This is a genomic window from Antarctobacter jejuensis (assembly GCF_052266595.1).
GTDB classification, from domain to species: domain Bacteria; phylum Pseudomonadota; class Alphaproteobacteria; order Rhodobacterales; family Rhodobacteraceae; genus Antarctobacter; species Antarctobacter jejuensis.
On the sequence record NZ_JBQQXJ010000008.1, the window covers coordinates 1 to 56,980 of the forward strand.

Below are 56,980 nucleotides of genomic sequence, written 5' to 3' on the forward strand. Positions count from 1 at the left end.
AAAACACCCGGATCCATTCCGAACCCGGCCGTTAAGTGCCGTCGCGCCAATGGTACTGCGTCTCAAGACGTGGGAGAGTAGGTCGCCGCCAAACCTAGTAAAAACCAACATATTCTCTCAATACGATCATATCTCCAAATCAAAAAGCGCTCCAAATGGGGCGCTTTTGGTATTTGTGGCCCAATATCCGGAAAACGATAGGCGCGACACCTCACCCCGGGACGCAAACCTCTTGGCGTCTGATTGTCCTGCAGCGGGTTTCGTGGACGGAAAATGCCGGGGTAAGCAGATAGAGTGAGACTTGTCTGAAGACGGAGTGACGCGCTGAACTGCGTTAAAAGAAGAGATACGCGCCCCCGACGATCTCATTCGAGACACCAAAGGCCGCGTTTCATAACCTTGCGTTTACTGCCCGCCGGCATCATATCAAACGTCGCCGTGAAACGTGCTTTTGCGACGGTCTGTCAGTAGGGCAGGCCCACGTAGTTTTCCGCCAACGAGGTCAACGCCGCCTCGGACGACAACAGGTACTCCAGATCGGTCTGCTGAAGGCGCTGATCATAGGCAATGTTGTCTGGGAAATTGTGCAACAATGAGGTCATCCACCAAGAGAAACGCTGCGCCTTCCAGACCCGCGCCAGCGCGTTTTGCGAGTAGGTCTCCAGCCCGCTGTCGTCGCCTTTCTGATAGTGATCGACCAGCGCATGATAGAGGTAGTAGATATCCGAACCGGCAGAGTTCAACCCGCGCGCTCCGGTCGGGGGCACGATATGCGCCGCATCACCCGCAAGGAACAGGTTGCCGTACCGCATCGGTTCGGCCACGAAACTGCGCAATGGCGCGATGCTCTTTTCGATCGACGGCCCGGTGATCAGCGCATCGGCTACGTCCGGCGGCAGACGCCGTTTCAGTTCCGTCCAAAAAGCCTCGTCCGACCAATCCTCGACCGTATCGGTCAGCGGCACCTGGATGTAATAGCGGCTCAGCACCTGCGAGCGCATCGAACACAGCGCAAAGCCGCGGTCGTGCTTTGCATAAATCAGTTCCGGCGAGACCGGTGCAGTGCGCGACAGCACCCCCAACCAGCCGAACGGATAGACCTTTTCATATTCCTTCAGCACCTCGCTGGGGATCGATTTGCGGCTGACGCCGTGAAACCCGTCGGCGCCGACGATGTAGTCACAATCGACCCGCTGGACCTCGTCGCCCTTGCGGTAGGTCAGATAGGGTGCATCGCTGTCGATATCGTGCGGTTGCACGTCTTCGGCGTTGTGGACCACATGGCCACCGGCCTTGTCGCGCGCTTCGTACAGATCGCGGGTAACTTCCGTCTGGCCATAGACCATCACAGAATTGCCGCCGGTGTGCCCGGACAGGTCAATCCTGCTCTTGATGCCGTCATGGGCGATGTAGAAACCGTCGTGGATTTCACCTTCGCGGTCCATCCGGTCGCCACATTGGGCCTCGCGCATCAACTCGGCAAAGCCGTGTTCCAGAACCCCGGCCCGGATCCGCCCCAGCACGTAGTCGCGGCTGTGCTTTTCCAGAACGACGGTGTCGATCCCCCTCAGATGCAGCAGTTGCGACAGCAGCAGGCCAGACGGGCCGCCGCCGATGATACCGACTTGAACTTTCATCGCGTTTCTCCTCCAGCAGGTTGGACGAAAATGACATTGGATGCGGGGCTGCTGAATGGACGCTTTGAACGAAAACTTGTACAAATCGAACATGAGTGCTGCGCGAAAACCACCGATAGAAACCTTCGCCCTGTTCGGGGAGCAGGGCGACCTGCCCGATATCGTGCACTGCGAAACCATCCAGGCGCGCTCGCAGATCAACAATTGGGAATTCCGCCCCCACGTCCATGCGCGTCTGCATCAGGTCCTCCTGCTGAAATCGGGCGGGGGGGAAGCGTTGCTGGAAACCGGTACGGAGCGGCTATCGGCGGGATCTCTGGTCAATATCCCAGCGGGATCCGTGCATGGTTTTCGCTTTCAGAGCGGGACAAACGGGTGGGTCGTGACGATGGCGTCCGAACTGCTGGATCAGGTGTTGCTGGCGGATGAAGGACTACGCCTGGAATTGGATCGTCCGGCCGTCCTTGTCAGCGCAGCGGGGGTGAGCGGGACCGTGCAGCGCATCTTCGCAGAGCATTCTGACCGCAGGCATGCACGCGCGCATTTCCTGCGCAGCCTCTCCGCCCTGCTATTAGGGGATGTTGCTCGTGCCTTGCGGGATCTGGACGAATCCCGCGTCTCGCGCGGCGACAGTGATCTGCGCGCGCGGTTTGAGGTCTTGCTGGAAGACAGCTTTGACCGCCACTTGCGGGTGGAGGACTATGCCCGCCAGTTGCACGTCACGCCGACGCATCTCAGCCGCGTCCTGCGCGGGATCACTGGGCGCAGTGCGTCGCAGATCATCAAGGCGCGGATCATGCGCGAAGCGCGCCGGAATCTCTTTTTCACCAACCTTGGCATTGCCGAAATCGCCTATCTGCTGGGCTACAATGATCCGGCCTATTTCAGCCGCGATTTTGCGCGGGCCACTGGCATGTCGCCCCGCGCCTTTCGAGAACGGGTGGAAAGCGCTTCTGCGGATGTCGAGGGCGGTGATGCAGGCAAATGATGCCCAAAAAGGCGATTCTACGCCTTTTGCATACAGGTTGTGCGATTTCCCGCACTTTGGACGATAACAGTTGTGCGGGATTCCGCACAGCTGCTTGAGCCGCGGCATTCCGTGCCAAGCATTTCAGGGATTAAGTCGCTGACATTAATGTCAGATTCGTGTTCTTCCGGTCGCGCGAATCAAGGTCTTGCCATGACCTCCGGCACAGCGTTTCGTATGTACATCGAACGCCCGGGAGGGGCAGTTCGGATAATGACCAGTATCTGGGAGGATACCGATGAAAACGTTTCTGATGACCGCCGCGGCGGCAGCCATTGCCGTGACCGGCGCAACCGGTGCTCAGGCTGCTTGTGACGAGGGCGAAATCGTCATCAAGTTCAGCCACGTGACCAACACCGACCGCCACCCCAAGGGCGTCGCGGCGACCCTGCTGGCAGAGCGCGTGAACGCCGAGATGGACGGCAAGGCCTGCATGGAGGTCTTCCCGAACTCGACCCTCTACAACGATGACCAGGTTCTTGAGGCGATGCTGCAGGGCGACGTTCAGCTGGCGGCGCCTTCGCTGTCCAAGTTCGAACAGTTTACCAAGCAATTCCGCATCTTCGACCTGCCTTTCATGTTCGCGAACATCGATGCGGTCGATACGTTCCAGAACTCTGACACCGGTCAGAAGATGAAGGAATCCATGACCCGCCGCGGCCTGCTGGGCCTTGCCTTCTGGCACAACGGCATGAAGCAGATGTCCGCCAACAAGCCGCTGAACCTGCCCGGCGACGCGGCCGGCCTGAAGTTCCGCGTGCAGCCCTCCGAAGTGCTGAAGGCGCAGATGGAAGCGATCGGCGTCAGCCCGCAGCCGATGGCCTTCTCTGAGGTTTACGGCGCGCTGCAGACCGGCGTTGTGGACGGTCAGGAAAACACCTGGTCCAACATCTACGGCCAGAAGTTCTTTGAGGTGCAGGACGGCATCACCGAAACCAACCACGGCATCATCGACTACCTTCTGGTGACTAACGTCGACTGGTGGGAAGGTCTGGACGCCGATGTGCGCGATCAGCTGGCCACTATCATTGAAGAGGTGACCACCACGCGGAACGCCGAATCCTTCAAGGTCAACCAAGAGGCCAAGAAGGCCGTGATCGACGCCGGTGGTGTTGTGCGCGAACTGACCGCCGAACAGCGTCAGGCATGGGTCGACGCGATGAAGCCGGTCTGGGAACAGTTCGTGGGTGACGTCGGTCAGGAAAACATCGACGCGGCACAGGCGATCAACGGCAGCATGTAATCTGCCGCCACGCCGGAAACTGAAAGGCCGCGAGGCCTTTGCGCCCGGCCCCTTTGGCAAGAGAGGGGCCGGGTTTTTTGTACCCCGCACAGGGGACGAGGAGGGGACATGTCATCTCATAATCCGCCGGACAGCCTGTTCGGCCGCTTCATCGACGAGCTTGAGGAGACGGTCATCGCGCTCCTGCTCGGGCTGATGACCATCATCACGTTCATCAACGTTGTCCTGCGCTACGGCGTGAACAGTTCGTTTGGCCGTTGGGTCGAGGGCCTGTTGAACGTCGATCTGCCCGGCGGCCTGAGCTGGGGACTGGAGTTGACCTCCTTCCTCTTTGCGTGGCTGGTGCTGTTCGGGATCAGCTATGCGGTCAAGAAAACCGCCAACCTTGGCGTGGACGCAGTGGTGAACATGGTTGCGCCGTCGACACGCAAGGTGCTGACCCTCATCGCGGCGGCGGTCTGCGTGGTCTATGCCTTTCTGCTGCTCAAGGGGGCGTGGGACTACTGGGCCAATTTCGCCAACCTGCCGCAGACGACCGGGCGCTGGTTCCCGACCGGGTTCGAAGAGATGACGCGCACCTCTTACCGTAGCTGGTACGAAGTGCTTGAGGTGCCGATGCCGGAATGGCTGCGCTTTATCGAGCCGTGGATGAACGAGGGCGAGACCTATGAAAAGATCCCGCGCTTCATTCCCTACTTCATTCTGCCGTTTGGCGCGGCCTTGCTGTTGTTCCGCTTTATCCAGGCCACGGTCCGGATCTGGAAGGGCAAGAACGAGAGCCTGATCGTCAGCCACGAAGCCGAAGATGCGGTCGACGAAGTCGCCCACCTGAACAAGGACTGATCCCATGGATGTCGTCATTCTCTTTGCCATGGTGATCGGGCTGATGTTGATCGGTGTTCCGATTGCCGTCTCGCTGGGCTTCTCTTCGATCGTCTTTCTGCTGGTCCTCTCGGATGCCTCTCTGTCGTCGATTGCGCAGACCTTCTTTCAGGCGATGGCCGGTCACTACACCCTGCTGGCCATTCCCTTCTTCATCCTTGCCTCGTCGTTCATGTCGACGGGCGGCGTGGCGCAGCGGATCATCCGTTTCTCCATCGCCTGCGTCGGGCACCTGCCGGGCGGTCTGGCCATTGCGGGTGTCTTTGCCTGCATGCTGTTCGCGGCGCTGTCCGGGTCGTCCCCGGCGACCGTGGTTGCCATCGGCTCTATCGTGATCGCCGGGATGCGGCAGGTCGGATACTCCAAGGACTTTGCCGCGGGCGTCATCGCCAACGCGGGCACCTTGGGCATTCTGATCCCGCCGTCCATCGTGATGGTGGTCTATGCCTCGGCCACGGATGTCTCGGTGGGTCGCATGTTCCTGGCCGGTGTCATTCCGGGCCTTCTGGCGGGCGGCATGCTGATGGTCACGATCCTTGGCATCGCCATCGTGCGCGACCTGCCCAAGGGTGAATGGAAAGGCTGGGGCGAAGTGGCCGAGTCCGGCGGGGATGCCGTCTGGGGCCTGTTGCTGATCGTCATCATCCTTGGCGGCATCTACGGCGGTATCTTTACCCCGACCGAAGCTGCGGCCGTGGCGGCGATCTACGCCTTTGTCATCGCCTGCTTTGTCTACCGGGACATGGGGCCGCTGGCGAACAAGGAGGGCGGGCCCAACATCCCGCTGGTCCGCAAGCCCATCGCCCTGCTGACGGCGTTCTTTCACAAGGACACCAAGGATACGCTGTTCGAGGCGGGCAAGCTGACCGTCACCTTGATGTTCATCATCGCCAACGCGCTGATCCTCAAGCACGTGCTGACCGAGGAGCAGATCCCGCAGCAGATCGCCACGGCGATGCTGGATGCGGGCTTTGGGCCGATCGCCTTTCTGATCATCGTCAACGTGATCCTGCTGATCGGCGGCCAGTTCATGGAGCCGTCGGGCCTGTTGGTGATCGTGGCGCCGCTGGTGTTTCCGATTGCCCTGCAACTGGGTATCGATCCGATCCATCTGGGCATCATCATGGTGGTGAACATGGAGATCGGGATGATTACGCCGCCGGTGGGTCTGAACCTCTTCGTGACCTCCGGCGTGGCGGGCATGCCGATGATGCGGGTCGTCCGCGCGGCGCTGCCCTTCCTGGCCGTGCTCTTCGTCTTCCTGATCATGGTCACCTACATTCCGTGGCTGTCCACCTCGGTTCCGAACAAGTTCATGGGGCCGCAGATCAGGTGCGAAGGGACGCTGCCGTCAGAGCCTCTGGAGCGGGCCTTTTGCGAGGCGCGGGCGACGACGGCCCCGGCCGTGGAAGCGGCGCCGGATCCGGCGGACTGAGACGGATAGAAACAGCGAAAAAGGGCCGGGATTTCCCGGCCCTTTTTTCATGTGTCCACGCGTGGACAGTTTAGGGGGAATGCCAGATCAAGGGGTTACAAGGACGGTTTTACCGATCCTTAACACTTGGCTCCGCGCGGCTTGCGTCCCAAGCGGGCTTGGCCGAAGACTGTCGCAGGCTTCGGCGCAGGGGGGAAGTTCATGACACGGACACTGCAGTTTTCGGCAAACCTGGGGTTTCTCTGGACAGGGCTGCCCCTGCCGCAGGCGATCCGCGCGGCCCATGCGGCGGGGTTCGACGCGGTGGAGTGTCACTGGCCCTACGAGGTGCCGGAGGCGGATGTGCGCGCCGCGCTGACGGACACCGGCCTGCCGATGCTGGGGCTGAACACCGTGCGCGGGGGCGATGGGCTGTTTGGTCTAGCGGCGTTGCCGGGGCAGGAGGAGGCGGCGCGGGCCAGCATCGATCAGGCGGTGGACTACGCGCAGAACATCGGGGCGCAGAACATTCACGTCATGGCCGGCGTTGCCGAAGGCGGCGCGGCGCAGGACAGTTTCCTGGCGAACCTTGCCTATGCGCGTGAGGTGACCCCGGCGGAGATCACGCTGCTGATCGAACCGCTGAATGCCTTTGACGTGCCGGGCTATTTTCTGCGCGACTGCGCGCAAGGGGCCGACCTGATCGAAGAGCTGGGCCTGAGCGGGGTGAAGCTGATGTTCGATTGCTACCATGTGGGACGTACCCACGGCGGCGGCGCGCAGGGCGTGCTGGACCGGCTGCGGGACGTGCTGCCCCATGTGGGACATATCCAGTTTGCCGCCGTGCCCGACCGGGGCGCGCCGGATCACGGCGAGGTGGCGTATCGCGAGGTCTTTGCCGGGATCGCCGATCTGGGCTGGGCCGCGCCGCTGGGCGCGGAGTACCGGCCAGAGGGCGCGACGGAGGAGTCACTGGGCTGGATGCGCTGGGTCTGAGTCAGCCCGCGCGCGCATCGCGCGCTTGCATGAACTCTTGGATAATCTCTTCGCGCGGGCGCCAGTTGTAGCGGTCATCTCCAGTGGTTTTACCCCAGAACAGCGGCCCGCCATGGCGCCACGGGTCCAGAATGACGCCTTCGTAGATCGTCTGGCCGCGCGGGGTGATGACGGCGCTGTGGTGAATTATGCGGAAGGGAGAGCGGGGCGAGATGGCCCGGCGCATGTCCAGCGTGCGAAACCCTTCTTGCGACAGGCGGCGGTGCAGATCCTCTGCCCAATGGTTGCACAACCCGCGCTGGCGTTCGCCGTTGTGCACCTTGACGTTGTGGATGATCGGCGAGTCGGTGACGCCGTATTCCGCTTTCAACTGCATGGAATAGCTGTAGGCGATGCGGGCGGCGCGCGCGGCCTCGGCCGGGTCCACGTTCGGCCCCAAACCTTCGATTTCCTTGGCCAACGCGGCGACGCGATCCGGCCCGCCCGGCGGCGGGGTTGCGGCGCATCCGCCAAGGGTCAAGACGGTCAGGGCCATCAGCAGAAGGGCAAGGCGCTTGGTCATCTGTTCTCCACCGGGTTGGGCATTTCGGCGGCAGGCATAGCGGCGCGGCGGGGCAGAGGCCAGAGGCAGGGACCGGCAAGGGCAGGCGGGGTGGGCCGATGGTGCGCGAATGCCATGTCAGGAGGCAGTTTGCGCGCGGCGGCCGACGGGCGCAGGGCTGTGTCCGCTTGGAGACCTGAAAACCGTCTTGCCGGTCTGCCCGGCGGTTGCGGTTCTAGGATCGCGCTGTGGCGATCCACCAAACGTTGCCGCATGGATCCTTTATGCCCGCCATTCGGTCGCCATGCGGCCGGTCATTAGGCTCCATCAGGGAGACGGCCCCCGATTTCAGTGCCCGTTCGTACACGCCATCTGTGTCATCAACGTAGAGATGCATCTGAGACGTATTGGCCGGGTAGTCGTTCGAGCTTTCATTCAGCATGATGATCGAGTTGCCTATGCGAAGGCGCGCGTGCTGGATGCGGTTGTCGCTATATCTGTTTTCCTTGATCACGCTTGCATCGAATACGTCGGTCAGAAATCCGATCAGCCGGTCTCCATCGGTGACCGTGAAATAGGGCGTAATCGACTGACGCCCCTTGGGTGTGCTGTCTGCCGTGTCCACCTGAAGTTACCTCTCAAGTGCTTTGTATGGTGGCGCCCATGCGTGCAGCGCCACGCATGGGGCCGGGGCGCGCGTGCTGGTCCGTCACTTGCCCCATTTCAGCGCGATCAGGTCCATGTCGCGCGCCAGGTGCAGCAGGCGGTCCTTGGTGCGGTCTGACATCGGGCGCAGCGGGTGGCGGACATGGTCCGATCCGATTACGCCGCCTTCCATCATCACGGTCTTGGCGGCGCGCAGGCCGCACTGGCGGTTTTCATGGTTGATGAGCGGCAGGCATTTCGTCCACTGGGCCAGTGCTGCGTCCTTGTCGCCCGCAAGGTAGTGGGTGACGATGGGGCGGATGTGTTCGCATTGCAGCCCCGAGGTCATGGTGGCGGTGGCGCCCGCGTCCAGATCGGCCAACAGGGTCACGGCCTCTTCGCCGTCCCAGGGGCCAAGGATGTGATCGCCCGCGGCCTCTATCAGCGCGGCCAGCTTGTCGGCGGCAAAGGGGCATTCGATCTTGAAATAGCTGACGTGTTCCAGTTCGCGCGCCATTTTCGCCAGCAGGGGCACCGAGAGGGTGACGCCGGACAGCGGCGCGTCCTGCACCATGACCGGGATGCCGACGGCGTTCACGGCGGCGAATTGTTCGTAGATGCCTGCCTCATCCCCGCGCAGGCCGGTGCCGTGATAGGGCGGCATCATCATCACCATCGACGCGCCCATTGCCTTGGCGGCCTTGGCGCGGTCGACCACGATGCCGGTGTAGAAATGGCTGATGGTGACGATCACCGGCACGCGGCCCGCGACGTGTTCGAGGCTGACTCGCATCAGGGTTTCGCGTTCCGCATCGGAGAGGACGAACTGTTCGGAATAGTTGGCAAGGATGCAGATCGCGTCGATGCCCTGATCGATCAGGCAGTCGAGCACGCGGCGCATGCCCTCTTCGTCGATGCGGCCATCGGCGTGGAACGGGGTGGGGGCAACGGGCAGGATGCCGGTCAGGGCGTCGGTCATGTCAGTCTTCCTTGAGGGCGATCATTCGATGAAGGGGGCGACCGTCACGCGGCGGCCAAGAGTAAAGGCATCGGCGACGTGGCGCATCGGCGAGAGATCCATGTCGATGCTGTTGGAGGCCAGCAGGCGGGCCATGTTGGCATAGAGGCGCGGGTATTCGCCCGCCAGTGCGGGGCCCTCGGTGTCGTGCGTTTCGGTGCCGTTGAGGATCAGGCGCGCGCCGCCGTCCAGCAGGGTCAGGGTGCCGTCGTCGGTTTCCGCCTCGATGGTCCAGATCTGTTCGCCCTCCTGCCGCCAGTCAAAGGCCATCTCGACCTCCGCGCCCTTGGGGTGGGCAAAGGAGAGGGTGGCGCCGATGGGGGCCTGGCAGTTTTCCGGCACGTCCAGTGTGGCGGATGTCAGGTGGATCGGGTCGGGCAGGATCTCGGTCACGATGGAGAGCGCGTTGATGCCGGGATCGAAGACGCCAAGGCCGCCCGGCTCCCAGATCCAGGCCTGACCGGGGTGCCAGCGGCGCACGTCCTCTTTCCACGTCACGGTGAGGCGGCGGAGGGGGCGATCGGCCAGCCATGCCTTGGCTTCGGCGACCTTGTCGGCCTCACGCGAATGCCATGTGGCGTAGAGCGACACACCCTTGGCGCGGGCCAGATCCTGTAGCGCGTGGCATTCCGACAGGGTGGCGCCGGGCGGTTTTTCCAGCATGACATGGCGGCCCGCCATCAGGGCGGCGCGGGCCATGTCATAGCGCGGCACAGGCGGCACGCAGAGCGAGACGACGGAGATGTCGGGATGCGCCTGCATCATCTCCTCCAGCGTGGTGTAGGCGGGCACGCCCTCGACGCTGCCGTGACGCGAGACGGTGGCGGCCAGTTCCCAGTCGGGAGAGGCGGTGATGGCGGGGACGTGCTGATCGACGGCGATCTTGCCGATGCCGACGAGGGCGATCTTGGTGCGCATCAGTGGGAATCCTTTGGGACGGCGGCGCCGCGGCAGCCCTTGAGAAAGTCGAAATCGGCCCCGGTGTCTGCGCCTTCGACGTGGTCAAAGAACAGGCGGGCATAGCCGCTGGCGGGCGGATCTTCGGGGCAGGTCCAGTCGGCCAGACGGGCGGCGATTTCGGCGTCCGACACATCCAGGTGAATGCGCCGTTCGGCCACGTCGATCTCGATCATGTCGCCGTCGCGGACGATGGCCAGCGGACCGCCGCGCGCGGCCTCGGGCGAGGTGTGCAGGACCACGGTGCCATAGGCGGTGCCGGACATGCGCGCGTCCGAGATGCGGACCATGTCGGTGATGCCCTTCTTCAGCACCTTGGGCGGCAGGCCCATGTTGCCGACCTCGGCCATGCCGGGATATCCCTTCGGTCCGCACATCTTGAGGACCATCACGCAGGTCTCATCAATGTCGAGCGCGTCGTCGTTGATCTTGGCCTTGTAGTCGTCGATGTCCTCAAAGACCACGGCGCGGCCCCGGTGTTTCATCAGGTGGGGTGAGGCGGCGGAGGGTTTCAAAACCGCACCATCGGGGGCGAGGTTGCCGCGCAGCACGGCGATGCCGCCCTGCGGGGTCAGCGCCTTTTCCACCGGCAGGATCACGTCCTCATTCCAGTTGGTGACGTCCTTGACCTCTTGCCAGACGGTCTGGCCGGAGACGGTCAGCGCATCCTTGTGCAGCTTGTCCGCCTCTCCCAGCCGTTTCATCACCACGGGCAGGCCGCCGGCGTAAAAGAACTCTTCCATCAGGTATTTGCCCGAAGGCATCAGGTTGACCACGGTGGGAATGTCACGGCCAAGCCTATCCCAGTCGTCCAGCGTCAGGTCGACGCCGACACGGCCCGCCATGGCCATCAGGTGCACCACCGCGTTGGTCGATCCGCCGATCGCGCCATTGGTGCGGATGGCATTTTCAAAGGCGGGTTTGGTCATGATGTCCGAGGGTTTCAGATCGTCCTTGACCATCTGCACGATGCGGCGGCCCGACAGTTGCGCCATGACGCGGCGGCGGGCGTCCACCGCCGGGATCGCCGCATTGCCGGACAGCGCCATACCCAACGCCTCTGCCATGCTGGCCATGGTGCTGGCGGTGCCCATGGTGTTGCAGGTGCCCGAGGACCGGCTCATGGCCTGTTCAGCCTCCAGGAAATCCTCCTGCGTCATCTTTCCGGCCTTGATGTCCTCTGACATCTGCCACAGCGCGGTGCCCGATCCCACGCGTTCGCCCCGGAACCAGCCGTTCAGCATCGGCCCGCCTGTCACGACGATAGAGGGCAGATCGGTCGAGGCCGCGCCCATCAGCAGGCTGGGCGTGGTCTTGTCACAGCCGACCAGCAGCACCGCGCCGTCGATGGGCTGGGCGCGCATGGTTTCCTCGACCGCCAGCGCGGCAAGGTTGCGGTACATCATCGCCGTGGGGCGGTAGGTGTTTTCCGAGGCGCTGAACACCGGCACCTCAAGCGGAAAGCCCCCGGCCTCCCAGACGCCGGCCTTTACCTTTTCGGCCAGTTCTCGCAGGTGGCCGTTGCAGGGCGTCAGGTCCGACCATGTGTTGAGGATGCCGATGACCGGGCGGCCATCGAACAGATCATGCGGGTAGCCCTGATTTTTCAGCCAGCCCCGGTGATAGATGTTGTCACGCGATGTGCCGCCGTACCACTCTTGCGAGCGCAGCTTGCGCGGCCATTCCGCCGGTTTGAATGTCATGGTTTCCCTCCCTCGGGCGGCACCGGGATTGCAACCGGAGTGCCGCCGTTTACTGCCTTTTAGACCTCAACGCGCCGGGCTGCGAGCAAAACCATCGGATTTCGCGCGCCGGTTTTGCCGGGGCGGGTGCAAAGGTTTACCGGCGCGCGTATTTGCGCGTAGCATCGCCCGATGCCGTTCCCGCCCCGGGCGTCATCCAATCAACCCGCCAAGGAGGCTGTCCGTCTTGCCCAAGTCCCTGACCAATCCGTTCCGTGGCCGTGGCATGACGCCCGGCGCGCTGCGTCCCGTGGATGACGTCTCGCGGGTGGCGGCGCTGTTGGCGCGCTGTCCGATGCACAGTGAGACGCCGCTTTATGACCGGGCGGAACTGGCCCGGGCCTGCGGTGTCGGGGCGCTGTATATCAAGGATGAAAGCGCGCGCATGGGGCTGGGCAGTTTCAAGGCGCTGGGCGCGAGTTTCGCCATCGCGCGCGATGCGGTCGAGGCGGATTCCGGTGCGCAGATGCCAAGGCTGGAGCGCACCTATGTGGCGGCCAGCGCGGGCAACCACGGGCTGTCGGTGGCGGCGGGTGCGCGGGTCTTTGGCGCGCGGGCGGTGATCTATCTGGCCGATACTGTGCCCGAGGCCTTTGCCGAACGGCTGCGCGCCAAGGGGGCGCAGGTGGTCCGCGCGGGCGCCACCTATGAGGAGAGCATGGCGGCGGCAGAGGCGGCGGCGCTGGATAACGGCTGGACCCTGCTGTCGGACAGTTCGTGGGAAGGCTACACCGATCTGCCGTCGGCGGTGATGGAGGGCTATCTGCAGATGGCGGCAGAGGCCGCGCGGCAGGTGCCGGACCAGCCCACGCATATCCTGTTGCAGGCCGGGGTCGGGGGGCTGGCGGCGGCGCTGGCGGCGTATTTCCGCAAGGTCTGGGGGGATGCGCCGCAGATCGTGGTGGTGGAGCCGGACTATGCGCCCGCGCTGCTGGAAAGCGTGCGGGCCGGGGAACTGGTGACGACCACGGGACCGGTCTCCGGGATGGGGCGGCTGGACTGCAAGACGCCGTCGATGATCGCGCTGACGGGGCTGTCGGCGGATGCGGATCTGTTTGTGACGATCACCGAGGATGAGGCAGAGGCAGGTGTGGCCGAACTGGCGGCGCATGGTCTGGCCACCACGCCATCTGGCGGGGCGGGACTGGCGGCGCTGATCGCGGGGCTGGAGGGCGTGGATCGCGGGGCGCGCGTGCTGGCGATCCTGAGCGAAGGCCCCGAAGATGGCTGAGACTATGGCTGAGACTGCGCTGCCCTTTGCGCCCGGGGAATACGCGCGGCGCTGCGCGGCCTTGCAGGGCGCGATGGCGGGGCAGGGGATGGATGCGCTGTTGCTGACCTCTGCGGCGGATGTGTTCTATGTCACCGGCTTTCTGACGCGGTTCTGGGAAAGCCCGGCGCGGCCGTGGTTCGTGATTGTCCCGGTTTCGGGTCGCCCGGTGGCGGTGATCCCGGAAATCGGCCAGCCGCTGATGGCGCGTTGCGGCACGGTGGACATCCGGACATGGCCCGCCCCGGTGCCGGGGGATGACGGGGTCAGCCTGCTGGTGGATACGCTGTGCGCGCTGGTGCCGGAGGCGGGGCGGATCGGCGTGCCGATGGGGCTGGAAACTTGCCTGCGGATGCCCCTGGGAGATTATGCGCAGGTGGTCGAGGCTGTGGCGCCGCGGGTCTTTGTCGACGGGACCGAGGCCGTGCAGCGGGTGCGCGAGATCAAGTCCGAGGATGAGATCGCGAAGATCCGGCAGATCTGCGGGATTGCCGGGCGGGCCTTTGACCGCGTGCCGGAGATGGTGGCCGAGCGTCCGGTTCTGGACACGGTGTTTCGCGGGTTTCAGGCGCTGTTGCTGGAGGCCGGGGCGGATTGGGTCAGCTATGTCGCGGGCGGGGCCGGGCCGGATGGCTATGGCGACGTGATATCCCCGGCGCGGGCGGAGCCCTTGGCGCGCGGCGATATCCTGATGCTGGACACGGGCGCGGTGAAGGACGGCTATTTCTGCGATTTCGACCGGAATTTCGCGGTGGGTGTGCCAAGCGACGCGGCGCGGCGGGCCCATGCGGCGCTGTTCGCCGCGACAGAGCGGGCGCTGTCCCAGTTGCGCCCCGGTATGCGGGCCTGCGACGTGCATCGCATCCTGACCGAGGGGCTGCGCGCCGAGGGGACGGAGCCGGGCGGCGGGCGGTTGGGCCATGGGCTGGGTGTGACGCTGACGGAATGGCCGTCGTTCACGGAACTGGACCGGACGCCGCTGCGCGAGGGCATGGTGCTGACGCTGGAACCCTCTGCGGTGGTCGCACCGGGGCGGATCATGGTGCATGAGGAAAATATCGTTCTGCGGGCAGGGGGGCCGGAATTGCTGTCGCCGCGTGCGTCATCTGACCTGCCGGTGATCGAGATATGAGCGGCTTTGCCTATGAGTTGACACCGCCGCGTGCGGGGGCCGGGGCGCTGGGCCTGATCGTCTTGCAGGTGGATGAAACCATCGAGGGCGATTTCCGGAGGCTGTTCCCCGAACCCGCGCTGGCGCTGCATGTGGCGCGGGTCAACTCTGGCGCCGACCTGACGCGAGAGACCATCGCCCGGATGGAGGTGGACCTGCCCGGCGCGGCGCGGCAACTGCCGCAGGCGCCGAATTATGCGGCCGTTGGCTATGCCTGCACCTCTGGCACGACCCTGATCGGCGCGGAGCGGGTGGCGGAACTGGTTTCTGGCGGCTGCACGGCGGGCCGGGTCTGCAATCCGCTGAGCGCGGCGCAGGCGGCCTGCGCGCATCTGGGGGTGCGGTCGCTGGCCGTGGTATCGCCCTATACGCTCGACATCGCCGAGCCGGTCTGCGCGGCCTTCGAGGCGGCGGGGATCGGGGTCGCCAAGGCGCTGCATTTCGGCGAGGAGGTCGAGGCGCGGGTGGCGCGGATCGCCCCGCAGAGCATCTATGGTGCGGCTACCGAGGCGGCGCGGGACAGCGGCGCCGAGGCGGTGTTCCTGTCCTGCACCAACCTGAAAACGCTGGAGGTGATCGGCCCGCTGGAGCGCGATCTGGCGATGCCGGTCTTTGGCAGCAACCTTGCGCTGGCCTGGGACATGGCGCGGGCGGCGGGCGTGACGTTGGCCGGGGCGGACCACTTCGCACTGGCGCGGGCGGCCGGCTAAGGCGTCACGGGGCTTGTCCGTTTTGGCGGATGCGGATATTCCTCCGGTATGACGGAAGACGCTGACGCAATCTTGGCCAAACTGCCGGCCCGCCTGAAAGAGGCCCGCCGTGCGCAGGGCCTGTCGCTGGATGCTGTGGCCAAGCTGTCGGGCGTGTCCCGCAGCATGGTCAGCCAGATCGAACGGGGCGAATCCTCTCCGACCATTGCAACGCTGTGGAACCTGACGCGCGCCTTGCAGGTGGATTTTGCGGGCCTGCTGGAAGAGGCCCCCGACCGGCAGATCGAATTGCTGCGCGCGGCGGATGTGCCGACGATCGAGAACCGCGGCGCGGGCTGCACCATCCGCATCCTGTCCCCGCCAGAGGAAGCCGGGCGGCACGAGGTCTATGAATTGCGGTTTGCAGCGGGCGGCGTGCTGGACAGCCTGCCGCATTCGCGCGGGGCGCGCGAACATCTCAGCGTGATCGAAGGCCAGGTCGAGGTGACAAGCGGCACCGCCGTCGAACATCTTGGCCCCGGAGACACGGCACGTTACGCGGCGGACGTGGCGCACCGGATTGCGGCGCAGGGCGTGGCGCGGGCCTTTCTGGTGGTGCAGGATGCCTGACGAAAAACGAGTGACGCAATAGCGGATATTTTTCCGACATACTGAATTTCCCCTATTTCGGATTCGCATCCGTTATGTTAGTCTTCCCCCTAACAAGGAGGCCAACATGACCACGCGATTCCTGAACCATGTCACCGAAACCCTTGCCCAGATCGAAGCCGAGGGCCTGATGAAGCGCGAGCGCCTCATCACCTCGCCGCAGGGCGGTGAGATCATGGTGGACGGGCGCGAGATGATCTGCCTTTGCGCCAACAATTACCTTGGGCTTGCGGACCACCCCGACCTGATCGCCACTGCGCAGGGGGCAATGGGGCCAAAGGGTTATGGCATGGCCTCTGTCCGGTTCATCTGCGGCACGCAGGATCTGCACCGCGAGCTGGAAACCCGGCTGGCGCGCTTTCTGGGCAAGGACGATTCCATCCTGTTTGCCGCCTGTTTCGACGCCAATGGCGGGCTGTTCGAGCCGCTGCTGGGGCCAGAGGATGCGGTTGTTTCGGACTCGCTGAACCATGCCTCGATCATCGACGGCATCCGGCTGTGCAAGGCCAAGCGCTATCGCTATGCCAATTCCGACATGGCGGATCTGGAAGGGCAGCTGAAGCAGGCGCGCGAAGATGGCGCGCGGTTTATCCTGATCGCCACCGATGGCGTCTTTTCGATGGATGGCTATCTGGCGAAACTGCCAGAGATTTCTGCGCTGGCGGAAAAATATGAGGCGATGGTCATGGTGGATGATTGCCACGCCACCGGTTTCATGGGGCCAAAGGGGCAGGGGACCCCGGCGCATTTCGGCGTCGACGTGGACATCCTGACCGGCACGCTGGGCAAGGCGCTGGGCGGGGCCATCGGCGGCTATATCGCCGGGCCGCAGCCGGTGATCGACCTGCTGCGCCAGCGCGCGCGGCCCTACCTGTTTTCCAACGCGCTGCCGCCTGCCGTGGTGGCAGCGGGGATCGAGGCGATCCGGCTGGTCGAAGAGGGCGACGACCTGCGCGCCCGCCTGTTCGAAAACGCCGCCTATTGGCGCAAGGGGCTGACCGATCTGGGGTTCGACCTGCTGCCGGGCGAGCATCCGATCATCCCGGTCATGCTGGGCGAGGCGAAACTGGCGCAGGACATGGCGGCGGGGCTGTTCGAAGAAGGCGTCTATGTCTCCGGCTTTTTCTTTCCGGTGGTGCCGCGTGGGCAGGCCCGCATCCGTACGCAGATGAGCGCGGCCCTGACGCGCGAGGATCTGGACAAGGCGCTGGCCGCGTTCGGCAAGGTTGGCCGCGCGCTGGGGGTGATCTGATGAACAACGGGATGAAAGCACTGGTCAAGGCAAAGCCGGAGGAAGGGCTGTGGATGCAGCATGTCCCGGTGCCCGAGATCGGGCCGGATGACGTGCTGATCAAGATCAGGGCCACCGGCATCTGCGGCACCGACATCCACATCTGGAACTGGGACGAATGGGCACAAAAGACGGTGCCGGTGCCCCTGGTCACAGGGCATGAGTTCGCCGGTGAGATCGTCGAAATCGGGCGCAACGTGGACGATCTGAAGATCGGCCAGCGGTGCAGCGGTGAGGGGCATCTGATCGGAAAACACTCGCGCCAGTCGCGCGCGGGCAAGTTCCATCTGGACCCGGAAACGCGCGGGATCGGGGTGAATGAGCAGGGGGCCTTTGCCCAATATCTGCGTCTGCCGGCCTTCAACGTGGTGCCCCTGCCGGATGAGATCCCGGACGAGATCGGCGCCATCCTCGATCCGCTGGGCAATGCGGTGCACACGGCGCTGAGTTTCGATCTGGTGGGAGAGGACGTGCTGATCACCGGCGCGGGGCCGATCGGCATCATGGCGGCGGCGGTGGCGCGTCATGTGGGGGCGCGGCACGTGGTGATCACGGATGTGAACCCCGACCGGCTGGCGCTGGCCGCGCAGGTGACGGATGTGATCCCGGTCAACGTCGCGACCGAGGATCTGAAAGACGTCGAGGCGCGGCTGAAGATGAAAGAGGGCTTTGACGTGGGCCTTGAGATGTCGGGCAATCAGGCGGCGCTGGACCAGATGGTCGAGACCCTGGTGATGGGCGGGCGGATTGCCCTGCTGGGCATCCCGCCGGGCAAATCGCCGGTCGACTGGTCGCGGATCGTGTTCAAGGCGATCACCATCAAGGGCGTCTACGGGCGCGAGATTTTCGAGACCTGGTACAAGATGATCGCCATGCTGGAAAACGGTCTGGACGTGAGCCGGGTGATCACTCATCGCTTTCCGGTGGACCGGTTCGAAGAAGGCTTTGCCGCGATGAAATCCGGCAAATCCGGCAAGGTGGTGCTGGACTGGTAAGCCGCGTTTCTGCAGCGGAAATGGCCGCCCCGGGGGGCGGCCATTTTGCGTTGGACTGTGCGTGGTCAGGGCCGCAGGCTGTTGTGGCGCAAGACGGTCACCAGAAAGATCAGCATGGACAGGATCGACAGGACCGATCCGCCTTTGGCCAACCCCTCAGACCCGCCGCTCTGTGCCATGGCGATGCCCGGCACCATCAGCGCCAGCCCCAACAGGGCCACAGCGAAATGGATCTGCGCCAGCCGTCCGGCCGCCGCCGGGACGAGGTGGTAGTAAACCCCGAACAGGCCCATCGTGACCCAGCCGACGAGGTTCAGATGCGCATGGGCGGGGGCAAGGCTGTGATCGCCGGTGGCCGCCATGACGATGCCCCAGGACATGCCGATCATGACCGCAAGCGCGGCTGCGCCAAAGAACCAGGATGCGACGCCCTTCATGCCCGCGCTCCTTCGGTTGCGGGCGCCGCCATCGGCGGGCCGGTAAAGCTGAGGTGGTAGTCCTTGCCGATTTCCGAAATGCGCGGCAGATCCTCGGAGATGCGCAGGTTTTCGGCGGCGACATCGGAAAAGAAGTGTTCGAACCCGCCGGGTGTCAGGATGGTCAGCATCCGCGCGGGCCGTTCGCCGACGATGAGAAAGGCGTGTTCGGTGCCGCGCGGGACGGTCAGCATCTGCCCGGCCTGTGCGGGGATCGTCTTGCCCGCGATCCAGAAATCGACCTCTCCGGAGAGGATGTAAAAGCTTTCGTCGGCATCGTGGTGGATGTGGCGCGGCGGTCCGGCGCCGGGGGCGTCAAGGCTGACGAACGCCCCGATCGAGGTGACGCCGCTGTTTCTGTCGGTCAGGACCTCGTATTCCATTCCGTTCCATTTGGTCTTGATGCTCATGGCGCTGTCTCCTGTCTGAAGGTGATGCGGCCAGACTGCCCCAAGGCAATAAACCTGTATAACGCATAAATTATATGGTAAGTATCGACGTCATGAATTTGCGAAACGTCGACCTCAACCTGCTGCCCGTTCTGGATGCGCTGTTGATCGAGCATTCGACCGTGCGCGCCGCCGAACGGCTGGGCCTGTCGCAATCGGCGGTGTCCGCCGCGCTGTCGCGGCTGCGTGCGACCTTTGGCGATGATCTCTTTGTCCGGCAGGGGCAGCGGATCGTTCCGACGTCCTTTGCACTCAGTTTGCAGGCCCCGCTGGGTGAGCTTTTGCAAGGGGCGCAGCAGTTGTTGGAGGGGCCCGCGCGTTTCGATCCCGCGCGCGCCACGAACAGTTTCAAGCTCTCCGGCAGCGACTTCTATTCCGAAATGTTGATGCCGCGTCTGGCGCAGGTCTTTTCCCGCGAGGCCCCGCTGATGCAGATCCAGCAGGTCGATCTGGTGCCGGACAATTATATCGGCACGCTGGCCAGCGAGGGGATCGACCTTGCGATCATTCCGCGCGGCGGTTTTCCGGAATGGGTCACCTCGGAACCGGTGCATCATTCGGGTTTTGTGCTGATCGCGCGCAAGGGGCAAGGCCGGCTGGCGCGGGCCGGGGTGGCGGCGGGCGAGGTTGTGCCGCTCGATCTTGTGGCGGATCTGACCTATGTGCTGTTCTCTCCCGAAGGCAAGCTCACGGGCATGGGGGACGCGGCGCTGGCGCGGGTCGGGCGGTCCAGACGGATTGCCATGACCCTGCCCGTCATGAGCGGCGTTCTGTCGGCGGTCGCAACCAGCGATCTGTGCGCCTTTGTCCCCGAGCAACTGGCGCTGGCCCGGGCAGAGACGCTGGGCCTGAGCCTGTATCATCTGCCTTTTCACATGCCGCGGGTCGAACTGCACATGGCATGGCACCATCGCAACAACTCGTCCCCTGCGCATCAGTGGTTGCGCGCGCAGGTGGCGGCGGTGCTGGGTGAGGTTGACCGGATGCGGTTTGGCGCCGAGGACGGGACGGGAAAAAACGTGCCCAATTAATGCCACATTTTAGACATATTTGTTGGAAAATCGTAGTAAAGCGGCGCACCAGTCATGCCCAATTACAGTATCTGGGTTCAGGACGAGAACGACCTCACCATCAGCGGTGGGGGGCAGCTGGATGGTGTGACGCAGGGCGATGGCTCTCATCTTGTCGGATTGACGATCACGCTGGGCACCCAGCGCACCGCCATCAACATTCGCGACAACGACGACGATTTCCGCGACAACGACGGACAGCAACAACTGGACGGCGCGCAAGAGGTGAACGGCGTCACCTATGCCGATGGCACGGTGGTCGAGGCGGAGTATTCCTTTACGGTCACGGATGGCACCAACACCTACACGTTGATCGGTTTCAACGTGCGCGACTCCAGCCCGCCCTTCGCAACGATCGAGGGGGTTGCCTTTGTCGGTGATCCGGGAAGCTGGCCACCTTCGGGCGTGCCGCTGACCATCACCGGTGCCGCCGAAGGGCCGAATTATCAGGCAAGCGAATACGTCGCGCCGATCTGTTTCGCGGCCGGGACACTGATTGAGACGCCGCAGGGCCAGCGGCCGATCGAACGCCTCCGCCCCGGTGACAGGGTCACCACGCTGAACGGGCGCAAGGCTGTGGTGCGCTGGGCCGGGCGGCGTCGGTATTGTCCGGCAAGCGGGCAGGGGCCGATCCGGTTCAGGGCCGGGGCCATCGGCAACACCCGCGATCTGGTCGTGTCTCCGCAGCACCGCATCTTTGTCTCCGACTGGCGCGTGATGATGCTGTTCGGTCTGAACGGTGCGCTGGTGGCGGCGCAGGATCTGGTGGACGGGGTGAATGTCCTGCAGGAGGATGTGGATTTCGTGACCTATGTCCACCTGCTCTTCGACCGGCACGAGATCCTGATTTCCGAAGGGGCGGCCACCGAGAGCCTGTATCCCGGTCCCTGCGCGCTGGGCGGGCTGGAAGATGCGGCGCGGCGGGAATTGCTGGACCTCTTCCCGGAACTGTCGAACCCCAGAAACGTCCTGCCGCCAGTGGCGCCCTCGCTGAAGCGGCACGAGGCGCGGTTGCTGATGACAGCGTGACCCGAAGGCCAGCGAAAACGCCCCGGAGCGATGCCCCGGGGCGCGGGGCGGGTCAGCCCGCCCAGCCCAGCTGGGCCGGGTAGATTTCAAACGTCGGGTGCTGTTCGGCTCCCATGACGCCCGGCTTGGTGTGACGGTAGGTCGAGCGCCAGTAGGGTTGGATCACCACGCCTTCGTCCTGCATGATCTGCTGCAGCTTGGCCATCAGCGTCCGCCGGGTATCGGCATCGGCAATGGCCATCGCCTCTTTCAGCGTCGCGTCGAATTCGGCATTGGCAAAGCCGGTCTCATTCCAGGCCTCTCCCGAACGGTAGGCCAGCGCCAGCACCTGCACACCCAGCGGGCGCTGCGCCCAGTCGGTGGCGGACAAGGGGTATTTGTCCCAGTCGTTCCAGAAGGTGTTGCCGGGGATCACGGTGCGGCGCACCTTGATGCCCGCATCGCGCAGCTGCGCGGCAACCACGTCACAGGTGTCGCGGCGCCAGTTGTCGTCGATTGATATCAGCTCATGCTCGAAATCGGCGAAGCCGGCCTCTGCCATCAGGGACACGGCGCCTTCGGGGTCATGGACCGGCGCGGGCAGCTGCGCGTATTCCGGGTGGATCGGGCAGACGTGGTGGTTTTCCGCGACGGTGCCCTGATCGCCATAGCCCAGTTCCAGAACCACGGTGTTGTCGACGGCCATGGCCAGCGCGCGGCGCACGCGGACGTCGGCATATGGGGTCTTGCCGTCGATCTCTGCCTTCTGGTTGGTCCGGATCACGACGGTGTTCGCGGTGACGGTTTCCGTCCGCTCCCAGCCGATGCTGTCCATCAAATCGACGAATTCGCCCAGCGATTCATAAACCATGTCGATCTCTTCGGAGTCGGCGGCGGTGAAATGGTTAACCGACTCTGTCCCGAAATCGATGTATTCGATGCGGTCGAGGTAGGGGCCGCCGAAGACGTCCGTCCCCCACCACGTGTGATCCGTGGCGCGGGTCATGACGGATTTGACGCCAACCTCCAGTTCCACCGGAACGAAGGGGCCGGTGCCTTTGGCTTTCATCGGGTCGCCGTCGAAATCCTGCGGTACGATGGCGGCGGGATAGTCCGAGAAGCCGGCGATCAGTGTGATGTCGGGCGCGGGCAGGGTCAGCGTCACGGTCAGGTCGTCGGCGACGGTGATCGCGCCGTCGATGGCTGTCTTGGTGTCGGGGTCGACAAGCGTCGCCACGCGTGACGCCATCGAGTTGCCCTCGACCGTCTGATCCGCCCAGCGGGTGATGTTGAAGGCGACGTCTGCGGCGGTAAAGGGCGTGCCGTCGTGCCATGTCACGCCGGGGCGGACGCGCAGGGTGTATTGGGTGGCGTCGGCGTTGACCTCCCAGCCTTCCAGCAGCATCGGCTGGAAAGAGCCGTCGCGCTGGTATTCGACAAGGTATTCCAGCCACCCGCGCGAGAAGTTGGACATTTCCGGCCAGTCGTATGTGCGCGGATCCTTGAGCGCACGGACGGCGGACTGAATGCGCAGCGTGCCGCCCTGAGCGGGCTGGGCGCTGGCCGCGTTTGGCAGGGCGGCGCCGATCAGCCCGTAGGCGGCGGCGGCGCTGACGCCCAGTGACGTGGCGCGGGTGAGGAATTCGCGCCGGGACAGCGCACCGCGCTGGTGTTCATCGGCAAGGGCGTGCACGGCGGGATGAAGGGTTGGGGTCACGATGTGAACTCCGGTCTCTTTGGGGGAGGGGATGCGCGGCAGAATTGCGCGCGGACGAGGGTCGAAAGGTCGTGTTGCGAGTGATCTGAATACAACTAGGGCGGTTCGTCAGGCGCTCAATGGGCGCGTGACGGTACTAAAGGCCGGGGGCGTTTGGGGGTCAAGCCGTAGTCGGGCCCGTCAGACGGCGTAACGGGTCGCGCCACGGCGGTTGGCGTCCACCGGTTCGGACAGTACCACGGCCTGATGCGCGCGCTGTTCGCAATTGGCGCGCGGGCAGACACGGCAATTGATGCCGATGGGGGTCGCATGGGCCTGCCGCAGGTTCAGATCCTCGCCGTAGGCAATGCTGGAGGCATGTTCCATCGCACAGCCCATCGCCACGGCCAGTCTCCCGTCCTGTCGGTGGCGGGCAAAGCTGGGCCGGTCGACGGTTCGGGCAAAGACGAAGAACTGCGAGCGGTCCGGCATCTCGACCACCTGCGGGACGATCAGGCCGGGGGTGCGGAAACAGGAGTGGACCTCCAGCCGGGGGCAGGCGCCGCCGTATTCAGCAAGGTGAAAGTCCGTCGCGTTGAACCGTTTGGTGACATTCCCCGCCTTGTCGATTCGCAGGAAGAACAGCGGCACGCCCTTCGCTCCGCTGCGTTGCAGCGTGGTGGCGCGGTGGCAAGCCTGTTCAAAGCTGACGCCAAAGCGGGTGGCCAGGTGGTCGAAGTCGTATTTGCTGGCCAGCGCCTCGGACAAGAACCGGTCGTAGGGCATCAGCACGGCGGCGGCGAAGTAGTTGGCCAGTTCGACGCGGCAACGTGCGCGCCCCTTGGCGTCCGACAGGCCGGAGCGGGACAGGATCTCCTCCAGCAGCGCCTCCTGTTCGATCAGCCCGGTGACATGCACCAGTTGAAAGACGCGGTTGGGGTGGTCCAGCGCCTCGGACAGGCGGACCTCGCGCCGGTCGGCGTCATACTCGCGCAGGGTATCGGGCATCTCGGCCACCTGCATCAGACGCACGTTCAGGTTCTGGCGGATCTTCAGCCGCTGCTTGAGCGCGGTATAGATGTCATCGGGCGCGACGCTTTCGCCGAACCAGAACCCCGAGGCCGCCTTTTCCAGCGCCTCGAAGTGGTTGCGATTGCTGCGGAAAAAGTTGTGTACCACCGCCTCGGAGCTATGCGGCATGACCCGGCTGGAGCCGTCGCCCGCGCTGGCGATGCTCATCAATTGGTCGTTGGTGGCAAGATAGGCGCGGTGTAGTTTCAGAAAGCAGGCGGCAAGGTCCGGGCTATGCGCAAGGGCCGCGCGCAGCTGCGGCAGGTCGGGGCGGCCGTCCTCGAACAGGGGATCCTGCAGGGCGGCCCGGATATCGGCCAACTGGGCGGTGTCGTCATCCTCGGCAATGTCGCGCCAGTCGACGCCGTAGGCCTCGAACAGTTTCAGAAGCACCGGGACAGAGACGCTGCGTTCGTTCTTTTCCAGCAGGTTCACGTAGGATGTGGAGATGCCCAGCCGCTTGGCCATCTGCACCTGGGTTTCTCCATGCTCGATGCGCAGCCGGCGCAGGCGGGGTCCGATAAAGGTCTTCATGGTATTTTACAGTATACTAAATTTCACACATTTACAATTTCGCGCCGGTGTAAATTTTTGCATTTACAGCAGGACCCGGCAACGTTTTGGTTTTTGAATATGTCGGCGCATGGTGGCTGCAAGACAGTCAGGGAGGGCCGTCATGCACAGCACCGAAACCCATCATTTCATTCCCGGCCATGGCGCCGTGCCAGAGGTGGTGCGCAAGGCCATGCGGTCCGGTCCGGTGTCCGCGGATCTGCCGCAAAGCGTGACCCGTGATATGCAGCGCCTGTTTGGAACGGCGGCAGAGGTGTTGCTGTTTCCGGGTTCGGCCACCTCTGCCTGGGAACTGGCGATGATGAACACGCTGATGCCGGGCGACAAGGTTCTGATGGCGCGGCACGGGCAATTTTCCTCGCTCTGGGTCGACATGGCGCGGATGCTGGGTCTGATCCCGGTGGTCGTCGATGCGCCTTGGGGGGCGCCCCTGCCGGTGGCGGAGTTCGACCGCATCCTTGGGCGTGACGTGCATGGCGAGATCAAGGCGGTCCTTGTCACCCATTGCGAGACTTCGACCGGCGCGCTGTCTGACGTGGCCGCCGTGCGGCGCGCGCTGGACTCCTGTTTCCACGAAGCGCTGCTGATGGTGGACGCGGTGTCCACCCTTGGTGCGATGCGGTTCGAGATGGACGCCTGGGGTGTCGATCTGGCCGTGACGGCGGCCCACAAGGCGCTGATGCTGCCCGAAGGTCTGTCGATGCTGGCGCTGGGGGAGCGGGCACTTGCGGCGGCGCGCTGCGATGCCCGGCGTCCTGCCTACCGCGATTTTTCCGAGGCACGTGCCGCCCGCGTGCCGCACCCCCTGCTGCGCGGGTTGCGCGCCGCGCTGGACCGTGTTGCGGCGGGGGGCGATGTGGCTGCGCGCCATGCGCGGCTGGCAGAGGCGTTGCGCCGGGGCGCAGAGGCCATGGGGCTGACGGTTGTCGCCGCCTGCGGTCACCGCGCCGATACGGTGACGGCGCTGCGCCTGCCTGCTGGCGTCGACGCGCGGCAGGTCCTGCACATCGCGCGCGAAGAGTGCAACGCGATCTTCGGCGCCGGGCTTGGCCCGCTGCAGGCGGATGTCATCCGGGTCGGCCACATGGGCGATGTCGATGAGGGCCGCATTCTGAGTGCCTTGTCCCTGATGGAGCTGGCGCTGATGCGCACGGGCGTGCCTGTGCCGCCCGGCGCCGGTGTCGCCGCCGCGCTGGACTGGCTCACCGGATTGCGGCCCCCACACCCCTACGCCATCGCCGCCGAATAGGCCCCACCCGAATTTCCGCTTTGTGCTGCGCCCCTGACGGGCGCGGACACTCCCGCTTTGACCACAGGAAAGGTTGATCTCATGTCTCATACGCTTCACCCGCTGCGCCGTCAGCGCCTGCACCGTTCGGAACTGGCGGTGCCCGCCTCCAACCCCGGCATGGTGGAAAAGGCTGCCGAAAGCGCTGCCGACTATGTCTTTCTCGATCTCGAAGACGCGGTTGCGCCGCCGGAAAAGGAACAGGCGCGCAAGAACGCGGTGCAGCTGCTCAATGGCATCGACTGGGCCGGCAAGGGCAAGACCGTGTCGGTGCGGATCAACGGGCTGGACACCCATTACATGTACCGCGACGTGATCGATCTGATGGAACAGGCGGGGGATCGCATCGATACGATCCTTGTGCCCAAGGTGGGCGTTCCGGCGGATCTCTACATGGTCGAGGCCATGCTGAGCCAGATCGAACAGGCCTGCGGACTGACCCACAAGGTGGGCATGGAGGCGCTGATCGAAACCGCGCTGGGCATGGCCAATGTCGAGGCCATCGCACAGTTCGGCGGACGGCTGGAGGCGCTGCATTTCGGCGTGGCGGATTACGCGGCCTCGATGCGGGCGCGTACGGTGAACATCGGCGGGCTGAACCCGGACTACCCGGGCGATCAGTGGCATGCCTCGATCACCCGGATGGTCATCGCCTGCCGCGCCTACGGGCTGCGGGCCGTGGACGGCCCCTTTGGCGATTTCAGCGATCCCGAAGGGTTTGTCGCCGCCGCCCGCCGCGCCGCCGCGCTGGGATGTGAGGGCAAATGGGCCATCCACCCCAGCCAGATCGACATGGCCAACGACGTGTTCAGCCCGCCAGCGCCAGAGGTGACCCGCGCACAACGCATCATTGAGGAACTGCGCGCGGCAGAGGCGGCGGGCAAGGGGGCGGCCAGCCTTGACGGCAAGATGATCGACGCGGCCAGCGAAAAGATGGCGCGCAACGTGATCGACATGGCCGAGGCGATCGCCGCCAAGACCACCGGCATCGCAGCGGAATGAGGACCTTAGGGTGCGCGGTTCCCGCGCGCCTTCCCCAACGGGAGGACACAGAATGGATATTCACGAACATCAGGCCAAGGACATCCTCAAGAGCTTTGGCGTTCCGGTGCCGCGCGGCGGGCTGGCCTATTCACCCGAACAGGCGGCTTATCGTGCCCGCGAACTGGGCGGTGACGCCTGGGTGGTCAAGGCGCAGGTGCACTCCGGCGGACGCGGAGAGGCGGGCGGTGTGAAGCTCTGCAAATCCGATGCCGAGGTCGAGCAATTCGCCCGCGGCCTGCTGGGCCGCCAGCTGGTGACCAAGCAGACAGATGCGAATGGCAAGGGCGTCTACCGGCTCTGGGTCGAGGAGGCGTCTGACATCGCGCAGGAGCTTTACCTTGGCTTCGTGCTGGACCGCAAATCAGAGCGGATCATGATCGTCGCCTCCGGGCACGGCGGCATGGAGATCGAGGATCTGGCCGAGGAAGACCCCGACAGCCTTGTGCGGATGGTGATCGACCCGGCGGTTGGTCTGGCGCTGTACCAGGCGCGGGAGCTTGGGTTCCGGCTGGGTCTTGAGCCGCGTCAGGTGGACCAGTTCTCGACCTTCCTGCGGGCCTGTTATCGTGCCTACCGCGATCTGGACGCCATGATGGTCGAGATCAATCCGCTGGTGATCACCGGGGCGGGCGATCTGGTGGCGCTGGATGCCAAGATGTCCTTTGACACCAACGCGCTCTACAAACATCCCAGCATCGCGGCGCTGCGCGACACCAGCCAGGAAGACCCGCGAGAGGCCGTGGCCGCCGACAACGGGCTGGCCTACGTGGGTCTTGATGGTGACATCGGCTGCATCATCAACGGTGCGGGGCTGGCCATGGCGTCGATGGACATGATCCAGCTGGCCGGGGGTGAGCCTGCCAACTTCCTTGATATCGGGGGCGGCGCCTCTCCCGCGCGTGTCTGTCAGGCGTTCCGCACGGTGCTGTCGGACCAGAACGTCAGTGTGATCCTCGTGAACATCTTTGCGGGCATCAACCGCTGCGACTGGATCGCCAAGGGGGTGGTGCAGGCCTATCGCGAGATCGGCATCCAGATCCCCGTGGTGGTGCGCCTCAGCGGCACCAACGTCGAGGAAGGGCGCAAGATCATCCGCGACAGCGGTCTGCCGATCATCAGCGCCGACACATTGGCAGAGGCCGCAGAGGCCGCTGTCAATGCCCGCCCGCAACTCGTTGCCGCATAAGGAGGTTTCCAGATGGCGATCCTGATTACAGATAAGACCAAGGTTGTCGTGCAGGGCCTGTCGGGCCGCATCGGGCAATTCCACGCACAGGAAATGATCGAATACGGCACCAAGGTCGTGGCCGGCGTCACCCCCGGCAAGGGCGGCACCACGGTGCTGAACCGCCCCGTTTTCAACACCGTGCGCGAGGCGGTGGAGGCGACCGGGGCCGAGGCGTCGCTGTTGTTCGTGCCGCCCCCCTTTGCCGCCGACGCGATGATGGAGGCGGCGGATGCGGGCATCCGAACGGCGGTCTGCGTGACCGACGGCATCCCGGCGCAGGACATGATGCGGGTGAAACGCTTTCTCCGCCGGTTCCCGCGTGAGCGGAAGATGCGCCTGATCGGGCCGAATTGCGCGGGCATCATCAGCCCCGGCAAAGGGTTCATGGGCATCATGCCGCCGCACATCTACATGCCCGGACGCGTGGGCATCGTCGGGCGGTCCGGCACGCTGGGCTATGAGGCGGCCAGCCAGATGCAGGCGCTGGGCATCGGGATTTCCTCCTCGATCGGGATCGGTGGCGATCCGATCAACGGCAGCAGCTTCAGGGATATCCTCGAACTCTTTGAAAAGGATCCGGAAACCGATGCCGTCATGATGATCGGAGAGATCGGTGGCCCGCAGGAAGCCGAGGCGGCGGAATACGTCCGCGATCACATGACCAAGCCGGTCGCCGCCTATATCGCGGGTCTTGCCGCGCCCAAGGGGCGGCAGATGGGCCACGCGGGTGCGATCATCTCTGCCTTTGGCGAAAGCGCGCAGGAAAAGGTCGAGATCCTGTCGGCGGTGGGCATCACCGTGGCGCCGAACCCGTCCTCCATGGGCGATACGATGGCGCGCGTGCTGGGCATGAAGGCGGCGGCATGACACAGGCGGCGCGGATCATGGAGCCGGACTACGCAGACTGGGTTGGCCGGTCCGAGACGCGTGAGGGCGGCGTGACGGTGAACCTTGCGGGGATGCTGAACGCGGCAGTCAGCCACGATCTGTCTACGCCGCTAAAGGTTCGCGCCAGGATGGAACTGCCCAGCCTCTGGCATTGGGTGGCGTTTCCGGAATTCGTGCCGATGAGCGACCTTGGGGAAGACGGGCATCCGGCGCTGGGCGGCTTCCTGCCGCCCTTGCCATTCCGCCGCCGCATGTGGGCGGGGGGCGAGGTCATCTTCAAGGGCGTTTTCCACGTCGGAGAGGCGCTGACCAAGGTGTCGACCATCCGCGCCGTGACCCGCAAGGACGGCAAGACCGGGCCCATGGCCTTTGTCACCGTGGATCACGTCACGACCGGCGAGATGGGCGGGGCCGTGGAAGAAGAGCAGAACATCGTCTACCTAGACATTCCCGATGCATTCCGCCCGCCGCAACGTATCCCGGTGCTGGACCGGCTGCTGTACGACGAACCTGTGCCTATGAACGAGGTGCGGCTTTTCCGTTATTCCACAGCAACTTACAACGCGCATCGCATCCACTATGACCTGCCCTATGCGCGCGAGGTCGAGAAGTATCCGGCGCTGGTCGTACATGGGCCGATGCAGGCGACCATGGCGATCGAAGCCGCCGAACGGCACAGCGGCAAGCGGCCCTCCCGCTTTGGCTATCGTGTGGTCCACCCGATGTTTCATGACAGCGACATACGGTTGGTCGGTGCGCTGGACCCGGCGGGCGGCGGCATGGAGATCGGCACGGCGTCGCCGCAGAATTATCTGGGATTGCAGGCTAAAATGGAGTGGGAGACATGAGCGGTATCCTTGATGGCATGCGTGTGGTCGAAAGCTCTGCTTTTGTGGCGGTCCCCCTGGCCGGGATGACGCTGGCGCAGATGGGCGCGGACGTGATCCGGTTCGACCTGCCGCAAGGTGGGATGGACCATCGCCGCTGGCCGGTAACGCGGTCCGGCAAAAGTCTATTCTGGGCTGGAATGAACAAGGGGAAACGCTCGGTCGCGCTGGACGTCAAGACACCGCTGGGCCGGGAAATCGCGCAGGAGATCATCTGCGCCCCGGGAGAGGATGCGGGCCTGTTCATCACCAACCTCGCGGCCAAGGGCTGGACCGATTACGAGACGCTGAAGGCGCGGCGCGACGACCTGTGCATGGTCTCTCTGCGCGGCGACCGGCACGGGCGACCGGCGGTGGATTACACGGTGAACCCCGCCTTGGGCTTTCCCATGGCAACCGGTCTGGCAGGCACGCAGGAGCCGGTGGCGCATGTGCTGCCCGCATGGGACTGTATCGCCGGAAACATGGTTGTTTCAGGTTTGCTTGCTGCGGAAAGATCAAGACTTCGTAAGGGCTTGGGGGGGCTTGTTGATCTAACACTCAAAGACGCGGCGGCCGCCATGCTGGGTAATCTCGGGATCATTGGCGAGGTCTCTGTGAACGGGACCGACCGCGCGAAATCGGGCAATGCGCTCTATGGGGCCTATGGGCAGGATTTCATCTGCGCTGACGGTCGGCGCGTGATGGTGATCGCCCTGACGCCGCGCCAGTGGAAGAACCTGATGACGGTCACGGGCACTGACGATGCCATGGCGGCCTTGGCGGCACGTCTGGGCGTCGATCTGGGTCAGGAGGGCGCGCGCTGGACCTACCGGGCCGAGATCACGGCCGTGCTGGCACCGTGGTTCGCGGCGCGGAAACTGGCGGATTTCGCCTCTGACTTCGATGCGGGCGGGGTCACATGGTCCGTTTTTCGCAGCTTTGGTCAGGCTCTGCGCGAAGATCCCGACCTGTCGCTGGACAATCCAATGTTCGCCGAGGTCGACCAACCGGGCATCGGGCGCTATCTGACGCCCGGCACACCGTTTTCTTTCGCAGGCTATGACCGGGAAGCGCCCAAGCCCGCGCCCGTTCTTGGCCAGCATACGGAGGAAGTGTTGGCGGATGTGGCGGGGCTGTCCTCCGGGCAGATCGGGCGGTTGATGGATGACGGAGTTGCGGCGCAACCGCATCTGTCGTTCCAGATCGCGTCTTGAAACGCCTCGCTCGGCCTGTATCCTAATTATCGTAATAGTGTAGTATGTGTGCCGATTGAATGCGAACTGTGAAGAAAAAAATCGTTATTGTATAAGAAATCAGTGCACCTTCATTCCAGTTTCTGGGCCGCCGCCTCCTGCACCGTTTCTGCAATACGCAGGAATTTCTCGGACAGCGGGCTGGAGGTGCGCCAGACCATGCCGATGGTGCGTGAGGGCTGCGGCGCAGTGAAATGCGACACGGCGACGGCGGCAGAGCGCGTCTCCACCGGAACCGCCATTTCCGGGATCAGGGTGACACCAAGGCCCGCCCCGACCATCTGAACCAGTGTCGTCAGGGAAGATCCGTCCAGCCCGTCACGCGGCACGGCGGCGTTCATGTTGCAGAAGGACAGGGCCTGATCGCGAAAGCAGTGTCCCTCTTCCAGCAGCAGCAGGCGCATCTTTTGCAGGGCCTCGCCGTCCGGCACCGGTTTGCCCGCGTCGCTTTCCGGTCGGACGAGGACAAAGGATTCATCGAACAGCGCCACCTCTTCCAGCCCCGGCTCCGAAACGGGCAGGGCGAGGATGGCCGCGTCGATCCGGCCTTCGTGCAGTTCCTGCAAAAGGCGCGGCGTCAGGGTTTCGCGGATGTGAATGTCCAGACCGACATGGGTTTCCGACAGCCGACAAAAGAGCCTTGGCAGGAGGTAGGGGGCGATGGTTGGAATGACACCCAGCCGCAGCCGTCCCACCAGCTCATTTTGTGCCGCGCGGGCGATGTCCTCCAATTCGTCAACGCCGCGCAGGATGGTCTGGACACGGTCACGACAGGCCTCGCCCAGGGCGGTCAAACGGACCTGCCGGGCGCTGCGCTCAAAGAGCGGCGCCCCCAGATCGGCCTCAAGGTCCCGGATCTGAACGGAAAGGGCGGGTTGCGAGATGGAACAGGCCGCCGCAGCGCGGCCAAAATGGCCGTGCCGGGCCAGCGCCTCGAAATAACGCAACTGTCGCAGCGTCAGATTTTTCATAGGAATAAGTTATAGAGGTTATGAGAAAATACAACTTAAAGATATGAAGTGGCTTTGTTAGAAGAGTTCTAGGTTTTGATTGGGGCGAGTCGCCCCAAGACGCCAGACGCCTGCCTCACGGGCGCAAAAGATGACAGCGCAGCGTGGGCCCGGCGGCCTGCTCTGCCATGATAGACCAAGGGAGAGCATCATGGACGGTAACGATATTGGAGCGGGCAAATGCCCGGTCATGCACGGCGCACTGACGGCCTCGGGGCAGTCCGTGACCGATTGGTGGCCGAAGGCGCTGAACCTCGACATCCTGCACCAGCACGACACCAAGACCAATCCGATGGGCGAAGGTTTCGACTATCGCGAAGAGGTCAAGGCGCTGGATTTCGACGCGGTGAAGAATGACGTCAAGGCGCTGATGACCGACAGCCAGGACTGGTGGCCGGCGGACTATGGCCATTACGGCGGTCTGATGATCCGTCTGGCGTGGCACTCTGCCGGGTCTTACCGTCTGGCCGACGGCCGTGGTGGTGGCGCGTGCGGCAACATTCGCTTTGCCCCGCTGAACAGCTGGCCGGACAACGGCAACCTCGACAAGGCGCGCCGCCTGCTGTGGCCGGTCAAGAAGAAGTACGGCAACAAGCTGAGCTGGGCCGACCTGATCCTGCTGGCAGGCAACATGGCCTACGAGTCGATGGGCCTGAAGACCTTTGGCTTCTCCTTTGGCCGCGAGGATATCTGGCACCCGGAGAAAGACACCTACTGGGGCGCCGAGCGTGAATGGCTGCCGCCGTCGGACACCCGTTACGAAGACGTGATGAAGCCGGAGACCATGGAGAACCCGCTGGCCGCGGTTCAGATGGGTCTGATCTACGTGAACCCCGAAGGCGTGAACGGCCAGCCCGATCCGCTGAAGACCGCCGCGCATGTGCGCGAGACCTTTGCCCGCATGGCGATGAACGACGAGGAAACCGCAGCCCTGACCTGCGGCGGCCACACCGTCGGCAAGACCCACGGCAACGGCGACGCAGGCACCCTTGGCGCCGAACCCGAAGCGGCGGATCTGGAAACGCAGGGCTTTGGCTGGGTGAACCCCAACTTGAACGGCAAGGCGGCCAACGCCGTTACCTCGGGTCTTGAAGGGGCGTGGACCAAGGAACCCACCAAGTGGGACATGGGCTATTTTGATATGCTGTTCGGCCATGAGTGGGAGCTGACCAAGTCGCCCGCCGGTGCCAACCAGTGGAAGCCCATCAACATCAAGGAGGAAGACATGCCGGTCGATCCCAGCGATCCGACCAAGCGCGTCATGCCGATGATGACCGACGCCGACATGGCGATGAAGATGGACCCGACCTATCGCGCCATCTGTGAGAAGTTCATGGCCGATCCGGCCTACTTCGACGAGACCTTTGCCCGCGCCTGGTTCAAGCTGATCCACCGCGACATGGGCACCAAGGACCGTTACATCGGCCCGGACGCGCCGCAGGAAGACCTGATCTGGCAGGATCCGATCCCGGCAGGCTCGACCAGCTATGACGTGGGTGCGGTCAAGGCGAAGATCGCCGCAACCGGTCTGTCATCGGCAGAGATGATCGCGACCGCATGGGACAGCGCGCGGACCTTCCGCCAGTCTGACCTGCGCGGCGGTGCCAATGGTGCGCGCATCCGTCTTGCACCGCAGAAGGACTGGGACGGGAACGAGCCGGCCCGTCTGCAAAAGGTGCTGGCGGCGCTGGAGCCGATTGCCGCCGAAACCGGCGCGTCGGTTGCGGATGTGATCGTGCTGGCGGGCAACGTCGGTCTGGAACAGGCGATCAAGGCCGCCGGTCTGAATGTCACCGTGCCCTTTACCCCGGGCCGTGGCGACGCGACGGCTGAGATGACCGATGCGGAGTCTTTCGACGTTCTGGAGCCGGTGGCCGATGGCTTCCGCAACTGGGTCAAGAAGGACTACATCGTCACCCCTGAGGAGCTGATGCTGGACCGGGCGCAGCTGCTGGGTCTGACCGCGAGCGAGATGACCTGCCTGATCGGCGGCATGCGGGTGCTGGGCACCAACCATGGCGGTTCGGCGCATGGCGTCTTTACCGACCGTGTGGGCGCGCTGACGACGGACTTCTTCGTCAACCTGACGGACATGGCCTACAAGTGGGTTCACAGTGGGGATGGCACTTATGCGATCCAGGACCGCAAGTCGGGCCAGACCAAGTGGACCGCGACGCGTGTGGATCTGGTGTTTGGCTCGAACTCGATCCTGCGGGCCTATGCCGAGGTCTATGCCCAGGACGATAACGCCGAGAAATTCGCCAAGGATTTCGTGGCGGCCTGGACCAAGGTGATGGAAGCGGATCGCTTTGACGCCTGATCCGATCTGATCGAAAAACAAGGGGCGCCCCGGGCAATCGGGGCGCCTTTTTTCATGGGTGGGTTTTGGGTGTCCACGCGTGGCGCCCAAGTTGACGCAACGTCTTCAATGGGTTCCAGAGGCGTTTTTACCAAGGGTTAGGATTTGGCCGTCTCTGCACCGTAGCGGCAGAGCATGAAATCCACGCTGCTTTCGACAATTTCGCCCATGCGCGTTTCGCTGACCTGCGTGCCGGTCAGAACCGCCGGCCAGAAGGCGCGGGACTTGATGAGGGCGAGGAAATCGCTGGCCGCGTCGTCCGGATCGTCGATCCGCAGCGCGCCGTCTGCTGCCGCATCGCGCAGCAATGCCGCAAAAACCGGCGAATGTTCGATCTTGCCTTGCGCCTCTGCCGCCATGTCGGGGCTGCGCAGCGACTCGGAAATGATCATGCGGGCCATGGCGATGATGTCGGGGGTCAGCAACAGCCGCGCCTCTGCCCAGGCCAGATCGGTCAGTTGCTGGCGGATCGGCGCACCGGGCCGATAGCGGAACTCTGCCAACCCGCTGAACCGTTCGGACAGTTCCGCCACGATGGAGCGAAACAGATTTTCCTTGCTTTCAAAGTACTTGTACAGCGTCCGCTTGGACACTTCGGAGCGCGCGGCGATCCGGTCCATGCTGGCGGCGGCAAAGCCGTTTTCCTGAAACTCGGCGGTGGCCGCCTCTATGATGGCGGCAAATTTGCAGGCGTTGGGTTTGAAACACTCGTTCATGCCCTAGCTATACGCGGGTGCGGAAGATAGGGCAATTTCCCCAAGTAAACTTTTCAGTTTACAGGTCGGCGCGCCCGCGCTAACGTAAACTCGCCAGTTTACCAATTTATGGCGAACAAGCGCGAACGGGAGATTTCCAATGGCTTTTACCCTGAAGCTGAACGGCACCACGCATGAGGTGGATGCCGAGCCCGGGACACCCTTGCTGTGGGTGATCCGGGACGAACTCAAGATGACAGGAACGAAATTCGGCTGCGGTGTCGCGGCTTGTGGCGCCTGCACCGTGCATCTGGATGGCGAACCGGTGCGGTCCTGCCAGACCTTTGTCGAGGATGCCGAAGGCGCAGAGATCACGACCATCGAGGCGATGGCACAGGACCCGGTCGGGGCCGCCGTGCAAAAGGCCTGGGTCGAATTGGACGTGGTCCAGTGTGGCTATTGCCAGTCCGGGCAGATCATGTCCGCCGTGGGCCTGTTGAGCGAGAACCCCAAGCCCAGCGTCGAGGAAATCGACGAATACATGTACGGCAACGCCTGCCGCTGCGCCACCTATCAACGCATCCGGGCCGCCATTCAGCGCGCGTCCGAGATCATGGAGGCCTGAGATGACCCTGACCACATCCCGCCGAGGCTTTCTGCGCGGCGCTGCCGCCGCTGCCACCGTTCTGTATGTCGGCGCGCGCCCCGATGGCGCATTGGCTGCCGGGCATGAACCGTCGATGCTGACGCCTTTCGTCAAGATCGGCTCTGACGGGTCGGTGACGGCCATCGTCAAACATTTCGAAATGGGGCAGGGGCCGTCCACCGGCCTGACCACGCTGATCGCCGAGGAACTGGGCGTGACGATGGACCAGATCGGGTTCGAATTCGCGCCGTCCAACCCCGAGCTTTATAACAACCTGTTCTTTGGCCCCTTTCAGGGCACTGGCGGGTCCACCGCCATGGCGAATTCGTTCATGCAGTATCGCAACGCGGGTGCCGCGGCGCGCGAGATGCTGATCAAGGCGGCGGCAGAGGCATGGGGCGTCGATGCCGCAGATCTGCAGATCGCCGAGGGGGTGATTTCCGGTGCCGGGCAGTCTGCGCCCATCGGTGAGTTTGTGGCCGCAGCGGCGGCGATGGAGCCCCCGGCAGAGCCGCGCCTGAAAGATCCGTCAGAGTTCACGCTGATCGGCAACCCGGCGGTCAAGCGCAAGGACAACGACCCCAAGACCACGGGCCAAGCCAAATTCGCCATGGACGTCATGCTGGACAACCAGATGGTCGCGGTGATCCAGCGCAGCCCGCGCATGGGCGGCACCGTGGCCGGGTTTGACGACAGCGGCGCGCAGGGCCTCAAGGGGTTCATCCGCGCCGCGACCCTGCCCAACAAGGCCGGTGTCGTGGTCTTTGCGGAAAACACTTGGGCCGCCTTGCAGGCGCGTGAGGCGCTGTCCATCGATTGGGACGACTCTGCTGCCGAAATGCGGTCCAGTTCCGACGTGAAGGACCAGTTGATCGCGGCGGTGAACGCCGAACCGGAATACAACGTGACGGGCGCGGATCTGTCGGCGACTCAGGCGGCGCTGGACGCGGCGGAGACGGTGATCGACCGGACTTATTACTTTCCGCTGCTGGCCCACGCCCCGATGGAGCCGCTGACCTGCACGATCGAGCCCACCGCCGATGGCGGCGTGATCCTGCATGACGGGGCTCAGATGCCGACGGGGCCGCATATGGCGCTGTCGAACATCCTCGAACTGCCGATGGAAAAGGTGCAGGTGAACACGATGTTTGCCGGTGGCTCCTTTGGCCGTCGCGCGACGCCGTCCGCGGACTATCAGGTGGAGGCGGCGCTGGCCTTTGCGGTCACTGACCGGACGCGTCCGGTCAAGCTGGTCTGGTCGCGTGAGGATGACGTGACGGGCGGCTATTACCGGCCTGCGGTGGCGCACCGGGTGCGGGTGGGGCTGGACGCCGAGGGCCGCATCACCGGCTGGGATCACCGGGTTGCGGCGCAGTCGATCATGAAAGGCACGGCCTTCGAGGGGATGGCGGTGAAGGATGGTGTTGACCACTCTGCGTTGGAGAGCGTGCCGGACACGCCCTACGCGCTGCCGGGCATGTTTGTCGGGCTGACGGATGTGGCCAAGGCGACCTCTGTGCTGTGGTGGCGGTCGGTGGGCAATACGCACACCGCCTATGTCATGGAAACCATGATGGATGAGGCGGCGGCTACCGCCGGGCGCGATCCGGTGGCGTTCCGGTTGGACCACCTGACCGGGGATGGGGCCGATCAGCGCCGTCTGGCAGAGGTGCTGACCAAGGCCGCCGATGAGGCGGGCTGGGGCCTGGCGCCAGAGGGGCGCGCGCAGGGGATTGCCGTGCACAAATCCTTTGGCAGCTACGTGGCCGAGGTGGTCGAGATCTCCGGCTCTGCCGAGGAGGGCGTGAAGATCGAAAAGGTGACCTGTGCCGTCGATTGCGGCATCCCGGTGAACCCCGACGTGATCAAGGCGCAGATGGAAGGCGGGATCGGTTATGGTCTGGGCCATGTCATGCGCGATGAGATCACGCTGACCGAAGGGGTCGTCGATCAGTGGAACTTCCCCGATTACGAGCCGTTGCGGATCAGCGATATCGCCGCCATCGACGTGCATATCGTGGGCTCTGGTGAGGCGCCTTCGGGCGTTGGAGAGCCGGGCACGCCGCCCGCCGGTCCGGCGCTGGCCAACGCGATTGCCGCCGCGGGCGGGCCGCGTGTGGTCGAACTACCGATGGTGAATGCCGGGGTCAGTTTCGCCTGACTTGATCGTGGCTGGATGAAAATGCGCCCGTCCCCTTGAGGGGCGGGCGTTTTTTTGTTGGCGTGGCGCGGTTGGGGACGGGTGGGAAATCCTTGCGTGATGGCACGGGGCGGGGCAGCGTGAGGTTGGAGGGGGTTGGTTTGCGTTACAGAAAATTCCACTTCAGATAATTCTGTAACTTTTTGTTGTGCGAATCCCCGGAATGCCGTATCTCGACCGTGTGGTCGATTAATGGGAGGAGAGTCGTTCATGGCAGCGTTCATCTGTGACGGGGTCCGCACGCCGATCGGTCGCTATGGCGGGGCATTGTCCTCTGTCCGGGCGGATGATCTGGCGGCCTTGCCGATTGCGGCCTTGATGGCGCGCAATCCCTCGGTGGACTGGTCGCGCGTGGACGAGGTCATCTATGGCTCGGCCAATCAGGCGGGCGAGGACAACCGCAACGTGGCGCGCATGGCGGCGCTGTTGGCGGGACTGCCGGAGGATGTGCCGGGGACCACGGTGAACCGTTTGTGCGCGTCGGGCATGGATGCGGTGGGCTTTGCGGCGCGGGGGATCAAGGCAGGGGACTATGACCTCTGCATTGCCGGTGGTGTCGAAAGCATGAGCCGCGCGCCTTTCGTGATGCCCAAGGCGACCAGCGCCTTTACCCGGGCGAACGCGGTTTTTGACACCACCATCGGCTGGCGGTTCGTGAACCCGAAGATGAAGGCGATGTACGGCACGGATTCCATGCCGGAAACCGCCGACAATGTAGCCGCCGATTACAACGTCAGCCGCGAAGATCAGGACGCCTTTGCGGCCCGGTCGCAGGCCCGCTGGGAGGCGGCGCAGGCGGAGGGGTTGTTCGCGGATGAGATCGTCCTGGTCGAGGTGCCGCAGCGCAAGGGCGATCCGGTTGTTGTCGATACTGATGAGCATCCGCGCCCCGGCACCACAGCCGAAAAGCTGTCCAAGCTGAAGGGTGTGAACGGCCCGGATCTGAGCGTGACGGCGGGCAATGCCAGTGGCGTGAACGACGGGGCGGCAGCGCTGCTGTTGGCGTCGGACGCGGCGGTCAGCGCGCATGGTCTGACGCCGATGGCGCGGGTTCTGGGCATGGCCTCTGCCGGGGTGGCGCCGCGCGTGATGGGGATTGGCCCGGTTCCGGCCAGCCGCAAGGTGCTGACCCGCCTTGGACTGAGCATCGACCAGATGGATGTGATAGAATTGAACGAAGCCTTTGCGGCCCAAGGGCTTGCCACGCTGCGCGAACTGGGTGTTGCGGACGACGATCCGCGTGTCAACGCGCAGGGTGGGGCGATTGCGCTGGGCCATCCGCTGGGCATGTCCGGCGCGCGGCTGGTGCTGACGGCAGCGCACCAGTTGCGGCGCAACGGCGGGCGCTATGCGCTCTGCACCATGTGTGTGGGCGTCGGCCAGGGGGCGGCGATCGTCCTCGAACGGGTTTGAGAATACGAGCAGGGAGGCTCAGATGTACGCACAGATGATCAAGTCGGAAGCGTCTCGGGAAGACCCGGAGAAGCTCGCCGAATTTCAGGCCCGCATAGACGCGGGCGACAAGATCGAGCCCAAGGACTGGATGCCGATGGGCTATCGCAAGACGCTGATCCGGCAGATCGGCCAGCACGCGCATTCCGAGATTGTCGGCCAACTGCCCGAAGGCAACTGGATCACCCGCGCGCCCACGCTGGAGCGCAAGGCGATCCTGCTGGCCAAGGTGCAGGATGAGGCGGGGCATGGTCTGTACCTGTACTGCGCGGCCGAAACGCTGGGCGTGACCCGTGATGAGCTGACAGAGATGCTGTTGGACGGGCGGATGAAATATTCGTCGATCTTCAACTATCCGACGCTGACATGGGCCGACATGGGCGCGGTTGGCTGGCTGGTGGATGGTGCGGCGATCATGAACCAGGTGCCGTTGCAGCGCACCTCCTTTGGCCCCTACAGCCGCGCCATGATCCGCATCTGCAAGGAAGAGTCGTTCCACCAGCGGCAGGGCTACGACATCATGATGAAGATGGCGAACGGCACGCCTGCGCAAAAGAAGATGGCGCAGGATGCGCTGAACCGCTTTTGGTATCCGTCGCTGATGATGTTCGGCCCCTCGGACAAGGAATCCGTGCATTCCGAACAGTCGATGGCGTGGAAGATCAAGATGAATACCAATGACGAGCTGCGTCAGAAGTTCGTCGATCAGACCGTGCCGCAGGCGGAATACCTAGGCCTGACCGTTCCGGACGAAAACCTGAAATGGAACGAGGAAACAGGGCATTACGAGTTTTCGCAGCCCGACTGGTCCGAATTCTTTGACGTGCTCAAGGGCAACGGCCCGTGCAACCGTGAACGTCTGGCGGCCCGGAACAAGGCCTGGGACGATGGCAAATGGGTCCGCGATGGGCTGCTGGCCCACGCCGAGAAGAAAACCGCAAGAAAGGTGGCCGCAGAATGAGTTCTCCGAATTCCGCATATCCCGACACGCCCGAAGCCACCAAACCCAAGCGCCATGAATGGCCGCTGTGGGAGGTGTTCATCCGCGGCCAGCACGGCATGAGCCACCGCCACGTTGGCAGCCTGCACGCGCCCGACGCCGAGATGGCGGTCAAGAACGCCCGCGACGTCTATACCCGCCGCAACGAAGGGGTTTCGATCTGGGTGGTCGAGGCGCGCCATATCGCGGCCTCGTCGCCCTCGGACAAGGGGCCGCTCTACGAGCCGTCCGAGAGCAAGGTCTATCGTCACCCGACCTTCTTTGACATTCCCGACGAAGTGGGGGCCATGTGATGACCCGCGAAGAGGCGTTTTTCGAATTCCTCTGCCGGATGGGGGACAATCCCCTGATCCTTGGCCACAGGGTCAGCGAATGGTGCGGTCTGGCGCCTGTTCTGGAAGAGGACATTGCGCTGGCCAATACCGCGTTGGACCTGATCGGCCAGACGCAGATGTGGTTGGGTTTGGCCGGTGAGGTCGAGGGGGCAGGGCGCAGCGCCGATGATCTGGCGATGCTGCGCGACGTCTGGGATTTCCGCAACGTGCTGCTGGCGGAACAGCCGAATGGGGATTTCGGCCAGACCATGATGCGGCAGTACCTGTTCGACCAGTTCCATGTGCTGTTGTTGCAGCGGTTGGCAGAGTCGTCGGACGAAAGGGTGGCCGGGATCGCGGCGAAATCCGTCAAGGAGGTGGCCTATCACGTCGAACGCTCGCGCGACACGGTGATCGGGCTGGGCGACGGCACGTCCGAAAGCCACCGCAGGATGCAGGCGGCGCTGGACCTGCTCTGGCCCTTTGCCGGTGAGATGTTCACCGATGACGCGGTCAGCGCGCAGATGGCAGAGGCCGGGATCGCGCCGCAACCGTCGACATTGCGCGCAGATTGGGATGCGGCGGTGCGGGACACGATGGCAGAGGCCACGCTGGTCATTCCCGACAGCGATTTTGCCCATGCCGGCGGCAAGACCGGCACCCGCCATACCGAACATCTGGGCCACCTGCTGACGCAGATGCAGTGGTTGCAGCGGGCCTATCCCGGCGCGACCTGGTAGGCGGCCATGACAGCGACAGTGGATCAGATCTGGGGCTGGCTGGACGAGGTGCCGGACCCCGAGATCCCCGTGATCTCGGTCGTCGATCTGGGCATCGTGCGCGAGGTCACGTTGGAGGGGGATACCGTAAAGGTGGCGGTGACGCCGACCTATTCGGGCTGTCCGGCGACGCGCGTGATCTCGATGGATATCGAGACGGCGCTGCGCGATCACGGGCTGGAGAAGATCCAGATCGAGACGCGCATTGCGCCGCCATGGACCACCGACTGGCTATCCGACAAGGGCCGCGCCAAGCTGGAAGACTATGGCATCGCGCCGCCGTCGCCTGCGGGTGGCCCGGACCGCTGCCCACGCTGCGGATCCGGGAATGTCACCCGTGTGAGCCAGTTCGGCTCTACCCCCTGCAAGGCGCATTGGCGGTGCAACGACTGTCTAGAGCCTTTCGACTATTTCAAATGCATCTGAGGAGGGTGGCCGATGGCGCGCTTTCATGAGCTGACCGTTCGGGACGTGAAAAAGACGATCCGCGACGCCGTTGTGGTGACGCTGGAGCCGAAGACCGGCGGGGATTTCGATTTCATCCAGGGGCAGTACCTGACCTTTCGCCGTGATTTTGACGGGACAGAGGTGCGTCGCTCCTACTCGATCTGCGCGGGCAAGGATGAAGGCATCTTGCAGGTGGGCATCAAGAAGGTCGAGGGCGGGGCCTTTTCCACCTGGGCCAACGAGGAGTTGCAGCCGGGCATGGTGCTGGAGGCGATGGAGCCGATGGGATCCTTTCACACGCCTCTGGACGATGGTGCGCGGCGCAGCTACCTCGGCTTTGCCGGTGGGTCGGGGATCACGCCGGTGCTGTCGATCCTCAAGACGGTATTGGCGCGCGAGCCGGGATCGGACTTCACGCTGGTCTATGCCAACCGGGGCGTGAACACGATCATGTTCCGCGAGGAACTGGAGGATCTGAAGAACCTCTACATGGGGCGGCTGAACGTGATCCATGTGCTGGAATCCGACGCGATGGACATCGAGCTGTTTCAGGGTCGGGTGGACGCGGAGAAATGCGCGGCGCTGTTCGAACATTGGATCGATGTGGAAAACGTCGACACCGCCTTTATCTGCGGGCCGGAACCGATGATGCTGGGCATTGCCAAGGCGCTGAAGGATCACGGTCTGACGGACGATCAGATCAAGTTCGAGCTGTTCGCCAGCGCCCAGCCCGGGCGGCTGGCGCGCAAGGCGCGCGCGGCAGAGGTGGGAACGCAGGCGCAGCGGACACAGGCGACGGTGACGCTGGACGGGACCTCTCGCAGCTTTGAGATGGACAAGGATGTGTCGGTGCTGGACGCGGCCTTGGGCAATGCGCTGGACGCGCCCTATGCCTGCAAGGCGGGGGTCTGTTCTACCTGCAAGTGCAAGGTTCTGGAAGGCGAGGTCGAGATGGTCGCCAACCACGCGCTGGAGGATTACGAGGTCGAGCGGGGTTATGTCCTGTCCTGTCAGGCCTATCCGCTGACCGACCGCGTGGTCGTGGATTACGACCAGTAAGGGAGGGTGAGATGAGCGACGAGATGAACATTGCCGACTACCTGAAACAGGGCGGCAAGCTGACCAACCCTGCAAACGTGCCGCCGCGCTATCGTGCCGAGCTGATGAAGCTGATGAGCACCTTCGTCGACAGCGAACTGGCGGGTGCGGCGGGGTTTGCCGATGTGATCAACGAAGGTCCCGGCATCAAGGAACGCATCGCGGCAGCCAAGATCGTGCTGGAAAAGACCGACCACGCCGACAAGGTGCTGCGCCTGATGGGAGAGTTCGGCGCCAATACCGACCGCTACGCCAACGCCCATCCCTGGACCGACCGCGCGCCGCGCGACACCGCGCCGGGCAACACCCGCAACCAGCACGACATGCGGCTGTCGGTGCTGAACTACCCGCTGGCGGGCTGGGCCGACGCGGTGGTGATGAACCTCTGCATGGGCCATGCGGTGGTGGTGCAGCTGGAGGACATGGCGCGTGCCTCTTACCAGCCGCTGGCCGAGGCCATGCGCGAGGTGCTGCCGGGGGAACGGCGGCACGCGGAACTGGCGGAGGAAGGTCTGACGCGGTTGGCGTCTCAGGGGCAGGGTGCCGCGATTGCCGAAAGCCTCGCCTACTGGCGGCCGCGTGTCGCGGTGATCTTTGGCGACCCGTCCGAGGAACGAATGTCGCAGCTGCGGGCATGGGGCCTGCGCCATGCCGCGGCCGCAGAGATGCGCGCCGACTGGGAGGTGCGGCTGGATGCGGCGCTGAGCCGGCTGGGCCTGACCGAAGCTGCCTGAACGTCGCCGGCTGAACGACACAGTGGATACCGCCGGGCAAAGCCCCGGCAGGAAAGGGAGGAAGGATGAACCTTCTTGACGTGAAGAGCTTTGCCGCCGGGCAATGGATCGCGCCGGGTGCCGGTGCGCGCAACATTGCCAATGCCGTGACCGGCGAGGTCATGGCGCAGGCGGGCAACGATGCGCTGGACGTGCAGGCGATGCTGGACTGGGCGCGGACGCGCGGCGGGTCGGCCCTGCGCGCGATGACCTTTCACCAGCGGGCCAAGATGCTGAAGGCGCTGGCGCAGCACCTGTCGCAGCACAAGGAAGCGCTCTATGATCTGTCCTTTGCCACCGGGGCCACGGCCAAGGATCACCTTCTGGACATCGACGGCGGCATCTCCACGCTGTTTGTCTTTGCCTCCAAGGGGCGGCGCGAATTGCCCGATGCGCAGGTCTATCTGGACGGCGAGATCGAACAGCTGTCCCGCTCCGGCCAGTTCCTTGGCCACCATATCTGCACGCCATTGCAAGGGGTTGCCGTTCATATCAACGCCTTCAACTTTCCGGTCTGGGGCATGCTGGAGAAACTGGCGCCGACGCTGCTGGCCGGGGTTCCGGCCATCGTGAAACCGGCGACGGCCACCTGTTATGTCACCGAACTGGCGGTGCGGCTGATGCTGGAGTCCGGCATCCTGCCTGAGGGTGCGCTGCAGCTGGTTTCTGGCGGGTTGGGCGACATGCTGGACCATCTGGGTGCGCAGGATGTGGTCAGCTTTACCGGCTCTGCCGATACGGCGCTGAAGCTGCGGTCCGCGCCGCACCTGCTGAAAAACGCGGTGCGGTTCGTGGCCGAACAGGACAGCCTGAACGCCTCTATCCTTGGGCCGGACGCGGTGTCGGGTACGCCGGAATTCGATCTGTTCATCAAGGAAGTGCACCGCGAGATGACGGTGAAGGCGGGGCAGAAATGCACCGCGATCCGCCGCATCATCGCGCCACAGGAACAGGTGCCTGCGGTGATCGAAGCGTTGTCGGCGCGGCTGGCGGCTACGGTGATCGGTGATCCTCGGGCCGAGGGCACGCGTATGGGGGCGCTGGTCTCCACCGGGCAACGGCGCGATGTGCTGGAAAAGGCCGCGCTGATCGGATCGGAGGCGGAGCGGGTTTACGGCGATCCCGAGAGTTTCGAGGTGCAGGGCGCGGATGCCGAAAAGGGCGCGTTCCTGACGCCGATGCTGTTCCACTGTGCGGACCCCGATGGCGCGCAGCGGGTGCATGACACAGAGGCCTTTGGCCCGGTGTCGACGGTGATGGGTTACCGCGATCTGGGCCATGCGGTGGCGCTGGCCAATCGCGGCGGCGGGTCCCTTGTGGCGTCCGTCATCACCCATGATCCGCAGGTCGCGCGCGAGGTCGCGCTGGGCGCGGGGGCGTTCCACGGGCGGCTCTATTTCAACAACCGCGACAGCATGAAGGAAAGCACCGGCCACGGTTCGCCGCTGCCGCATCTGGTGCATGGCGGGCCGGGCCGTGCTGGCGGCGGTGAGGAAATGGGCGGCGTGCGTGGCGTGATGCACTACATGCAGCGCACCGCCATTCAGGGCAGCCCCCAGATCCTCAGCGCCATTGGCGAACGCTGGGTACCAGGGGCGGCAGAGGTCGACGCGGGCGCGCATCCCTTTACCCGCACCTTCGAGGCGCTGCAGATCGGTGAGACCCTGCGCGCCGGTCCCCGTGTGATCACGCTGGAGGACATCGCCCATTTCGCCGAGTTCACGGGCGACACCTTTTACGCGCACATGGACGAAGAAGCCGCCGCGAGGAACCCGTTTTTCCCCGGTCGCGTGGCGCATGGTTACCTGCTGCTCAGTTTTGCGGCGGGTCTGTTCGTTGAGCCGAACGAGGGGCCGGTTCTGGCCAATACAGGGCTGGACGGGCTGCGATTCATGAAGCCGGTGGTCGCGGGCGATGAATTGCGTGTACGCTTGACCGTGAAACAGAAAACCCCCCGGAACGAGGAATACGGCGAGGTGCGCTGGCACGTGACGCTGACCAATCAGGACGGGGACAAGGTGGCGGAATACGAGCTGCTGACGATGAACGCCTATGGGGGCTGATGGACGACACGACATTTGACAGAGTGGTGGCCGATCTGCGGGGCGAGGATGCCCCGCGTGTCTGGTCCTTGCTGGTCACCGTCTTCGGCGAATTGGCGCAGGACGGGTCCAGCATCTCGGCCAGTGTGTTGAGCCAGATCACCGCGCGGATCGGGATCAAGCCCGAGGCCATGCGCGTGGCCCTGCACCGCCTGCGAAAGGACGGCTGGATCGAAAGCGAACGGCGTGGACGCAGCAGCGACTACCGTCTGAGCCCCCAGGGCCGGGAAGAAACCGTAAAGGCCAGCCCGCGTATTTACGGCGGCGCGGCCTCCGAGGCCTGTTGGCTGGTACTGTCGGACCCGGGCGGCGACGGCGCCCTGTGTAACCGGGGCGTCTGGGTCACTTCCAATATCGGGATTTTGCCGGCCCTTCCCGAAGGGGCGGAGGTTTTTGCCACGCGGATCGAGGATGGCGCCGATCTGCCCGGCTGGATGCGTGACCGGCTGTGCCCGCCAGAGACCTTGGCGCTGGCCTGTGCGCTGGGCGCGCGTCTGGCGCAGCTGACAGAGGCGCTGGAGTCGGCTCCCGATCCCGACACGCTGCAACAGACGGTGCTGCGGGTGCTGATCGTACATGAATGGCGCAGGATCGTGCTCAAGATGCCGCTACTGCCGGATCATGTCTGGCCCGAGGTTTGGGCCGCTGCGGGATGCCGCGACAAGGTCGCCCGGCTGCTGGCGCTGTTGCCCCGACAGGATCCGGAGGCGCTGAACGCGGCATTGGCCGCCTGAGGGCGAGATGTTGTCACTGACCATTCGGTCAGCTAATTTGCCGCGCGAAGCTGCGGATTTTTCCGTGGCAACAGGAAGAGAGGCCCCGTGGCACGCCCCATTGCAAAGGATCATGACGAGAAACGCGCACAGATCCTGAATACAGCGGCGCGGGTCTTTGCCGCCGAAGGGTTCGACCGGGCGTCGATGAACCAGATTGCCTCGGCCTGCGGAATCTCCAAGGCGAATATCTATCATTATTACGCCGGCAAGGACGCGTTGCTGTTCGACTTGCTGGACAATTACCTGCGCACGTTGAAGGCGCGGGTTTGCGAGGACGTCGACGCGACCCTGTCGCCGGAAGAGCGGTTGCTGGCGACGATACGGGCGGTGTTGCGGGCCTACCAGGGGGCCGACGACCATCACAAGGTGCAGATCGCCAGCACCAGCGCGTTGCCCGAGGACAGGCAGAAGGTGCTGCGCGCCTATCAGCGGGACATGGTCACGCATCTTTCGGCCATTCTGACCGATATCGCGCCCGAGCGGCTGAAAGACGATCCCAAGACGCTGCGGGCAACCACCATGTCGATCTTTGGCATGCTGAACTGGTATTACATGTGGAACTCGGGCGCCGGATCAGAGGCGCGCGAGGATTATGCGCAACTGGTGACGAACCTGACCCTCAAGGGCCTGAACGGGATCCGACTCTAAAGGGTAAAGGCGGCGCGGAACGCCTCCAGCGCGGTTTCCGGGTCACGCTTGGCAAAGCCTTCGAAGCCGACGGGGCCCTCATATCCCATGTCGGCCAGCGCGCGGGCGATCACCGGATAGTTCATCTCTCCGGTTCCGGGTTCGAACCGACCGGGGTTGTCCGCCACCTGGTATTCGCCGATCCAGGGCAGGCAGGCCTCTGCCCAGCGGATCACGTCACCTTCGCCGATCTGCGTGTGATAGAGGTCAAGGTTGATGCGCAATTGCGGGCGGTTCACCGTCGAAACGAGGCTCAACACGTCCTCAGATGAGTTGAACGGACAGCCCGGATGTTCGCGCAGGTTGAGGTTTTCAAGGGTGAAGGTCACGCCTTCTTCCTCTGCCATGTCGCAGATGCGGTGCAGGGTATCGCGCGCCCTCAACCACATGCCCGGCGCGACATGGGCCATCTGCGGGATCGGAATGCCCATGTCGCCAAGACCGGTGCCGTGCAGGTTCAGCCGCTGCACGCCCAGCCGTTTGCCTACCTGCGCGGTTTCCCGCGCCGATTTCAGCAGCAGGTCCGCGCCGTCCGCATCCGCCAGTCGCCCTTCGAGATAGCCGTTCATGATGGTGAAGGTCGCGCCGGTCTTTTCCAACGCGCCAATGTCCCATGCGGGCCAGTTCCACAGACCGACGCCAAAGCCCATCTCCCTGAGGCGGCTGGCCCGCCACGCGATCGGTTTGTCCTGCCACAGCATTTCGGCACAGGCGGCGAGTTGGAATGCCATTATCTTGGTCCTCATCAATGGCGCGGACGGCGGCGCGGTCCGGCGTTGGTCAGATGTCCTGCGGTTTGAAATCCGCAGGGGCGGAGGGCATCACGCCCTGCAAGAGGGCGACGGATTTTTCCAACCCCTCCAGCGCGTTCAGCAGAACGTCCTCATGTTCGATTGACAGCCATCCGTCGTAGCCGCCCATCCGAAGGCGGTAGCAGAACTGCCGCCACCATTCCTCTCCATGGCCGAAGCCCAGTGTAACGTAGCTCCACGACCGTTCTGGAATGTCCATCAGCGAACCGTTTTCCAGAAGGGAGGTGGTCGCCTGCACTGGGGCGTTCAGCATCGTGTCCTTGGCGTGCACATGGTAGATCGACTCTGCCAGCGCCTCTGCAGCGATCAGCGGATCGGCCCCCATCCAGAACAGGTGGCTGGGGTCGAGGTTGGCACCCACCACGGGGCCGACCATTTCCCGCAGTTTCAGCAGCGAGGGTACGTTGTAGACGCATTGGTTGCCGTGCAATTCCAGCGCGATCTGGCGGACGCCGCTTTCGCGGGCGACGGCAACGGCCCCTTCCCAGAAGGGGATCAGCACCTCTTCCCACTGAAACCGCAAAATTTCCTGCGTTTCCGGCGGCCAACTGGACACCACCCAGTTGGGCATGGTGTCGGTTCGCGATCCCGCAGGCAGGCCCGACATGGTGCAGACCGTGCCGATGCCCATCTCTCCGGCCAGGCGGATCGTGTCCATCAGGCAATCGCCCTGCGCGCGGTCGGTGGGGTGCAGCGGGTTGCCGTTGGCGTTGAGGCTGATGACCTTCAAACCGCGGCTTTCGAAGGCGTTCAGAAAGGCCCTGCGCGCCTCGGCGCTGGATTTCATTGCCTCAAGGTCGAAATGCGGCGCGGTGGACCAGCCGCCGGTGTTGACCTCGACCCCCGAGACGCCCATGCGGACCGCGTGATCCAGCATGTCTTCAAAGGACAGGCCGCCGAGGCTGTCAGATACGAAACCCAGTTTCATTCATTGTTCCTTTCGTAGAAGGCGGGTTTCGCGATCAATGACAGGGAAACCTTGATACCTTCTTTCAGTGCTTCGACGCCGGCCTCTGCCACACGGGCCGCGCAGTAGCCGTCCCAGCAGTCTGATCCGATGCCGGGAAAGGTGCCGGAGTTCACGAAATCAACGAAGGCGCGGTTCTGGCGCACATAGGCCTCGTGATAGCGACCGCGCCAATCGACGTCATAACGCGTGGCTGAGCACAGTTTGATGTCGGTGCGCGTGTAGGCGATATTGTTCATGGAAATGCTGCCGGCCTCACCCACCAGCTCGGCGCGCACGTCATAGCCGTAGGCGGCGTTGTTGTTGATCTCGATGGTCACCAGCTGATCAGTGTCTGTTTCCAGCACCATGACAACCGGGGCCACCACACCGTCAGAGCGTTTCGGTTGATAGGCCGAAATCGTGGTGTATTCGCAGCCCAGAACATGGCGGATCACGTCGAATTCATGCGGGGCGGAATTGGTGATCGCCATGGCGCCGGTGAAGTCGGCATTGGGCGTTTCCACGTTGCGGTGAAAGTTGTGCATCATCAGGGCGCGGCCCAAAAGTCCCGCGTCCAGCGCGGCCTTCATCTCGACATAGGATTGGTCGAACCGGCGCATGAAGCCCAACATGACTTGCCGGGCGCCTGCGGCCTCTTCGGCCTGCATGACCTCGATACATTCGGCAGAGGATTGAGACAGCGGCTTTTCACAGAGCACGCGCTTGCCTGCGGCGATGCAGGCCCGTGACAGCGGGGCATGGGTGAAATCGGGGCTGGCGATGATCACGGCGTCCACGTCGTCGCGGGTTATGACAGCCTCTGGCGCGCTGGCCACGTGCTGCGCGCCGCAGGCATCGGCCACGGCCCGGGCCCGCCCCGCGTCCATGTCGCAGACCAGTTGCAGGCTGGCCCCCGGCAGATCCTCGGCCACGATCCTTGCGTGGTCTGCCCCCATGAGCCCTGCGCCAATCACCGCAATCCGTATGCTCATCATCGCCTCCGTCGATACATTTACCCGTGATGACCCGCCGGAATCTCCGCCGGTCGGTTTTCAGCGGACAGCTTGGCAGCTCACCGGCTGCGCGTGCGTCCGGCATCCAAAGCCGGTCCAGCGCAGGGCCGACAGGTCTTTTTTCCAACGTCCGGATTGCGGAACCTTGCCCCATGACCGCGTGTGCGGTCCTCCTCCGGGGGTGGGGTCCATCTCCTCCACTTGCGGCGTCATTATCGCGATTGGTTTCGCTTCGGGAAGTGGGCCGTCGGCCGATCCTGATGTTATTCGCATCATTAGTTCGGCGGGGTGACCGTGCGGTGAGTCGCCCATTTTGGGAGGCTTGCCAAACCGGGTTTTGACGTTCTTGATGTCTCACGCATCACCAAGAGGCTGTCATGATCGATTTGCCCTCAAAGACCCGCTGGAAAGGCCCGACGATCCAGCAGATCGCGGAGTTGTCCGGGGTCGGCACCGCCTCTGTTGATCGGGTTCTCAACAACCGTGCGGGTGTTCGGGAAGTGACCCGCAAGCGCGTGCTGGCGGCGCTGGAAAAGCTGAATTCAGAGAAACGCGACGGGCCGCAGTCCTGCGAGATCCGGCTGTTCTGCGAGTCCGGAGAGGCCTTCAATCAAGCTGTGGAGCAGGCGGCGGCGCAGCTCAACCGCTCTGAGCCGGGAATGCAGCTTACCTGCCATTTCGTGTCGACGGACGCATTGGTCGCCACGCAGTTCGCCCGCCGGTTCGAGGAAGAAGGCGCGCAGGCGGACGGGGCGATCATCGTGGCGCGCGAACATCCGGCCATCAACCGCGCGGTGCGCAAGCTGGTGGGATCGGGTGTTCCGGTCGTCTGCCTGACCACCGATCTGCCCAGTTCGCGCCGGTCCGTCTACGTGGGCAACGATCAATACGCGGCGGGCAGCGTGGCGGCGCAGCTGATCGGGCGGGCGCTGCCGGAGGAGACCCGCAATCACATCCTGCTGGTCATGTCGGTGCCGTTCCGGTCACAGCAGGAACGGGAAATGGGCTTTCGCCGGGTGCTGCGTAGCGAGTTTCCGCACCTCAAGATCGAGGAGCGCCTGATTTCGGACGACAGGCCCGCCACGACGCATCGTCAGATGATGAAGTATCTTGCCGCCAACGGGCACCCGGCGGCGGTCTACAACGTGGCCGGGGCGAACCGGGGCGTCGCGCTTGCGCTGGAGGAGGCCGGGATCGCCGACAGGACTATTTTCGTCGGGCATGAACTGACCCGGAACTCTCGGCTGTTGCTGGAATCCGGGGTCATGGATTACGTGATTTCGCACAATTTCTATGAAGAAGTCCGTGCGGCGGTACGCTGGATCAGCAACTGGGCGGAGGGAACGATGTCCTCGCCGACGACGACGCAGATCCTTGTCCATACCAAGTACAACTGCGATCTTTGAGGCTTGGAACTGTCGCGCAGCTTGGCCATTTGTGGGGCCTGCGCCGTTGTCTGTCTGCGATCGGCCGACGTGCAATTCTCTCTGGTGTCCAAGACGTTGTTGCCGCTTTATGGCGCCAGCGATGCGGATGAGGGGAGGCCCCCCGGTAACACGCTGCGGCGGAACGATCTGACACCGGCATTTCCGGTGGCCAGTGACACGGCCATCAGGCGCAGGTCGGCACCATCGGCGGGTGCGTTTGTCCGGCAAGGCGGCGGAGCGATGGCGGCGCGCATCGGATCACATGACGAAGGAGACGTGAGATGATCAGAAACAAGGTCCGGGACATCTGGGCGGCGGGCAATCCGGTGTTGCATGGCTGGCTGTCCGTCGGCAGCCCGTTCACCGCAGAGATCATGGCGGAACAGGGCTATGACGCCATCACGGTCGACGTGCAGCATGGCGCGCTCAGCTATTCCGATGTCTTGCCGATGTTTCAGGCGATGCGGGCCTCTGGCGTGGTTCTGGGCGCGCGGGTGCCCTGGCTGGAACCGGGGATCATCATGAAGATGCTGGATGCCGGCGCGTTGCAGATCATTTGCCCGATGATCAGCACCGCCGAACAGGCCGCGGAATTCGTCAGCTACCTGCGCTATCCGCCGAAGGGAAATCGCAGTTTCGGCCCGACGCGGGCGCAACTCGCCCTTGGCCCCAATATCGCGGAAGAGGCCAATGATCAGGTGATCGGCTGGGCCATGGTGGAAACCCGGGAGGCGATGGACAATCTGGATGCCATCGCGGCGACGCCCGGTCTGGACGGCATCTATGTCGGGCCTGCTGATCTGACCCTGTCGCTGCATGAAGGCCGTCTGCCCGCAGGGCTGGACCGCGAAGAACCTGAAATGATCGAGGTCCTGCAGAAGATCGCCCGAACCTGCCGCGCGGCGGGCATCAAGGCAGCCCTGCATTGCGGCAGCGCCGACTACGCCGCGCGCGCAATCGGATGGGGGTTCCACATGACAACCGTCTCGGGCGATTCCCGCCTGCTGGCGGCCGCTGCCGCAGCCAGCGTAAAGTCCTTTCGGGACAAGACGGGGAGGTCGGAAGGGGCGTCGCCTGACCATACAGGTTACTGACCACGGGCGCGGGCCCGAAGCCCCGGCAATCTGCGGGTTTGGCAATGATCGTTGTGAAGACGGCTGGCCTTTGCAATGCGTGTCGGGTTTGCCAACCAGACCCAGCCTTTTGACCCCGCTGGGGCGAAAGAGCGCTCTGCTGGATGTGGGCGGAGGCCTTGCGCCTCATGGCGCGCGACTTCGACTGCCGGGTCGCGGAGCTTCTGGTCCGCATCGCCGTGCTCAACGGCTATACGGCGCTCGGCATACCCGTCACGGAAGCTGTGGGATATGTCCGTCCGGGGACAAAAGCCCAAGAATGCAAGCCCCTGCTATCCCTTCCCTTTGCCGAAAAGCGCCGGTCGATTGACCGCATTCCGTGGCCGGATGTCCTGCGGCCTGAGCCACATTTTCGGGCAGTTTTCCGTCATTCCCCCACGGCAATTGAAAAGAAATTCTCGCAAAACTGTTACAACAATATGAGAGTAGGCGGCATCAGTACCAGGGGGATAGGACTATGGGTTTCTTTCGGACCGCGCCCAAGGGCGGAAAATCGCATCCGGACAAGTTCAGCCTGAACGACATCATCTTCGGCAGCAACGCCGATGATGAGATCGACAGCGGCATGGGCTACGACACGGTTTTTGCCCGCCGGGGTGACGATATCGTGCGGCTGGGCGAGAGCGGCCTTGTCTTTGGCGGCTGGGGTGATGACCTGATCTTTGGCGGCACCGGTTCACTTCGTGCGTTCGGAGGATTTGGTGATGACACCATCTGGCTGGCAGAGGGATACAACCATGTCGACGGCGGCCATGGTTTCGACACGGCGGTAATCTCTGGCTCGATCACCGAGTATTCGATCACCGCACGCGGTCGCAACACGACGATCCTGTCCTCGGGCGATGGCTCGGACGTGCTGAAATCCATCGAGGCGCTGCAATTCGACGATTTCACCTTTTACACTGACGGTCGGAACAACGCCGTTCTGGCTGGTGACGACACGGCGAGCATTGCGGAAAACGACGTGCTGACGATCGCCGGGGCGGCGCTCCTGTCCAACGATCTGGATTTTGATGGCGACACGCTGACGCTTGTCTCGGTCGATGCGACCAGCGCGGCGGGCGCCAGTGTCAGCTTTGACGGCACGGACGTGACCTATACGCCGGGCGCGTTGTTCGACGCGCTGGCCGAAGGAGAGACCACGACCGACAGCTTTACCTACCAGGTCAGCGATGGCGCGGGCAGCATCGTCAGCGCAACCGTGACCGTCACGGTCGAGGGCCGCAATGACGCGCCTATTCTGACGATCGACACTGCCTATGATGTGGCAGAGAACACCACCGGCGTCGCCGCCGCGCTGACCGCCAGCGATGTCGATGGCGATTCACTGACCTATTCGCTGTCCGGGGCGGACGCGGGTTTCTTCATCATCGACACCCTGACCGGCGCTCTGGATTTCGCCGCGGCACCGGATTTTGAGACCCCGCTCGATGCCGATGGTGACAATGTCTATGACCTGACCGTCACCGTCAGCGACGGGTTGGCCAGCGACAGCCGCGACATCGCTGTGACCGTCACCGACGTGGTCGAGATCGACGCCCGCATCAACGAATTGCACTACGACAATGCAGGCTCGGACTCCGGCGAATTCGTCGAGGTGCGCGTCGGCGCGGGGCAGGATGCCTCGGCCCTTGGCGTGGTGCTCTATAACGGGTCGAATGGCACATCCTACAATTCGCTGTCGCTGCCGGCCGCACCCACGTCGACCTCAGGCGGGTATGATTATTACCTGATCGAACTGCCTTCGAACGGCTTGCAGAACGGCAGCCCGGATGGGCTGGCACTGGTCCATGGCACGCAGGTGCTGGAATTCCTGTCCTACGAGGGAACGCTGATCGCGACGGACGGCCCGGCTGTCGGGCTGACCTCGACCGATATTGGCGTGGCCGAAAGCGGGTCTACCCTCGTCGGTGCTTCACTGGAACGGGACGAAGATGGTGACGCATGGTCCGTGGCCGAAACGGACACCCGCGGCCTGAACAACGATTATGAGCCGCCCTTCGTTGGCCGCATCAACGAGCTTCACTATGACAACGCGGGCACCGACGTCGGCGAATTCGTCGAGGTGCGCGTCGCGGCAGGCACCGATGTCTCAGCCACGACGGTCGAGTTGTACAACGGCTCGAACGGATCGCTGTACAACACCCTGTCATTGACAGGCATGCTGGCCAGCACGTCTGGCGGATATGACTACTATCTGATCGAACTGCCCTCGAACGGCTTGCAGAACGGCAGCCCGGACGGTCTGGCGCTGATCAACGACGGCGCGGTCGTCGAATTCCTGTCCTACGAGGGAACGCTGACCGCGACGGATGGCACGGCCGTAGGCCTGACCTCGACCGATATCGGTGTCTCCGAACCCTCGTCGACCGAGGTAGGGTTCTCTCTGCAACGGAACGAGGACGGCGACGACTGGCGCGAAGCCGAGGCCGACACCCGCGGCGCGGCCAACCTTGCCGTGGCTGCGCCCTTCGTGGGCCGCATCAATGAGGTCCACTACGACAATGACGGCACCGATGTCGGTGAGTTCGTCGAGATCCGCGTCGCCGAAGGCACCGATGTCTCCGGTACCACGGTTGAACTTTACAACGGGGCCAACGGGTCGGTCTATAACACGCTGTCCCTGCCTGCATCCCCGGCCAGCACCTCGGGCGGCTATGATTACTACCTGATCGAGCTGCCTTCGAACGGTCTGCAGAACGGCGCGCCCGATGGACTTGCGCTGATCAACGACGGCGCCGTGGTCGAGTTCCTGTCCTATGAGGGCAGTCTGACCGCCACCGGCGGAACGGCGGCGGGCCTGACATCGACGGATATCGGCGTGCAGGAAACCTCTTCGACCCTTGTGGGCCATTCGCTGCAACGGGACGAGGCAGGCGACAGCTGGGCCGAACCCGCCGCCGAAACGCGGGGCATTGCCAACGACGGAACCGTTGGCGGCGGCGCGATCCCGGCGCCTTACGCCTTTGACTTCGAGGCCGAGTTTGCCACGGCGGACTGGCAAGCGGTCTCTGTCGATGGCGACGCGGCGAACACCTGGTACGACGCCAGCTTCAGCGGCGATGGCTTTGCCGCCGTCAACGCCTTTGGCGACAGCGTGGCGGCAGACGACTGGCTGATCTCGCCCGAGATCGACATCTCAGGCCTGACCAACCCGGTTGTCAGCTTTGCCAACACCAAGAACTTCGACGATACCGGTCTGGCCGACCCCGAAGTAACCTTCCTCTATTCGACCGACTACAGCGGCAGCGGCGATCCTTCGACCGCCACGTGGATCGAACTGCCTTACAGCGCCTCAACCGGCAGCTACGCGGAAACGCAATCGGGTGAAATCGACCTCTCTGGCGTCCCTGCGGGTGCGGTGCATTTCGCCTTCCGCTATCAATCCTCGGGTACGGGGGGCGGCAGCAGCTCGCTGTGGCAGATCGACGATTTCTCGGTGGGCGAGGCGACGGTTACACCTCCGCCGCCGAGTGAGACCACGCTGATCTCGACCATTCAGGGCAGCGGCAGTGCGTCCTTCCTTGAAACGCAGGTCGTGACGGTCGAGGCGATCGTGGTCGGAGATTTTCAGGACGGGGCCGACGGCGTCGATGGCGATCTGGACGGTTTCTATCTGCAAGAAGAAGACAGTGATGCGGATGGCGACCTGCTGACCTCGGAGGGCATATTCGTCTACGAAGGGGCGCTTTCGCTGATGAACGTGCAGGCCGGTGACCTCGTGCGCGTCACAGGCACCGTGGCCGAATTCTTTGGCGAGACGCAGCTTTCTTCGATCACTGCAATCGAGGTGGTCAGCAACGGCAATCAACTGCCCACCGCTGCCACGATCACTTTCCCGGTGGCCAATGTGCTCACCAACTCGGACGGCGCGCTGATTGCCGATCTGGAGGCCTATGAGGGGATGCTGGTCACCGTACCGCAGGAGATGACGGTCAGCGATCTGTTCACCCTGGGACGATTTGGCGACATCGGCCTGAACGCGCAGGGTCTGGTAGAGACATTCACACAGGCCAACGCGCCGGATGTTGCCGGGTTCAACGCCTTCATCGAAGAGCAGGTCAGAAACACGCTGATCATCGATGACGGACAGACGGTACAGAACCCCTCTGTCATTCCCTTCGAGATCGCCGGAGAGCCCGGCCGCATCGCAGGTGAGTTCGACGCCGAAGACGCGCTGAGCGCGGGCGATACCGCCGTGGACCTGA

Annotated in this window: 50 protein-coding genes, 1 rRNA gene and 1 pseudogene (1 of these 52 cut by a window edge); 37 read left to right on the forward strand and 15 right to left on the reverse strand. The window is 64.0% G+C overall.

Annotated features, from left to right (window positions below; translation table 11 throughout):
• Window positions 1-94 (forward strand): 5S ribosomal RNA (gene rrf, locus ACTXGA_RS12730); the annotation flags it as partial.
• A 370-nt stretch (window positions 95-464) separates the two neighbouring features.
• On the opposite strand, the gene pobA is transcribed toward rrf, so the two are convergent.
• Entirely contained in the window at window positions 465-1,637 is a 1,173-nt protein-coding gene (gene pobA, locus ACTXGA_RS12735; RefSeq protein ID WP_443394195.1) for a 4-hydroxybenzoate 3-monooxygenase, read from the reverse strand.
• Window positions 1,638-1,692: 55 nt separating this feature from the next.
• Here pobA and ACTXGA_RS12740 point away from each other — a divergent pair, with 55 nt between their 5' ends.
• From ACTXGA_RS12740 to ACTXGA_RS12760, 5 genes are all read left to right on the forward strand, one after another.
• Window positions 1,693-2,625: a helix-turn-helix domain-containing protein gene (locus ACTXGA_RS12740; RefSeq protein ID WP_443394197.1), complete on the forward strand. Its 933-nt coding sequence runs from the start codon at window positions 1,693-1,695 to the stop codon at window positions 2,623-2,625.
• A 277-nt stretch (window positions 2,626-2,902) separates the two neighbouring features.
• Window positions 2,903-3,907, forward strand: coding sequence for a DctP family TRAP transporter solute-binding subunit (locus ACTXGA_RS12745; RefSeq protein WP_443394199.1), 1,005 nt, complete (start codon window positions 2,903-2,905; stop codon window positions 3,905-3,907).
• Between the two features lie 108 nt (window positions 3,908-4,015).
• Window positions 4,016-4,750, forward strand: coding sequence for a TRAP transporter small permease (locus ACTXGA_RS12750; protein ID WP_443394201.1), 735 nt, complete (start codon window positions 4,016-4,018; stop codon window positions 4,748-4,750).
• 4 nt (window positions 4,751-4,754) lie between these two features.
• Complete coding sequence (locus ACTXGA_RS12755; protein ID WP_443394203.1) at window positions 4,755-6,224, forward strand: TRAP transporter large permease; 1,470 nt, start codon at window positions 4,755-4,757, stop codon at window positions 6,222-6,224.
• A gap of 201 nt (window positions 6,225-6,425) precedes the next feature.
• Window positions 6,426-7,199, forward strand: a complete 774-nt coding sequence (locus ACTXGA_RS12760) for a hydroxypyruvate isomerase family protein (RefSeq protein ID WP_443394205.1) — start codon at window positions 6,426-6,428, stop codon at window positions 7,197-7,199.
• A 1-nt stretch (window position 7,200) separates the two neighbouring features.
• On the opposite strand, the gene ACTXGA_RS12765 is transcribed toward ACTXGA_RS12760, so the two are convergent.
• From ACTXGA_RS12765 to araD, 5 genes are all read right to left on the reverse strand, one after another.
• Window positions 7,201-7,761 carry a hypothetical protein gene (locus ACTXGA_RS12765; RefSeq protein WP_443394207.1) on the reverse strand — a complete coding sequence of 187 codons (561 nt, stop codon included), beginning with the start codon at window positions 7,759-7,761 and terminating at the stop codon, window positions 7,201-7,203.
• 214 nt (window positions 7,762-7,975) lie between these two features.
• A complete protein-coding gene (locus tag ACTXGA_RS12770) occupies window positions 7,976-8,365 on the reverse strand; it encodes a VOC family protein (protein ID WP_443394209.1) in 390 nt (129 codons plus the stop codon).
• An 84-nt stretch (window positions 8,366-8,449) separates the two neighbouring features.
• Entirely contained in the window at window positions 8,450-9,364 is a 915-nt protein-coding gene (locus ACTXGA_RS12775) for a dihydrodipicolinate synthase family protein (protein ID WP_443394211.1), read from the reverse strand.
• A 21-nt stretch (window positions 9,365-9,385) separates the two neighbouring features.
• Complete coding sequence (locus ACTXGA_RS12780) at window positions 9,386-10,321, reverse strand: Gfo/Idh/MocA family protein (protein WP_443394213.1); 936 nt, start codon at window positions 10,319-10,321, stop codon at window positions 9,386-9,388.
• A complete protein-coding gene (araD, locus tag ACTXGA_RS12785; RefSeq protein ID WP_443394214.1) occupies window positions 10,321-12,063 on the reverse strand; it encodes an L-arabinonate dehydratase in 1,743 nt (580 codons plus the stop codon). The genes ACTXGA_RS12780 and araD overlap by 1 nt, the downstream gene beginning before the upstream one ends.
• A 226-nt stretch (window positions 12,064-12,289) precedes the next feature.
• Between araD and ACTXGA_RS12790 the strand changes: the two genes are divergently transcribed.
• From ACTXGA_RS12790 to tdh, 6 genes are all read left to right on the forward strand, one after another.
• On the forward strand, window positions 12,290-13,333 hold the full coding sequence (locus tag ACTXGA_RS12790) for a pyridoxal-phosphate dependent enzyme (RefSeq protein WP_443394216.1): 1,044 nt from the start codon (window positions 12,290-12,292) through the stop codon (window positions 13,331-13,333).
• A gap of 4 nt (window positions 13,334-13,337) precedes the next feature.
• Window positions 13,338-14,504, forward strand: coding sequence for a M24 family metallopeptidase (locus ACTXGA_RS12795; RefSeq protein WP_443394608.1), 1,167 nt, complete (start codon window positions 13,338-13,340; stop codon window positions 14,502-14,504).
• Window positions 14,501-15,253, forward strand: coding sequence for a maleate cis-trans isomerase family protein (locus ACTXGA_RS12800; protein WP_443394218.1), 753 nt, complete (start codon window positions 14,501-14,503; stop codon window positions 15,251-15,253). The genes ACTXGA_RS12795 and ACTXGA_RS12800 overlap by 4 nt, the downstream gene beginning before the upstream one ends.
• Window positions 15,254-15,301: 48 nt before the next feature.
• Entirely contained in the window at window positions 15,302-15,862 is a 561-nt protein-coding gene (locus ACTXGA_RS12805) for a helix-turn-helix domain-containing protein (protein WP_443394219.1), read from the forward strand.
• A 106-nt stretch (window positions 15,863-15,968) separates the two neighbouring features.
• A complete protein-coding gene (locus ACTXGA_RS12810; protein ID WP_443394221.1) occupies window positions 15,969-17,153 on the forward strand; it encodes a glycine C-acetyltransferase in 1,185 nt (394 codons plus the stop codon).
• On the forward strand, window positions 17,153-18,187 hold the full coding sequence (gene tdh, locus ACTXGA_RS12815; protein ID WP_443394223.1) for an L-threonine 3-dehydrogenase: 1,035 nt from the start codon (window positions 17,153-17,155) through the stop codon (window positions 18,185-18,187). Before ACTXGA_RS12810 ends, tdh begins: the two co-directional genes overlap by 1 nt.
• A gap of 65 nt (window positions 18,188-18,252) precedes the next feature.
• Here the strand turns inward: tdh and ACTXGA_RS12820 are convergent, their stop codons facing one another.
• Window positions 18,253-18,624 (reverse strand): hypothetical protein, encoded by a 372-nt coding sequence (locus tag ACTXGA_RS12820; RefSeq protein ID WP_443394225.1) that lies wholly within the window; start codon window positions 18,622-18,624, stop codon window positions 18,253-18,255.
• Window positions 18,621-19,073 carry a cupin domain-containing protein gene (locus ACTXGA_RS12825; protein ID WP_443394226.1) on the reverse strand — a complete coding sequence of 151 codons (453 nt, stop codon included), beginning with the start codon at window positions 19,071-19,073 and terminating at the stop codon, window positions 18,621-18,623. Before ACTXGA_RS12825 ends, ACTXGA_RS12820 begins: the two co-directional genes overlap by 4 nt.
• A gap of 92 nt (window positions 19,074-19,165) precedes the next feature.
• Between ACTXGA_RS12825 and ACTXGA_RS12830 the strand changes: the two genes are divergently transcribed.
• Both ACTXGA_RS12830 and ACTXGA_RS12835 read left to right on the forward strand, forming a co-directional pair.
• On the forward strand, window positions 19,166-20,143 hold the full coding sequence (locus ACTXGA_RS12830; RefSeq protein WP_443394228.1) for a LysR family transcriptional regulator: 978 nt from the start codon (window positions 19,166-19,168) through the stop codon (window positions 20,141-20,143).
• A gap of 54 nt (window positions 20,144-20,197) precedes the next feature.
• Window positions 20,198-21,211, forward strand: a complete 1,014-nt coding sequence (locus tag ACTXGA_RS12835) for a Hint domain-containing protein (RefSeq protein WP_443394229.1) — start codon at window positions 20,198-20,200, stop codon at window positions 21,209-21,211.
• Between the two features lie 52 nt (window positions 21,212-21,263).
• Here ACTXGA_RS12835 and ACTXGA_RS12840 read toward each other — a convergent pair whose 3' ends face one another.
• Together ACTXGA_RS12840 and ACTXGA_RS12845 are read right to left on the reverse strand one after the other, a co-directional pair.
• Window positions 21,264-22,910 carry an ABC transporter substrate-binding protein gene (locus ACTXGA_RS12840; RefSeq protein WP_443394610.1) on the reverse strand — a complete coding sequence of 549 codons (1,647 nt, stop codon included), beginning with the start codon at window positions 22,908-22,910 and terminating at the stop codon, window positions 21,264-21,266.
• A 177-nt stretch (window positions 22,911-23,087) separates the two neighbouring features.
• Complete coding sequence (locus tag ACTXGA_RS12845; RefSeq protein ID WP_443394230.1) at window positions 23,088-24,491, reverse strand: helix-turn-helix domain-containing protein; 1,404 nt, start codon at window positions 24,489-24,491, stop codon at window positions 23,088-23,090.
• Window positions 24,492-24,633: 142 nt separating this feature from the next.
• On the opposite strand from ACTXGA_RS12845, the gene ACTXGA_RS12850 reads away from it, so the two are divergent.
• The 6 genes from ACTXGA_RS12850 to ACTXGA_RS12875 all read left to right on the forward strand — a co-directional run bounded on the left by ACTXGA_RS12850 (window position 24,634) and on the right by ACTXGA_RS12875 (window position 31,061).
• A complete protein-coding gene (locus ACTXGA_RS12850; protein WP_443394232.1) occupies window positions 24,634-25,779 on the forward strand; it encodes a pyridoxal-phosphate-dependent aminotransferase family protein in 1,146 nt (381 codons plus the stop codon).
• Between the two features lie 81 nt (window positions 25,780-25,860).
• On the forward strand, window positions 25,861-26,820 hold the full coding sequence (locus ACTXGA_RS12855) for an HpcH/HpaI aldolase/citrate lyase family protein (protein WP_443394233.1): 960 nt from the start codon (window positions 25,861-25,863) through the stop codon (window positions 26,818-26,820).
• Between the two features lie 52 nt (window positions 26,821-26,872).
• Window positions 26,873-28,048 carry a malate--CoA ligase subunit beta gene (locus ACTXGA_RS12860; protein WP_443394235.1) on the forward strand — a complete coding sequence of 392 codons (1,176 nt, stop codon included), beginning with the start codon at window positions 26,873-26,875 and terminating at the stop codon, window positions 28,046-28,048.
• Window positions 28,049-28,060: 12 nt separating this feature from the next.
• Window positions 28,061-28,957, forward strand: coding sequence for a succinate--CoA ligase subunit alpha (gene sucD, locus ACTXGA_RS12865; protein WP_443394237.1), 897 nt, complete (start codon window positions 28,061-28,063; stop codon window positions 28,955-28,957).
• On the forward strand, window positions 28,954-29,826 hold the full coding sequence (locus ACTXGA_RS12870) for an HTD2 family dehydratase (protein WP_443394239.1): 873 nt from the start codon (window positions 28,954-28,956) through the stop codon (window positions 29,824-29,826). Before sucD ends, ACTXGA_RS12870 begins: the two co-directional genes overlap by 4 nt.
• The gene (locus tag ACTXGA_RS12875; protein WP_443394240.1) at window positions 29,823-31,061 is read left to right on the forward strand and encodes a CoA transferase; all 1,239 of its coding nucleotides are present in this window, start codon (window positions 29,823-29,825) and stop codon (window positions 31,059-31,061) included. The genes ACTXGA_RS12870 and ACTXGA_RS12875 overlap by 4 nt, the downstream gene beginning before the upstream one ends.
• A gap of 110 nt (window positions 31,062-31,171) precedes the next feature.
• On the opposite strand, the gene ACTXGA_RS12880 is transcribed toward ACTXGA_RS12875, so the two are convergent.
• The gene (locus tag ACTXGA_RS12880; RefSeq protein ID WP_443394241.1) at window positions 31,172-32,071 is read right to left on the reverse strand and encodes a hydrogen peroxide-inducible genes activator; all 900 of its coding nucleotides are present in this window, start codon (window positions 32,069-32,071) and stop codon (window positions 31,172-31,174) included.
• A gap of 190 nt (window positions 32,072-32,261) precedes the next feature.
• Here ACTXGA_RS12880 and katG point away from each other — a divergent pair, with 190 nt between their 5' ends.
• Window positions 32,262-34,430 (forward strand): catalase/peroxidase HPI, encoded by a 2,169-nt coding sequence (gene katG / locus ACTXGA_RS12885; RefSeq protein WP_443394243.1) that lies wholly within the window; start codon window positions 32,262-32,264, stop codon window positions 34,428-34,430.
• A gap of 137 nt (window positions 34,431-34,567) precedes the next feature.
• Here the strand turns inward: katG and ACTXGA_RS12890 are convergent, their stop codons facing one another.
• Window positions 34,568-35,185: a TetR/AcrR family transcriptional regulator C-terminal domain-containing protein gene (locus ACTXGA_RS12890; RefSeq protein WP_443394245.1), complete on the reverse strand. Its 618-nt coding sequence runs from the start codon at window positions 35,183-35,185 to the stop codon at window positions 34,568-34,570.
• Window positions 35,186-35,324: 139 nt separating this feature from the next.
• Between ACTXGA_RS12890 and ACTXGA_RS12895 the strand changes: the two genes are divergently transcribed.
• From ACTXGA_RS12895 to ACTXGA_RS12950, 12 genes are all read left to right on the forward strand, one after another.
• Complete coding sequence (locus tag ACTXGA_RS12895) at window positions 35,325-35,789, forward strand: (2Fe-2S)-binding protein (protein WP_443394247.1); 465 nt, start codon at window positions 35,325-35,327, stop codon at window positions 35,787-35,789.
• Window position 35,790: 1 nt separating this feature from the next.
• On the forward strand, window positions 35,791-37,971 hold the full coding sequence (locus ACTXGA_RS12900; protein WP_443394249.1) for a xanthine dehydrogenase family protein molybdopterin-binding subunit: 2,181 nt from the start codon (window positions 35,791-35,793) through the stop codon (window positions 37,969-37,971).
• Between the two features lie 249 nt (window positions 37,972-38,220).
• Window positions 38,221-39,423 carry a 3-oxoadipyl-CoA thiolase gene (pcaF, locus tag ACTXGA_RS12905; protein ID WP_443394251.1) on the forward strand — a complete coding sequence of 401 codons (1,203 nt, stop codon included), beginning with the start codon at window positions 38,221-38,223 and terminating at the stop codon, window positions 39,421-39,423.
• A 22-nt stretch (window positions 39,424-39,445) separates the two neighbouring features.
• Window positions 39,446-40,423, forward strand: coding sequence for a 1,2-phenylacetyl-CoA epoxidase subunit PaaA (gene paaA, locus ACTXGA_RS12910; RefSeq protein ID WP_443394253.1), 978 nt, complete (start codon window positions 39,446-39,448; stop codon window positions 40,421-40,423).
• A complete protein-coding gene (gene paaB, locus ACTXGA_RS12915) occupies window positions 40,420-40,755 on the forward strand; it encodes a 1,2-phenylacetyl-CoA epoxidase subunit PaaB (RefSeq protein WP_323772368.1) in 336 nt (111 codons plus the stop codon). The genes paaA and paaB overlap by 4 nt, the downstream gene beginning before the upstream one ends.
• The gene (gene paaC / locus ACTXGA_RS12920) at window positions 40,755-41,516 is read left to right on the forward strand and encodes a 1,2-phenylacetyl-CoA epoxidase subunit PaaC (protein WP_443394255.1); all 762 of its coding nucleotides are present in this window, start codon (window positions 40,755-40,757) and stop codon (window positions 41,514-41,516) included. The genes paaB and paaC overlap by 1 nt, the downstream gene beginning before the upstream one ends.
• A 6-nt stretch (window positions 41,517-41,522) precedes the next feature.
• On the forward strand, window positions 41,523-41,981 hold the full coding sequence (gene paaD / locus ACTXGA_RS12925; RefSeq protein ID WP_443394257.1) for a 1,2-phenylacetyl-CoA epoxidase subunit PaaD: 459 nt from the start codon (window positions 41,523-41,525) through the stop codon (window positions 41,979-41,981).
• A gap of 12 nt (window positions 41,982-41,993) precedes the next feature.
• Complete coding sequence (gene paaE / locus ACTXGA_RS12930) at window positions 41,994-43,061, forward strand: 1,2-phenylacetyl-CoA epoxidase subunit PaaE (RefSeq protein ID WP_443394259.1); 1,068 nt, start codon at window positions 41,994-41,996, stop codon at window positions 43,059-43,061.
• Between the two features lie 11 nt (window positions 43,062-43,072).
• Window positions 43,073-43,834 carry a Phenylacetic acid catabolic protein gene (locus ACTXGA_RS12935; RefSeq protein ID WP_443394261.1) on the forward strand — a complete coding sequence of 254 codons (762 nt, stop codon included), beginning with the start codon at window positions 43,073-43,075 and terminating at the stop codon, window positions 43,832-43,834.
• 65 nt (window positions 43,835-43,899) lie between these two features.
• Window positions 43,900-45,936 (forward strand): phenylacetic acid degradation bifunctional protein PaaZ, encoded by a 2,037-nt coding sequence (gene paaZ / locus ACTXGA_RS12940; RefSeq protein WP_443394263.1) that lies wholly within the window; start codon window positions 43,900-43,902, stop codon window positions 45,934-45,936.
• On the forward strand, window positions 45,936-46,709 hold the full coding sequence (locus ACTXGA_RS12945) for a PaaX family transcriptional regulator C-terminal domain-containing protein (RefSeq protein ID WP_443394265.1): 774 nt from the start codon (window positions 45,936-45,938) through the stop codon (window positions 46,707-46,709). The genes paaZ and ACTXGA_RS12945 overlap by 1 nt, the downstream gene beginning before the upstream one ends.
• A gap of 87 nt (window positions 46,710-46,796) precedes the next feature.
• The gene (locus tag ACTXGA_RS12950) at window positions 46,797-47,399 is read left to right on the forward strand and encodes a TetR/AcrR family transcriptional regulator (RefSeq protein WP_443394267.1); all 603 of its coding nucleotides are present in this window, start codon (window positions 46,797-46,799) and stop codon (window positions 47,397-47,399) included.
• Here the strand turns inward: ACTXGA_RS12950 and ACTXGA_RS12955 are convergent.
• From ACTXGA_RS12955 to ACTXGA_RS12965, 3 genes are read right to left on the reverse strand one after another with little or no spacing between them, the layout of a single operon-like run.
• Window positions 47,396-48,169, reverse strand: a complete 774-nt coding sequence (locus ACTXGA_RS12955; protein WP_443394269.1) for a TIM barrel protein — start codon at window positions 48,167-48,169, stop codon at window positions 47,396-47,398. The two genes, ACTXGA_RS12950 and ACTXGA_RS12955, sit on opposite strands and share 4 nt — an antisense overlap.
• Before the next feature lie 49 nt (window positions 48,170-48,218).
• On the reverse strand, window positions 48,219-49,178 hold the full coding sequence (locus ACTXGA_RS12960; protein WP_443394271.1) for a sugar phosphate isomerase/epimerase family protein: 960 nt from the start codon (window positions 49,176-49,178) through the stop codon (window positions 48,219-48,221).
• Entirely contained in the window at window positions 49,175-50,191 is a 1,017-nt protein-coding gene (locus ACTXGA_RS12965; protein WP_443394273.1) for a Gfo/Idh/MocA family oxidoreductase, read from the reverse strand. Before ACTXGA_RS12965 ends, ACTXGA_RS12960 begins: the two co-directional genes overlap by 4 nt.
• Before the next feature lie 398 nt (window positions 50,192-50,589).
• Here ACTXGA_RS12965 and ACTXGA_RS12970 point away from each other — a divergent pair, with 398 nt between their 5' ends.
• From ACTXGA_RS12970 to ACTXGA_RS12985, 4 genes and pseudogenes are all read left to right on the forward strand, one after another.
• Window positions 50,590-51,618, forward strand: coding sequence for a LacI family DNA-binding transcriptional regulator (locus tag ACTXGA_RS12970; RefSeq protein ID WP_443394274.1), 1,029 nt, complete (start codon window positions 50,590-50,592; stop codon window positions 51,616-51,618).
• A 302-nt stretch (window positions 51,619-51,920) separates the two neighbouring features.
• Window positions 51,921-52,733 carry an HpcH/HpaI aldolase family protein gene (locus tag ACTXGA_RS12975; RefSeq protein ID WP_443394276.1) on the forward strand — a complete coding sequence of 271 codons (813 nt, stop codon included), beginning with the start codon at window positions 51,921-51,923 and terminating at the stop codon, window positions 52,731-52,733.
• A gap of 161 nt (window positions 52,734-52,894) precedes the next feature.
• Window positions 52,895-53,002, forward strand: a pseudogene (locus ACTXGA_RS12980) (IS5/IS1182 family transposase); the annotation flags it as partial.
• 227 nt (window positions 53,003-53,229) lie between these two features.
• Window positions 53,230-56,980, forward strand: the 5' portion of a protein-coding gene (locus ACTXGA_RS12985; protein ID WP_443394277.1) for an ExeM/NucH family extracellular endonuclease. It continues 1,196 nt past the right edge of the window; the window shows 3,751 of its 4,947 coding nt (coding positions 1-3,751); its start codon is at window positions 53,230-53,232; its stop codon lies beyond the right edge, outside the window.

Bases quoted from the DNA above. Each gene is read 5' to 3' on its own strand.
- pobA (WP_443394195.1), bottom strand. From the start codon at position 1,637: ATGAAAGTTCAAGTCGGTATCATCGGCGGCGGCCCGTCTGGCCTGCTG.
- ACTXGA_RS12740 (WP_443394197.1), top strand. From the start codon at position 1,693: ATGGACGCTTTGAACGAAAACTTGTACAAATCGAACATGAGTGCTGCG.
- ACTXGA_RS12745 (WP_443394199.1), top strand. From the start codon at position 2,903: ATGAAAACGTTTCTGATGACCGCCGCGGCGGCAGCCATTGCCGTGACC.
- ACTXGA_RS12750 (WP_443394201.1), top strand. From the start codon at position 4,016: ATGTCATCTCATAATCCGCCGGACAGCCTGTTCGGCCGCTTCATCGAC.
- ACTXGA_RS12755 (WP_443394203.1), top strand. From the start codon at position 4,755: ATGGATGTCGTCATTCTCTTTGCCATGGTGATCGGGCTGATGTTGATC.
- ACTXGA_RS12760 (WP_443394205.1), top strand. From the start codon at position 6,426: ATGACACGGACACTGCAGTTTTCGGCAAACCTGGGGTTTCTCTGGACA.
- ACTXGA_RS12765 (WP_443394207.1), bottom strand. From the start codon at position 7,761: ATGACCAAGCGCCTTGCCCTTCTGCTGATGGCCCTGACCGTCTTGACC.
- ACTXGA_RS12775 (WP_443394211.1), bottom strand. From the start codon at position 9,364: ATGACCGACGCCCTGACCGGCATCCTGCCCGTTGCCCCCACCCCGTTC.
- ACTXGA_RS12780 (WP_443394213.1), bottom strand. From the start codon at position 10,321: ATGCGCACCAAGATCGCCCTCGTCGGCATCGGCAAGATCGCCGTCGAT.
- araD (WP_443394214.1), bottom strand. From the start codon at position 12,063: ATGACATTCAAACCGGCGGAATGGCCGCGCAAGCTGCGCTCGCAAGAG.
- ACTXGA_RS12795 (WP_443394608.1), top strand. From the start codon at position 13,338: ATGGCTGAGACTGCGCTGCCCTTTGCGCCCGGGGAATACGCGCGGCGC.
- ACTXGA_RS12800 (WP_443394218.1), top strand. From the start codon at position 14,501: ATGAGCGGCTTTGCCTATGAGTTGACACCGCCGCGTGCGGGGGCCGGG.
- ACTXGA_RS12805 (WP_443394219.1), top strand. From the start codon at position 15,302: ATGACGGAAGACGCTGACGCAATCTTGGCCAAACTGCCGGCCCGCCTG.
- ACTXGA_RS12810 (WP_443394221.1), top strand. From the start codon at position 15,969: ATGACCACGCGATTCCTGAACCATGTCACCGAAACCCTTGCCCAGATC.
- tdh (WP_443394223.1), top strand. From the start codon at position 17,153: ATGAACAACGGGATGAAAGCACTGGTCAAGGCAAAGCCGGAGGAAGGG.
- ACTXGA_RS12820 (WP_443394225.1), bottom strand. From the start codon at position 18,624: ATGAAGGGCGTCGCATCCTGGTTCTTTGGCGCAGCCGCGCTTGCGGTC.
- ACTXGA_RS12825 (WP_443394226.1), bottom strand. From the start codon at position 19,073: ATGAGCATCAAGACCAAATGGAACGGAATGGAATACGAGGTCCTGACC.
- ACTXGA_RS12830 (WP_443394228.1), top strand. From the start codon at position 19,166: ATGAATTTGCGAAACGTCGACCTCAACCTGCTGCCCGTTCTGGATGCG.
- ACTXGA_RS12835 (WP_443394229.1), top strand. From the start codon at position 20,198: ATGCCCAATTACAGTATCTGGGTTCAGGACGAGAACGACCTCACCATC.
- ACTXGA_RS12845 (WP_443394230.1), bottom strand. From the start codon at position 24,491: ATGAAGACCTTTATCGGACCCCGCCTGCGCCGGCTGCGCATCGAGCAT.
- ACTXGA_RS12850 (WP_443394232.1), top strand. From the start codon at position 24,634: ATGCACAGCACCGAAACCCATCATTTCATTCCCGGCCATGGCGCCGTG.
- ACTXGA_RS12855 (WP_443394233.1), top strand. From the start codon at position 25,861: ATGTCTCATACGCTTCACCCGCTGCGCCGTCAGCGCCTGCACCGTTCG.
- ACTXGA_RS12860 (WP_443394235.1), top strand. From the start codon at position 26,873: ATGGATATTCACGAACATCAGGCCAAGGACATCCTCAAGAGCTTTGGC.
- sucD (WP_443394237.1), top strand. From the start codon at position 28,061: ATGGCGATCCTGATTACAGATAAGACCAAGGTTGTCGTGCAGGGCCTG.
- ACTXGA_RS12870 (WP_443394239.1), top strand. From the start codon at position 28,954: ATGACACAGGCGGCGCGGATCATGGAGCCGGACTACGCAGACTGGGTT.
- ACTXGA_RS12875 (WP_443394240.1), top strand. From the start codon at position 29,823: ATGAGCGGTATCCTTGATGGCATGCGTGTGGTCGAAAGCTCTGCTTTT.
- ACTXGA_RS12880 (WP_443394241.1), bottom strand. From the start codon at position 32,071: ATGAAAAATCTGACGCTGCGACAGTTGCGTTATTTCGAGGCGCTGGCC.
- katG (WP_443394243.1), top strand. From the start codon at position 32,262: ATGGACGGTAACGATATTGGAGCGGGCAAATGCCCGGTCATGCACGGC.
- ACTXGA_RS12890 (WP_443394245.1), bottom strand. From the start codon at position 35,185: ATGAACGAGTGTTTCAAACCCAACGCCTGCAAATTTGCCGCCATCATA.
- ACTXGA_RS12895 (WP_443394247.1), top strand. From the start codon at position 35,325: ATGGCTTTTACCCTGAAGCTGAACGGCACCACGCATGAGGTGGATGCC.
- ACTXGA_RS12900 (WP_443394249.1), top strand. From the start codon at position 35,791: ATGACCCTGACCACATCCCGCCGAGGCTTTCTGCGCGGCGCTGCCGCC.
- pcaF (WP_443394251.1), top strand. From the start codon at position 38,221: ATGGCAGCGTTCATCTGTGACGGGGTCCGCACGCCGATCGGTCGCTAT.
- paaA (WP_443394253.1), top strand. From the start codon at position 39,446: ATGTACGCACAGATGATCAAGTCGGAAGCGTCTCGGGAAGACCCGGAG.
- paaB (WP_323772368.1), top strand. From the start codon at position 40,420: ATGAGTTCTCCGAATTCCGCATATCCCGACACGCCCGAAGCCACCAAA.
- paaC (WP_443394255.1), top strand. From the start codon at position 40,755: ATGACCCGCGAAGAGGCGTTTTTCGAATTCCTCTGCCGGATGGGGGAC.
- paaD (WP_443394257.1), top strand. From the start codon at position 41,523: ATGACAGCGACAGTGGATCAGATCTGGGGCTGGCTGGACGAGGTGCCG.
- paaE (WP_443394259.1), top strand. From the start codon at position 41,994: ATGGCGCGCTTTCATGAGCTGACCGTTCGGGACGTGAAAAAGACGATC.
- ACTXGA_RS12935 (WP_443394261.1), top strand. From the start codon at position 43,073: ATGAGCGACGAGATGAACATTGCCGACTACCTGAAACAGGGCGGCAAG.
- paaZ (WP_443394263.1), top strand. From the start codon at position 43,900: ATGAACCTTCTTGACGTGAAGAGCTTTGCCGCCGGGCAATGGATCGCG.
- ACTXGA_RS12945 (WP_443394265.1), top strand. From the start codon at position 45,936: ATGGACGACACGACATTTGACAGAGTGGTGGCCGATCTGCGGGGCGAG.
- ACTXGA_RS12955 (WP_443394269.1), bottom strand. From the start codon at position 48,169: ATGGCATTCCAACTCGCCGCCTGTGCCGAAATGCTGTGGCAGGACAAA.
- ACTXGA_RS12960 (WP_443394271.1), bottom strand. From the start codon at position 49,178: ATGAAACTGGGTTTCGTATCTGACAGCCTCGGCGGCCTGTCCTTTGAA.
- ACTXGA_RS12965 (WP_443394273.1), bottom strand. From the start codon at position 50,191: ATGAGCATACGGATTGCGGTGATTGGCGCAGGGCTCATGGGGGCAGAC.
- ACTXGA_RS12970 (WP_443394274.1), top strand. From the start codon at position 50,590: ATGATCGATTTGCCCTCAAAGACCCGCTGGAAAGGCCCGACGATCCAG.
- ACTXGA_RS12975 (WP_443394276.1), top strand. From the start codon at position 51,921: ATGATCAGAAACAAGGTCCGGGACATCTGGGCGGCGGGCAATCCGGTG.